Below are 42,511 nucleotides of genomic sequence, written 5' to 3' on the forward strand. Positions count from 1 at the left end.
CGCCGTCGGGCATCGAATCGGTGTCGATGGTGTGCATGAGCGCGCCGTCGGGGTTCTTGACGTCGATGGCGCCGGACAGCCGGATCGGACGAGTACACGCGGCGGCGGCGCTGACGTGGTCGAGCCATTCCGGGAACTCGCCGGAACGGACACGTCTGCGGGCGGCGGCGGTCTCGGCGGGGTCGAACCCGAGCCGGGCGTCCGGGTGCTCGCCGGTCGTCTTGGTCGGCTTGGCCCACGGCCAGGTCTCGGCGTTCTCCCCCGCACCCACAACAGAAGTTGTGGGTGCGAGAGGCAGCGTCGAGCTACTCATCAGGCGTTGGCTCCAACGGTGCTGCCGTTGTGCGGCCGGGTGGTGGCCGCCGTGGGCGGGTTGTCGGTGAGTTGGGTGAGGATGTCGGCGGCGTCGGCTGTCGGGATGCGGAGCCGGACCGCGAGTTGGTTAGGTTTGATGTCTTCGCCGTGTTCGTGACGGTGTGATGCGGCGATGGTCCGGGCGTTCGCGAGCAGCCGTTGCGGGATCTGCTGAACGGTCACAGCGGGTGCAGTCGCGGGTGCCGGAGCCGGTACGGGCGGGATGGGTTCCGGTACTGCGGGTGCGGTGGTCTTCTTGGCCGGGGTCCGTTTAGCGGGTGTCTTCTTCGCCGGTGCGGTTTTCCTGGCAGTGGTGGTGGCCCTGGTCTTCTTTGCTGCGGCGGCCGGGCGGACCTGCGCGCGCTCGGTGTCGGATGACGTGGCGGGCGAGGTGGCCGGCGGGAGTGCCGTGACCGGGTTGGTGGTGGGCCGGGGTGTTGCGGTGGCGGTGAAGACGAGCTTGGACAGGCCGAGGAAGGCCAGCGCGGGCAGGGCGGAAACCACCCAGCCGGACAGGCCGGGCTTGGCGACGGCGAGCTGCGCGGTCAGCGAGAACAGCACGGCGCCGACGAGCAGGACCATCGGGTACCGCACCGAGGCATCACGGTTGCGGCGTCGGCGACGGCCGATTTCGATGATGGATGCGGTCGGGATCAGCTCGGAGATGACGGCGTTGGCCCAGCCGAACCATTCGTCGGTTCCGGTAGGGCTGTTGTGCAGAGTCCAGTCTTTGACGTGGTGGAACGAGGCCGCTCCGGCCATCAGGCCAACGAACAGCACGATGAAAACGAGGACGCCGACTTGCAGGGTGTCAGCGGTAAAACGCTTACGCGGCACGGTGGTGGTGTCCGGGGTGGACACGGGTTTGGTGGTGGTGGTCATGGCCGCTCCAGAGGGCTGCGGCGCAGCAGGCTGTAGCTCAGGACGAGCGGGTCCGCCACGTGGAAGTGGGCGGCGATTTCGCGGGTGATGGTGGCGATGTCGTCCATCGAGGTGATGGGGGCACGGCGGGTGACGGTGCCGTTGCCGAAGGTCTGTCCGCCGTTGAAGTTGGCGGTGTAGGAGTAGAAGTACTCGTAGAGGTAAGTCCGGTCAGTACCGGTAGCGGTGGTGGTGGTGTCAGGCATGGTGGTGGTCCTTTCGGGTCAGAGGATCGCCGCGAGCGCGGCGGTGAGGGTGGCGGTGGTCAGGGCGGCTCGCATCAGGTCGGTGGCGAGCCGGACGAGTTGGTATTTGCGGTGCAGGGTCCGCGAGAGGGACAGCAGGCGTTGGGCTTGGTAGGCCGCGTGTTCGCGGTCGGTTTTGTCGAGTTCGGTGAGTAGGGCGGTGGGGGTGGGCGCGGTGGCCCAGCGCATGAAGCTGTGGTTGCCGCGTAGGGCGGGTCGCACGGCGGTGATGAGGGCGAGGACGGCGGCGGCGATCAGGGCCACCGTGAGGATGGCTCCGGCGGTGATGAGGCCGGGGAGTCGGGTTTTGGCGATGACGGCGACGCCGACAGAGACGGTGGTGAGGGCTCCGGCGAGGAGCATGGATGCTTTGGTGTCGACACGACCCAGTAGGGCGTTGGTGTCGGTGAGGGCATCGGTCACGGCCGACGCGGTGGTGTCGGGAGTGTAGGGGTCAGGGGTGGTGGTCATGCGTAGACCTCCGGATCGAGTGGGATGACGGCGACAACGCCGTGGCAGCCGTCGCAGAAGACGGCCGTGAGTTTGAGGACGCGCAGGTCGACGGCAAGCTCTGCCGGGGTGTTGTAGTTGGCGGGGTAGACGGCGAGGCCGTCGCAGTGTTCGCACGCGGGCCCGCAGGCGGGGCAGCGTTCGTAGAGTTCGCCGAGGACGTCGCTGCGTCCGGCGGGCATCTGCTGGTCGATGCAGAACCGGCAGTGGTACTGCCGTAGATGGCTGTTAGCCCAGGCAACGGCCTCGTGCCAGGTGGCGAAAACGTCCATGCAGATCGCGTGAGCGGTCATTTCGCAGGATGGGCAGAACGCCTCCCACGGCCGTTCCGGGGCGAAGAAGCTCTGTGAGTTACGGAAGACGCGGACACGCTGCTGGTGAAGAAGGCTCATGCCGCACCGCCAGAGGCGTCGCAGTCGAGGCAGGCGCCGGTCCGGCGCGGGATGATGTAGGGCTGTAGGTGACCGCAGTCCGGGCAGGTGCGCTTGGCGCGGTTGGCCTTGTCGAGGGCCGCGAGTTGGGCGGCGGTCGCGGTCCGTTTCGGGAGCGCGAGGTCGATGCGGTAGAGGTAGGCGACGCGCTTGCCTTTGCGCCACATCAGTTGCGCTGCAACGGATTGACCGCCGGGACGCAAGTTCTTGGCGTGGAGTTGGCGGCGGGTGGCGTAGCCGTCGGGGGCGAACTTGAACGGGTAGGTGGGGATGCCGTACTTGGCGCCGGTGGGGTCGTAGAACACCATCGGGTCCTCCGGGTCGTCGGCCGGGGTGGTGTCGGCCTGGTCGTCGCCGTGGCTGCAGGTGGGGCCGAACGTGGGGTGCGGGTAGGTGTCGCGGTCGACGTCTTCAGGCAGAAACGCGGCGTTGCATTTGGCGCAGACGATCGGGCCGCCGTCCTGGAACGCGGTCAGCGAGAGCCGGATTTTGCGCGGGCACGCGCATTCGGCCGTGACGCGCCGACCACAGCCCCACACGCACCCGGCATGCCCGTGTCAAGGATTGTCCTGGGACAATCTCGGAAGAGGAGGTGTCGAGTTGCCCGTGCACTCGCGCTACCAGGACATTGCTTCCAAGATCCGCGAGCGGATCGAAGCCAAAGAATGGCCACCCGGTGCCCGGCTCCCACGGCTGGACGACTTCGCAGAGGAGTACGGCGCGAACCGCGACACCATCGGCCGAGCCGTCGCCCTGCTGGAGACCGAAGGTTACGTCTGGGCGTGCAGGGTCGGGGCATCTCGGTGCGCTACGGCACCATGCGACCGCGCCGCCCACGTGGTGATCTCGTCAAGCGCAACGAGCATGCGACCGGTTACTCGTTCCCCTCAGCGAGCAGCAAGGAGGTATGGACCCGCCACGGCAAGGCTGACAACTCTCCGGCTCGCCTGACCGACGCCCGCCTTGCCAAGCTCCTGGGCGTCGACCCTGGTACCGAAGTGCCGCGTCGACTCCGCGTGACGGGACCAGCATCGGAGGCTCCCTTCCAGATCGGTATCTCCTGGATCCACCCCCGATTCGCCGAGCTCGTCGCCAGCGTCGATGCCAACCCTGCTGCAGGTGAGTGGCTTTACCGCATCGAGAAGGCCGGCCATTGGCCCATCAAGTGGATGGAGATCCACCGGGCGCGGATGCCCAGCAAGGAAGAGGCGGCCCTTCTTGAGATTTCCACCAACCTGCCGGTCCTGGAAATCGTGCGTGTAGGGACGTCAGGCGCCGACGACAAACCGGTTGAAGTCACGGAATACGTGGTTGCCAGCGATCGCGTCGAGACAGTGCATATCTTGCACCGCGATGAAACTGCCCAGGAGCCCTGGCCTGACGAAGAACAGGCAGGCGGCCAATGAGCGCGTCCCTGAGGTTTGATGCTGCAAGCCGGACTCACGTTGGCCACGTCCGCCGCCGGAACGAGGACGCGTTCTAGCAGGGCGAATGGCTATACGTCGTCGCCGACGGGCTCGGTGGGCACGTCGCCGGTGACATTGCGAGCACGACAGCCATCGACGCTGTGCGGCCGTACGACAAGGAAACCCCTGCGGAGCAGCTCACCGACGTACTCGGCAAAGCCATCAACGATGCAGATGAGGCCATTCGGAGGAGAGTCCGCCAAGAGCCGGAGCTGGCGGGAATGGGCTCCACGATGGTTGCCATCTTGAGGTCGGGCGACTCGGCCATTTTGGCGAACATCGGGGACTCCCGCGCCTACCTGATGCGGAACCACGAAGCACAGCACAGCACCATGAACCAGATCAGCGAGGACCACACCTACCAGTACTTGGTGGCCCAAGCCAACGAGGTACCCAAATTGCCTGAGAAGTTGACGCGCTTCCTTGACGGCCGGAAGGACGGCCGATCAGCGGACCTAACACCGCTCCAACTCCGCTCCGGCGACCGGGTTCTCCTGTGCTCCGACGGCCTCAGTTCGTACGTGCCCGAGGAGCTCTTTAGGGCCATCCTGAACACTTCTAACAGCCCTTCGCAGACCGCCGACAACTTGATTGACGCAGCGCTCGAACATGGCGGCCGGGACAACGTCACGGTATGCGTCATCGACATAACGGGCTGACGGCTGGTCTAGGTTTCTGCGGGCTCGTCGAACTGGACGCGGACTCGCGGCTTACGCACCAGGACTTCCCCCCAGTCCCCTGTGAGCGCCCACACTGCATTGTCGAGACCGCCGACAGGGGCAAAGGTGTCGATGTGGCCGTAGTCAACTTCGCCGGCAGCGTCGACGGCTGGGGGCAAGGAGGATAAGCGCAGAATCACGGCGGACTCGCTCACCACCACCAGGGTTCCCGTTCGGTAGCAGCGTGTTTGGCCGGTCGCGGGCTGCCTGTAGCTCGGGTGGAGGGGTGCGAGCACCAGGTCAACTCGGAACGTCAGTTCGGTCAGCGAGGCATCGACGCTGAGGATCCAGGAATCTTCCAGGATGACGTTTGCCAAGCTGGCGAAAGCGTCGTGGTAGACGGGAACGGTCTCACCTGCCGCGTTCATGTGCCCAGGGTGCCGTAGCAGTGAGGGAGCTTGTAGTTCTTCCAGCAATCCCGCGCATCGCTGATCTTGTAGAGCATCTGGTGGGACGACGGTGTAAAGCGTCAGCCGTGACAGGACATCAAGTGTCGGTCGAGTGTCGGTCGAGTGTCGGTCGAGCTTTGTGAGAAGTTTCTGTACGGGTTCAAGGCGGCCCGCTGCGCGGACCGCTCGCGCCGCCCAGCAGGGCCGGGCCGGAGGCCCGCCGCTCGGGGACCCCGCGCCCCTTAGCGCAAGCGCACGGGGCGCACCCCGGCGGTTCCAGCCCGGCGGCAGGCGCGAAATACGAAGAAGCCCCGGGCCGCCGAAGTAGCCGGCAGTTCCGGGGCTTGCTGTTTGCGGTGGCATGACGCCTCCGGCGGGGACTCTGATCTCTGGGATGGGTGGTGCCATCCCGTCACCCTTCGTCCAGGCGAAGCCGAGCAGACAGGGCCTGCCTGGGCAAGGTCGTTCAGACGAAGGGTGCTCCACCTTGCCCAGGCAGGCCCTGTCTGCCGCACGGTGTGTGGACGAAGGCCGACGGGATGGCTCAGACATCTTGGGGTGTGCGAGACGGCTATGCAGCTAGGACAATGCTCCAATGGCCGACGAAGAAATCCCGCACTCCCCACAAGTTGTAAAGTTGGACACGAAGATAGCGGAGTACCAACGGCAAATACGGAGCATAACCTTAGGTCGGCGCATAGGCTTCGGGGTAGGAGTCGGCCTAATTGTACTTAGCATAGCGATGATAGTCGTTACAGTCATCGCAGGCAGTGATAGCGGGTGGCTTTATGGTGCGGTGCTTGTTCCGGCGCTCACTATCGTAGCTTGGATGACAATCGGTGATCTCACCGAGGGGAGCACTGACGAGCGAGCCAGAGCGAGGGAGCAGCTCCGGCTATCGCAAATTAAGAGATCTGAATTCCTTGCTGGCAAGGTTCCACCATCGCAAACGATAAGGTCTCGCTACCGGGACAGTCTGCCGGACCTCATTGGCCGACTGCGCCGGAGGGCTGACCGTTATCAGCGTGCCTCTACGATGCTGCAGTCCTCGGTCATCATTGGATCTCTTGCATCAGCCGCAGTGACCGCAACCTTCGCGGATTCGGCCGACGGTCGGTTGGCTGCAGTTGGGCTTTCGCTGATCGTAGGTATCTGTGCAAGCTTCTCGACGACGTTCCGCTTTCGAGAGAAGGGAGCAAATCTGCAGTCAACAGCCACGGACATCGAGCGGGAGTACCGCATGTCAGCACTTTCCGTCGGCGACTATGCGGAGGTAAGCGAGGAGAAGCGGTTGCAGACCCTGGCGGAAAGGGTTGAAGAAATTCGGCAACGGCACGCGGAACGTGAGGGCGAACTGAGCCAGCCGTCCGACGTTCAGCAAAGCGGAGCAATCGAGCTGCAATGACCCGGATGCGCTTTCAAGACCCGCGTTGGAGGACCGGCCCCCGTTGTCGCCACTTCTAGTCCGGTTGCTGGCAGCAGCCGCCAAGATCATGCCGTCGCCATGCCGTGCGAGGTAGACCAGCGGTGACCAACGTCGACCACCAGTTACCGACATAACTGCAGCTCAAGTCCCGCATGGTCCGCTTAGCTCCCGGTACGCCGGAGCCCGTGATCAATGCAACGCGAAGTAGCGCGAAGTGTGGTTACCGGTGTATCGGAAGAGCATCCATGTCTCGTAGCGGCGCAAGCAACGCGGAGAAGGATGCGACACCTTCGTCGCGATCAGGGCCGCAAGCCCCGGCGAATCCCGCCGATCAGGCTGATGACCACAACAAGAAGCGATCGCTGCTCGCGAGGGACGTGCTGATTCCGGCGGTAGTAGGGCTGGTGGCCGGGCTGGGCGGCGCGACGATCGGCGCCTGGGCGACATTTTCCAGCGCTGATCAGGCCGCCAAGGAACAAATCAAGGCGAGCATTGATACCGAACAGCGAGCCCTGCGCGAGGTCGCGTACCAGAAGTTCCTGGAGGATGCCGAGCAGGCGCGCTTCTACCTCGAACTGCACTACCATTGCACGCATCCTGAGGCGCCTGACAAGCCCGAGGCTCTGGCACTCGGCACGGGTAATTGCGGCTACTTCACGAGTTCCTACCGAGGGAAGGGCGCCGTCCTGGACGAGGGTCTCCGTGCGGTGCAGACCCATGGCGATGCTGCGGCCTACCAGCTCGCGGACAGCCTGCGTTCCACAATCGTGGCTTCGGACGAGGTGCTGACGAGAGACGCTACCGGGCGTCTCGAGCAGTCGGCGGCTCAGATCGGGCAGTTCCAGCGGTTGATGTGTGACCAGCTTTCCGTGACGGGCGATTCGCCGAATTGCTGACAGAGAGGCTTGACCTGGCCGTCAGCGGATGCGCGCGATCTGATGGAGATGATCGAAGACGAGCTGGTCGACGGGCGAGATCCGGTGCCGGTCGGCGTAGGTGAGCCAGACGATCTCCTCGATCTCGCTGTCGGGCTGCAGGACCCCCTGGTAGTCGGCGGTGTAGCAGGTCATGCGGACGATCGTGCCGAGGGGATGTCCGTGGGCCTGGGCATGGAAGGTTCCGATGTGCACGGCGCTGTCCGGAACGATGGTCACGCTGAGTTCCTCCTGGATCTCCCGGACCAGGGTGTCGAGGTCGCCTTCGCCGGGTTCCCGCTTGCCGCCGGGCAGGTAGTAGACGTCCTTGCCGCGCGAGCGGGAGCTGAGGATCGCGCCGTCCTCCAGGTGAATCCAGGCGATCTTGTCGATGATGCTCATTGCTGGTGCTCCCTCGCGCTTGCCGGTGGCCGTTGACGAAGGTAGCGCCGGACCGGAGCGGCGCTCCAGAATTCGGCTCGGGTACGCGATGACCAGAGTCCGCTCCTCGACCTTCAGCGCCTGGAGGAACGTGCCGTGGCGATCGCCGACCTGTACGACCAGCACCACTCGGCCGTGGGGCGGGAACGCTGGGATACCGGGGATCTCGCGCTGGGATTCTCGCATCATCGGAACGCTGACGTGGAGAAGCGGGGCGCGGACGGCGATGACGCAACGCGGTCAACCGTCAGCCGAACGTCGTCCAGCGCCCTTCGGAGACCACCTCCGCGGCGCCGTCGACGACCGTGATGGCCGTCTGCTCGTCGATCGCGTAGGCCGGGCCGCCGATCTCGGCGGCCCACCGCTCCGCGTCGGCCATGGTGTTCTCCGGGAACGCGTCCAGGTGCGGGAAGATCGAAAAGTCGACCACTCCCAGGGTGCGGTCGTCCGGCGCGGCGGGCCACTCGACGAAGGACGTTCCGATCCGGGGCGTCAGCACCATGCTGCCGGCGCTGACGCCCACCCAGACCAGGTCCGGCAGCGACGGGAGCAGGTCGGCCAGGCCCGACGCCCGCATCCAGTGACACAGGTACGTGGCGTCGCCGTCGTCGACCAGGAGCACGTCGGCCTCCCGTACCCAGGGGATCCATCGCTCCGCGCCGACGGTGGGCAGTGCGGTGAGTTCCAGGACGCCGAGCGACGCCCAGCCCAGCCCGGACAGGTGCCGGAACCGGGGCTCGGCCGCCACGAACCCCCGCACCGAGGCCGGTCCGCACATCGGGTGACCCCACTGCGCGGTCGGGATGCAGAGGGCCTGGCAGTCGGCGATCGGCTTGCCGAGAAGCTGGACCAGCGCCGCGTTGATGCTGGGGTTCGTCACACCGCCCGAGGTGAGCAGGAGCTTCATGGTGCCTCCGGTTCGCTGGTCATGTCGAGGACGAAGCGGTAGCGCACATCATTGCGGGCCAGCCGGTCCAGGGCCTCGTTGACGCGCTGCTGCGGCAGGGTTTCGACGTCGGCCGTCAAGCGGTGCCGCGCGCAGAAGTCGAGCATCTTCTGTGTTTCCCGGGTGCCGCCGCTGCCCGCGCCGGCGATCGTCTTGGCGCCCACGATGAGGCTGAGCGGCTTGACGGTGAGGTCGCCCTCGGGGATGCCGACGACGCAAAGCGTCCCGTCCATGGCCAGCGCGGCCAGGTAGGGCTCCAGGGAGTGCGGCGATCCCACGGTGTCGAGGATGAGATCGAAGCGGCCCTGCTGGGCCGCCAACTGCCGCTCATCGGTGGAGATCACCACATCATCGGCGCCCAGGCGGCGTGCTTCGGCCGCTTTGTCGTTGGTACGGGTGAACTGCACGACCTCCGCGCCCAGGTGGTGAGCGATCTTCAGGGCGAGGTGTCCGAGGCCGCCCATGCCGACGATGCCGACCCTCCTGCCAGGACCCGCACCCCAGCGCTTGAGCGGGACGTAGGTGGTGATGCCCGCGCACATCAGGGGCGCGACGGCGGCGGGGCCGAGCCCGTCGGGCAGGTGGTAGGTGAACTTCGCCGGCAGGACGTACTCCGAGGAGTAGCCGCCGCGGGTCGGCAGGCCGTCCTTGGGATCGACGGCGCCGTACGTGAGTGTCGGGGACCGCAGGCACCAGTTCTCCCGCCCGGCCCGGCAGGGCGGGCACTCGCCGCAGGAGTCGATGATGTTGCCGACGGCGACCTTGTCGCCGATCCGGAAACGGGTCACCGCTGGGCCCACGGCGGTGATCTCGCCGGTCATCTCATGGCCCGGCACCAGCGGGGCATCGCCGCTGTGCCGGATGGCCGAGATGTCACTCGAACAGACCCCGCAGTACTCGATCCGCACTGCCACGTCGTCGTCGAGCAGGTCACGTCGCTGGAAGGACCAGGGTCGCAGCGGAGCGCCCGGCTCCATCGCGGCCCATCCGGTGGCGTGTCGCATGGCTTCTTCTCTCTCCTTGCAAACGAACTGGTTCGTTTGCCGACCGTAGCCCACGGTCAAGAATCCGGCAAACGAACCAGTTCGTTTATGCTGGCGGGATGGACAGGTCCCAAGCCAGCCGACGCCGGCTCCTGGACGCGGGCGCCGCCGAGTTCGCCGCACACGGCGTGGCCGGTGCCCGGGTCGACCGGATCTCCGCCGACGCCAGGGTCAGCAAGGCGCAGATCTACTCCTACTACGCGGGCAAGGAGCAGCTCTTCGACGCGGTGCTGGAGGACCAGGTCAACGACATCCTCGACCGGGCACCGCTGACCGCCGACCTGCCGGACTACGCGGTCCGCCTGTACGACGCCTACCTCGAACAGCCACAGCTGGTGCGCCTCGCCACCTGGGCGCGCCTGGAGCGCAGTCCCGTCGGCCCGTTGTTCTCCGCCACCGACGAAACCGCCAAGGTCGAGGTCATCGCGGAGGCCCAGCGAACGGGCCGCGTCCGTGCCGACATACCCGCGACGGACATCCACGCCATGGTGATCGGGTTGGCCCTGACCTGGGCGCAGAGCAGCCTGACGTACACCGCAACTCCCGAAGACCCGGAAGCGGACCACCGCCGCCGCCGGGCCAGCCTCGCCGCGGCCGCCCGGGACGCCTTCATGCGCTGAACCGGTGACGCTCCAGGGCCAGGAGGCTCACCACGTCGGACGGGTGGCACTGAAGCGCGAACCACCCTTCGGCGGGTTCCCACGCCGGTCCGAGACCGGTGAGAGCGAGGTGCTCCGCCCCGATCTGGACGTCGATCTCCGCCTCCCGGGGGAGCGGCAGTAGCGCCTTCAGCAGCGCATCCCGGGTCATCGACCGACCCTCCGGCTGAGCCGTCTCGGCCGATGTGACCGGCCGCCCCCGCGCGTTGAAGTCGTCAACGAGCCGGCTGAGCAAGAGCCCGAGCAACTCGGTCTCGACCTTCGACAACCGTACGGTGCTGGTGCCGTCCTCGACGCGGATCTCGACCAGATCGGCGTCGGGGTCGGTGCCGCACGGATCGATGACCGTTACGGCGAGCCTGCCGCGCGTCTCGTCGACAACGACGTGAACGCTCACCGCTCATCCTCCGGCGTCGGTCGGGAGCCGGCCTTCGCGGCGCCGTTGACCGATTCCGGCAGCGAGAACGCCGCAAGGCCCAGCAGTTGATAGGCGATGGCCCACCTCAAGGCGTTGTCGCAACTCTCGGGAGGCTGACACGGTGGGTCGTTTCGGTCGAAGGGCAAGAGTGGCATGGTGCTCTCTTCTGTGCGTCCAGGAGGAAGGTTGCTTGCGCACTTTGACCCTGGTCTCGCCAGCGGTGTTGCGGGAGGGGCGGCGGCGGTGTCCTTGGTGCGCGGCCTTCCGGCGCTGGTGCGGATGGTGCGGATTGGCGCGCCGCGATCTGCTGACCGCTACCGTCCTCACTGGACATGCTCTGTCGAACCAGTGCTGCGGAAAAGAGGTGGGCCGTGGCTGGGGACCGCCCGTCGCCGGCGAACAGTGGTCTGGCCGAGCTACTACGGGAGGCTGGGTGGCGGCCGGAGACGTTGGCTCGGCGCGTCAACGCGGCGCTGGCCCGCAGCGGGGTGAACCGAACCATCCACGAGAAGACGCCGTACCGGTGGATCAGCCGCGGCGAAGTGCCTCATGGCGAGGTTTCCGACCTGGTCGTTCAGGTGGTGGCAGGTGCCCTGGGCATGGATGTCACCTATGAGCGGGTGTGGGGGCGCCCTCGCTCCCAGGGCCAGTCGCCGCTACGCGCGGACTACGGCAGCGACCTACCCTGGGACGGGACCGGCCTGCTCAGCCTTCTGGGGGAGCCCATGCCCACCCGCCGCACTGTCCTGGCCGTGGCCGGCGCCGCGATCACCGGCCCGGCCTGGGCCGCTCTCGACCCACCGGCGTCCACCCTGAGATCCGTTACCGGCGAGGCGGGACGGGTCACTCCACCGTTGCTGGCCATGATCGACGGCATCGTCGCCCAGGCGCAGCAGCTCGATGACCAGCAAGGCGGCGCCGCCCGCGGCTACGTCGCCGACCAGTTCGGCACGCTCGCGCGGCTGGTGCGCCGCGGTTCCTACGACGCCCCGGCCGGCCGGCGACTGGCCGCCGCGCTCGCCCAACTCGCCCAGACCAGCGGATTCATGGCGTTCGACGCGGCGGACGACGGGCACGCCCAGCGCTGGTACCTGACCGGCCTGCGGGCAGCCCACGCCGGCAATGATCCGGCACTGACCGCGAGCATCCTGGCTCTGATGTCGAATCAGGCCGCGGACCGCGGCCATCCTCTCGACGCCCTGCAGCTGGCCTCGGCCGCCCAGCGGGCCGCCCGCCATAGCCCGCCCGTCGTCCGATCGCTGGTGGCCACCCGCAGCAGCCTGGCCTACGCCGCCGCCGGGGACCTCACGGGCTTCTCCCATATGCGCGAGCGGACGCGCGAACTGCTCAATCAGCCGGCCGGCGAGGTGGGTCCGTCGTGGGCCGGCTACATCGACCAGGTGGAGCTGGACGCGATCACCGGCCGTGGCCTGGTCATGCTTGCCGAGCACCTGCCCGGGCAACGCCACAATCTGCTGCGCGAAGCCACGCATCTGCTTCAGACCCGAGCCCACACCCCGATGGATGCGACACCACAGCGCTCAGCCCTACGCCACGGCGCCTGGCTCAGCTTGGCTCACCTCTCCGCCGGTGACCTCGACCGGGCGGACGACGCAGCCCGAGTCGCCCTTGCCCGCCTGCCCGAGGTGAATTCCGCACGGAGCGTCGCGCTGTTGCACCGCGTCGAGGCACAGGTCGGGCCCGTTGCGCGCCGGTCCGCCGTCGCCCGGAGGCTGCTCTGCGACCTTCGCTCTATGCTGCACTGACACGGACTATCGTGCGCGGATAGGCAAGTTCCTGGCGATCTTCCACGGCACGGCCGACGAGGCCGGCAAGGCCGGAGCGGGTGACGGCCGACGGGGTCGAGGATGTCACCGACACCATGATCGGGTACGCCATTGTGGAAGCGGAATCACACGACGCGGCAGTGCAGATCTTCGCCGGGCACCCGCACCTGGGGCTGTCCGCCGGGAACTCGATCGCCGTGCTGGAGTGCCCGCCTCCGCCCCGATAGCGCTCAGCGTGCGGTCGGAGGCGGGAGACCCGCCTCGCGGAACGCTCGGGCCACGCGGCGGTGGTCGCGGTTGAGATACCGCAGCGACGGTCCGTAGCCCCGGTCGGCGTCGGCGGCAGCGTCGATCCCGGCCCGTTGCAGCAGGCCGGCGATGTGCTGGACCTCGGCGGAGTCGTCCGTCCAGGCGTAGGAGCTGTGCATGCCCGCCCACTTGCGCCGATCCGCGGCAAGCACAGCGGCGAAGGCGGCTGCGGCGCCGGCCGACGCGGTGATCCAGGACGGCGCGCCGGTGAGACGTGCCAGTGCCAGCCCGGCCGCGGCACCGGCGACGCAGAGCCCGCCGACGGCGGCCCAGCCGGCCGCGTTGAGTTCAGCGGTCCGAAACAGCTCCGGGCGGCGGTCGTGCGGCTCGGAGGACAGGTAGGCCGAGGCCCGGCGATCTGGCATGTCTCGACCATGCCATTCGACGTGGCGTCCAGGCGCCTAATGCCGCCGGCCGTCCCTGACGAACACGATGCCGTCGATGCTCGCCAGCTGGGCCGGGTCCAGTGGCGCGTAGCCGTACCAGGGTGAGACGCGCGGGGTGAGCGCCGCATCGGCCAGCTCGCGCGGGTCGGCGACGCACCGATCCTGCGGGAGCGCATACAGCGCCCCCTCGACGGTGTCCGGAGGCGGCGCATCCACCCCGTGCTGCGGGATCGTGCCGATGGCCGAGGCCAGGAAGGCGTACTCCCGGCCCAGCCGGGCACTCACGATCGCCCCGGCGCTCCACCATTGCACCGGCGCGCCGCCCATCCGAATCGTGCTGCGGTCCCGTTGCAGATGCCCGTTGTGGGCGTTCACCAGCGTCGGTCCCCGCTCGGCGAGAGCGAGCAGGTTGGCCGCCATCATCGAGTCGCGCACTTCGAGCAGATGGGTCATCCGGTTCGGCGACGGGTCGGCCATCCAGCGGTGGTAGCGCAGCAGGCCGACCGCGGTACGACCGTACCTCCGGGCCTGCTCCCAGCCGTCCGACGACGGCGCCGGCTGCGCGTCGAGCAGCGCAACCAGGTCGTCGGCGAGCAGCCGCAGCTCTTTCGCCTCGGGCGTCTGCCCCACCGATTGTGCCGGGTCCCGCATCGCGGCCGGGTTGGTCCACCGATCGTCGGTGCCGAGCAGGTGGTCGAGCGTCTCCGCGGTGCAGGGGAGCAGTCCGGCGCCCACTTCGGCGGTGAGGTGGGCGTGCAGGGCGGTGAGGGCCTGCCGGGGGCTTGCCGCGCCGGTGATCTCCAGCGGGCCGTCGAAACCGGCGAAGCGCACCCGTTCGTACGCGGGCCGGCCGTCGTTGTGCGCGCGCATCCAACGCACCAGTTCGCGGTTGCCGGGGAAGGCGCCCCACTCGTGGCTGAACCCGCGTGCCATGACGTCGTCCAGGTCGCCGGTCCCCGAGGTCACGTAGTCGTCCACGACCTGGCCCATCAGGCAGTCGCTCTCGATGGCGATGGTCCGGTAGCCCTGCTGCTCGACGAGTTCCCGGAACAGGTCGTTCCGCAGGTCGAGCAGCACGTCTTCGCCATGGGTGGGCTCGCCCAGCGCGAGCAGCCGCGGCGTGGCCGGGAGCAACTTCATGACAGTGGTGACGTCAGCACTCATTCCTTCAACCCTATCGTTGAACCACGAATTGGAGACTTCTCGCGATTCTCAGCAGCTAGGCACAGCACAACCTTCAACTACCTGCGGAGGGGGAAAGCTCCGCGCCGGCCCCGGGCCACCGACGTCTACGCGGTGCGGTGGCGCCGTTTCTCCACCCGCCGTCAGGGGGCCGGCCGGCGGCGTGTGGTGTCGGGGTGCGGTGGGTGCCTTGTCTTCACACGCGGGCGGGGAGGGCGGGCGGCGTGTGGTGTCGGGGTGCGGTGGGTGCCTTGTCTTCACACGCGGGCGGGGACAGCGGACCGTGCCGGCCCGGCGCGGCGTTGCTGATCATCCCGGCGTGCTTCCGGCGGCGCTTCGGTTCCGGCCTCGTGGCGCACATGGGAACCTACAACCGGTTCACCACGGGGAAGGGCCCGCCATGATCGATCTGTCCACGGATCCGCCGCCACCCGAGCCGGGCCGACCCGGGATGCCCCGGCGGCGGTTGCTGCTCGCCGGCCTCTGTGGACTCGCCGGTGGCGCCGGCGGTGCGTGGGTGACCGTGTCGCTGAGCGGGCGCGACCGGCCGGCCGTGGCCGCCGACAGCGTCGCCGCGGTGGAACAGGCCGGTACGCCCGGCGCGTTCGCCGACCTGGCCACGGCCGGGCCGTCCGTCACGGTGATCGTCGGCCGGTCCGGCCGGTGCGCCGTCACCGTCGGTGCGACCGTCGCGTACGGGTCCACGAACGACGGCATCCTGTCCCAGGGCGGGGCGGTCTCGTTCGAGGCGACCGGCGCGAACACGCAGCCGCCGAGCCTGGAGCGCGCGGGCCGCTCGTTCCTGTCGCTCAGCGGCATCGAGGTCCCGTTCAGCGTGACGCAGACGATCTCGTTCACGACCGTGCTCGACGGCCTCGGCCGGGGACGGACGACGTTCACCGCGAAGTACCACGTCGAGGGCGGCTCGCCCGTGCCGGTGTTCTTCAGCGACCGCACCATCGTCGTCACCACGCTGGCCGGCGTAACCGGTGGATAGGATCTCGGCGTGGCGCTGCGGCCGGTCCAGGTGAACATCAAGGCTATGGACCACCCGGCGGTCGGGCGGTTCTGGGCGGCGGCGCTCGGCTGGCGGGCGTACCCCGGGGGATCCGGCCTGACCACCTACGTCGGGCCGCACGGCGGGCTGGTCTGGCCGGACCCGGTGGTCGTCGGCATCGACGTCGTGCCCGTTCCGGACGCCAGGACGGCGACGAAGAACCGGGTGCACCTGGACCTCGCCACCACCTCCGCGGCCCACCAGGCGGACCTGGTCGCGCGCCTGCGCGCGCTCGGTGCGACACCCGCGGACGTGGGCCAGGGCGACGTGCCGTGGACGGTCCTCGCCGACCCGGAGGGCAACGAGTTCTGCGTACGGGAACCCCGGGCGGAGCACCGGGGCACCGGGCCGATCGCCGGGGTGGTGGTGGACTGCGCGGATCCGCCGGCCATGGCCCGGTTCTGGGGTGCGGCGACGGACTGGACCCGGCACCGCACGACCGACGATCACGCCGTGCTGCGCTCCGCCGCGGACGTGGGCCCGTACCTCGAGTTCCGCCGCACGCCCGGCCGGACGGCCGCGCCGGGCCGCGTCCATCTCGACCTGCTGCCGTGCCCCGGCGACGACCAGGCCGCGGAGGTGACCCGCCTGAAGGCCCTCGGCGCCACCGACCTCGATCTCGGCCAGGGCGACGTCCCGTGGACCTGCCTGACCGACCCGGAGGGCCACGAGTTCTGCGTCCTCGGCCCCGCGCACTGACCGGCGGCCCGGCCGCGTGCTTCGATGGCGGGGTGACCGATCACCAGGAAACCGCGCGGGTCGTCAGCGCCACCCGCGACATCGCCGCGCCGGCCGACAAGATCTTCGAACTGATCGCCGACCCCGCACAGCAACCCCGCTGGGACGGCAACGACAACCTGGCCGAGGCCACGGCCGGCCAGCGGGTCCGGGCCCTCGGCGCGGTCTTCACCATGACCAACACCAGCGGCAACGTCCGGGAGAACCACGTCGTCGAGTACGACGAGGGCCGCCGCCTCGCCTGGACGCCCGCCGAGCCGGGGCAGCCCGCGCCCGGGCACCTGTGGCGCTGGGAACTGGAACCGGCCGGCCCGGCGCGCACCCGCGTCACGCACACCTACGACTGGTCCCGGCTGACCGACGAGCGGCGGCTGGACCGGGCCCGGTCGACCACGGCCGACAAGCTGCGAGCGTCCCTGGACCGGCTGGCCGCGCTCGCCGAGGGCGAGTGAGCGCGGGCGCTGCCCGTGGTGACCAGTGCGGCCACCGCCTGGGTCATGCGCAAGACCCGCCTGCCCGCTTTCGCCACCCCGGTGGTGACGCTGGCGATCGGCGGCGCCGCCGCCAAGCTGGCCCAGCGGATCCGCTGATCGGTCCCCGCCGGGGTGGCCGGTGCGCCACCCTGGTGGGGTGACCGACGACCGCATCCTGGGTCATCTCGCGCGCCGCTTCGCGATCAGCGAGGAGAACATCGCCACCGAGGCGCTCAGCTGGCTGCTGCGCGCCCCGGCCGCGCGGGCCGCGATCGCCGGGCTGGCCCGGGCCGCCGACTGCGCCGTGCCGGCCGACCTGACGTTCGTCGGGCAGGTCGGCGCGGAGGGCACCGGGCGGCCGGACATCGTCGGCTCCGACTCCGCCGGCGTGGAACGGCTGATCGTCGAGGCGAAGTTCGGCGCCGGGCTGACCGAGCAGCAACCGGGCGGCTATCTGCGGCGACTGCCCGCCGACACGGACGCGATGCTGCTCGTGGTGGCGCCCAGCGCGCGCCTGCCCACGCTGTGGGTGGAGCTGCTGCGCGCGGTGCCGGAACTGGCCGCGTCCGCACCGGCGCCGTCCGCGGTCGGCCCGGTGGGCATGCTGCACACCCGGATCGGTACGCATACCACCCTGGCCCTGGTCAGCTGGCGCAGCCTGGTCACCCGGGTGCTGGACGGCCTGCGCGCCGCGGACGAGTTCACGCTGGCGCAGGACGCGGAGCAACTGCTGGCGCTGACCGAGGTGATGGACAGCGCCGCCTACGTGCCGGTCAAACCGGGCGATCTGGACCAGCGCACCGGCCACCTGGTGCACCAGTTGGAACGCATCGTCGACCGCACGTACCGGGACATCGAGAACGACCCCACGTCGCCGGCCGAGGCGTACCGGAGCAGATCGTCGCACGGCCGCATCTTCTACGGCTGGTACCTGCGCAGCCGCCGTACCCGGGTGGCGATCTGGTTCGGGTTCCTGCCCCGCACCTGGGCGCGCTTCGGCATCTCACCGCTGTGGGTGCAGACCACCAGCGGCTGGAACCGGCACCGGATCCAGCAGGCGCTGGGCGGGTTGCACGAGCCCGGCCAGGCCGGGCTCTTCGAGGACCAGGGCTTTGTCAGCCCGTTGACGATCCCGGTGTACGCCAGCGAGGCCGAGGTCACCGCGAGCCTGCGCGGCCAGTTGGAGGATTTCCTGGCCCGGCTCGACGCGGTGGTGCCGCCGGACGAGTCACCGGTGCCGGACGAGCCCATCGACGACGAGGAGTCGATCTGACGTTGCGTTTTCGTTCATCGGTGTGCATTAATGCTCGAATCCGTGATGTTCACCGGCCGGCGAAGGAACACGCATGTTCAGACCGACACGAGTCATCCAAGCCGCGGTCACCGCAGCTGCCGTCGTCCTCAGTGTCCTGACCGCCGGTCCACCCGCGACCGCGGCGCCGGCCGATCCACCGCGACACGGGCTCAAGGGCGAGTACTTCCAGATGTCCGCGCCCGGCGCCCGCGACTTCGGGCAGTTGGGCGGGGTGGCGCTCGACCCGAACATCGACTTCCCCAACCTGGTGCCGTCGTTCGAGTCGATGACCGGCCGGACCGAGCACACCACCGCACGCTGGACCGGGCAGATCACCGCCCCGGCCGCCGGTGACTACACGTTCCACGCGATCGGGGACAACGGCTTCCGGCTGTTCGTCGACGGCCGGGCCGTGATCGACCACTGGGTCGGCGACTGGGACGTGGAGCAGCACAGCGCCCCGGTGCGCCTGGACGCGGGCCGGGCGTACGACATCCGGCTGGAGATGTTCCAGGACACCGGCGGTGCCAACATGTTCCTCCGCTGGTCCAGCCCGGCGCTGGCCAAGCAGATCGTGCCCGAGTCGGCGTTCACGCCACCGGCGGACTTCCAGGTCTTCCCGGTCGAGCTGACCGTCCGGGAGAGCGGGGCCGCGCTGGTCGCCGCGTTCCGTGGCCCGGTCACCGGCGGCGGCGACCTGGCCGGTCACCTCACCGTCGAGGCCGACACCACGCCGATCCCGGTGAGCGGCGTGACGGTCGAGGGCGCCCGGCTCGTGGTCCGCCTCGGCGCCCCGGTGCAGAAGGGACAGCGGGTCCGCTTCTCCTACGACGGCGAGGGCGGCCTGCGCGCCGGCGGCGAGGTGGTGCCGCAGATCGTGCGCAACGCGGTCAACCACTCGGCGCACCGGCTGATGACCACCTGGGGCAAGAACCTGGACACCCGCAACCCGCTGCCCGAGTACCCGCGGCCGCAGCAGGTCCGCCCGCGGTGGCAGAACCTGAACGGGCCGTGGGAGTTCGCCGCCGCCCGCGACGGCGAGCAGCCGGTCTTCGGACGTACCCTGGGTGAGCGGATCGTGGTGCCGTTCCCGGTCGAGTCGCAACTGTCCGGGCTGGAGCGCCACGAGGACCACATGTTCTACCGGCGGCTGGTCACCGTGCCCGCCGGCTGGCGGATCGGTGGCGGCGAGCGGTTGCGGCTGCACTTCGGCGCGGTCGACCACCACGCCCGGGTGTGGGTCAACGGCCGGCCGGTCGCCGAGCACACCGGCGGCTACACGGCGTTCAGCGCGGACATCACCGACGCCGTGGTGCCGGGCGGCAAGCAGGAGATCGTCGTCGCGGTCACCGACACCACCGGCGACAACCAGCCGATCGGCAAGCAGTCGCGCAACCCGGGCGGGATCGTCTACACGCCGTCGTCCGGCATCTGGCAGACCGTCTGGATGGAACCGGTGCCCGCGGCCGCGATCGACGACGTCGTCACCACACCGGCCCGGGACAACCGCAGCGTCACGGTCACCGCGGCGTCGGCCGGTGCCTCCGCGCAGGCGACGGTCACCGTGACCGCCCGGGACCACCGCGGCGAGAAGGTGGCCACCGCGACCGGCCGGGCGAACGCGGCGATCACGCTGCCGATCGCCAAGCCGCGACTGTGGAGCCCGGACGACCCGTACCTGTACGACCTGGACGTCACGCTCGCCGAGGGTGCCGCCACCGACCGGGTGACCAGCTACTTCGGCCTGCGTACGATCGAGGTCAAGCAGGTCGGCGGCTTCCCCAAGCTGGTGCTCAACGGTAAGCCGATCTTCTCCCTGGCCATGCTGGACCAGGGCTTCTACCCCGACGGCCTGCACACCCAGCCCAGCGACCAGGCTCTGGTCTTCGACCTGCGGGCGCAGAAGGACCTCGGGTTCAACGCGGTCCGCAAGCACATCAAGGTCGAGCCGGCGCGCTGGTACTACCACGCCGACCGGCTCGGGCTGCTGGTCTGGCAGGACTTCGTCTCGGCGAACATCACCAACGAGGCCGGCCAGGAGGCGTTCGTCACCGAGGGCCGCCGGATGATGCGGCAGCTGCACAGCTCGCCGTCGGTGATCGGGTGGATCGTGTTCAACGAGGGCTGGGGGGAGTGGGACCGCGCCGCCACCGGCCGGCTCACCGAATCCGTCAAGGCCGCCGACCCGTCCCGCGTCGTCAGCGCGCACAGCGGCGTCAACTGCTGCTCGTCCAAGGGCGACTCCGGGGCCGGCGACGTGATCGACCACCACGACTACGTCAACAACGACCCGCCGTTCCCGGACGCCACCCGGATGGCGATGGACGGCGAACACGGCGGCTTCACGCTGCGCACCCCGGGACACATGTGGCCCGGCGCCCCGGCCGCGATCTACAGCGGGGTGGCCGACAAGGCGGCGCTGACCGCGAAGTACGTCGACAACACCCGCACCTTCTATCTGGAGGCGGCCGGCGCGGAACTGTCCGGTTCGGTCTACACCCAGGTCACCGACCTGGAGAACGAGCTCAACGGCCTGTGGACCTACGACCGCAGGAAGATCAAGGTCGACCCCGGTCCGGTCCGGGAGATCAACCGCCAGGTGATCGCCGCGGGCGCCGCCGCCGGTGGGTACGCCGACTACCCGGGCGCCGGCTCGTGGTCGCTCGACGAGGGCACCGGGCGGGTGGCCCGGGACGGCACCGGCGACCGCGATCTGACGCTCACCGACAACGCGCAGTGGGCCGGCGGCAAGAACGGCAAGGCGCTGCGGTTCGGCGGCGACGGCGGGTTCGCCGAGACCGCGTCGCCGGTCGTGGACACCCGCGGCGCCTACACCGTCTCGGCGTGGGTGACGCTGGACGCGCTGCCCGGCAACTACGCCACCATCGTCAGCCAGGACGGCCGGCGCCGGGAGAACCCGTTCTACCTGCAGTACGGCCAGGGCGCGTTCGCGTTCAGCCTGCCCGGCGGCGTGCGGGCGCGGGCACCGATGACGCCGGAGCTGGGCCGCTGGTACCACGTGACCGGGGTCCGCGACGCCGCCGGTGAGCTGCGGCTGTTCGTCGACGGCCGGCGCGTGGCGACCACGGCGGGCGGTGCCGGCGACGTCAGCACCGGGCCGCTGGCGGTCGGGCGGGCGCGGTGGAGCGGGCAGAACACCGACTACTGGAACGGGTCGATCGACGACGTGCGGGTGGTGAACCGGGCGCTGTCCGACGCGGAGGTGGCGGCCCTGTCGGCCGGCTAGCCGCGGCTACGCCGGCGGGTGGACGCCGCGCACCGCCCAGGCCCGGGCGGTGAGGGCGATCGACCCGCCGGCGGCGGTCGGCAGGCCGGCCCGCACCCGGTCGCGGAGCGCGGCCCGCCGGTCCTCCGGCAGCGACATCACGTACGCCGGTGCCGCGCCCTGCCCGCCGAGGAACGGGCGCCAGAAGTCGTCGAAGTCGGCGAACACGGTCGGGATGTCGATCGCCCGGGTGCTCACCTCGGCCAGCCCGGCCGCCGCCCACAGCTCCCGCAGCGGCCCGGGCCGGCACATCGCGAACCGGATCGCCTCGTCCCGCGCCCAGGCCGCCGGGTCGAGCGCGACCGCCGCGTCCCACACGTGCCGCATCATCGTCATGCCCTCGGCGTAGTCCCAGACGTACGCGGCGACCACCCCGCCGGGCGCGGCGGCCCGGGCCAGTTCGGCGACGGCGACCGGCGGTTCCGGGACGAAGTTCAGCGCCAGCCCGCTCACCACCGCGTCGAACGACCTGTCGCGCACCGGCAACGCCCGGGCGTCCCCGGCCGCGCGGAGGCCCGCGGCGTCGCGCAGGAAGCCCCGCGACGGGTCCACCCCGACCACCCGGGCCGGCGCCGCACCGGCGACGACCGCCGCGGTCAGCGCCCCGGTCCCGCAGCCCACGTCGAGCCAGCGGCGCCCCGGCGGCACGTCCGCCCAGCGCACGAAATCCCGGGCCACCGCCCGGCTCCAGCGCCCGACGTACGCCTCGTACGCGCCGCCGACCTCCCACCGGTCCCGGACCATGGCGTCACCCTCCCGTCACGACAGCCGGTCCGGCAGGTCGAAGACCGAGGCCAGGCGGCGGTCCGCCGGCACGTCCGCGGCGCCGGCCGGATCGATCAGGTACGCCGGGATGCCGGCGGCCGTCGGCCCGGCGTAGTCGGCGTCGAACGTGTCGCCGACGAACACCGCGTCGGCCGGCCGGCAGGACAGCGCGGTGAGCGCGGCCCGGTACATCGCCGGGTGCGGCTTGCGCCGGCCCACGTCCACCGACAGCACCACCGCGTCGAACAGGTCCGCCACGCCCATCGTGTCCAGCAGGTCCGGGACCATCGACGGGCTGTGCGTGTTGGACACCACCGCCAGGCGGTGCCGGGCCCGCAGCGACGCCAGCAGGCCGGGCAGCCCGGCGAGCTGGACCACCCCGGACGACCACTCGTCCAGGTAGGCGGTCTCGAACGCGGCCACCTCGGCCGGGTCCGGCGGCCGGCCGTGCGCCCGCCGCAGCACCTCGGCGGCCACCGCGGCCATCGAGAACTCGCGGTCGTCGACGTCGCTGCGCCGGTCGAACTCGGTGCCCACCGTGTCCACCAGCGTGAGGAACGACGGATAGGCCAGGTGCGGCACCAGGGCGTGCGATCGCGGGTACCCCTGCGCGGTGCGGCTGGGCGAGTAGGAGACCAGCGTGCCGAAGAAGTCGAACAGCACGTGGGTCATCGGGCCGGCACCGCGGCGTACACGTGCGGTGCCAGCACGGCCGCGCAGCGCAGGTTGCGGTACCGGCCGCGGTGGTCCAGTCCGTACCCGACGATCAGGCCGGCCGGCGCGGCGAAGCCGATGTAGGTCGGCGTGCCCTCGAACGCCGGGGTGTCCGCCTTGCGCAGCAGCGCGCAGACCGCGACCGAGGCGGGCCGCCGCTGGGCCAGATTGCTGATCAACCAGGACATCGTCAGACCGGTATCGATCACTCCGTCCACGATCACGACGTTGCGGTCCGTGATGTCCAGATCAAGATCTTTGAGCAGGCGTACGGATCCCGAGGCGCGATTGCGGGTGCTGTACGACCGGATCGCCATCCAGCTGATCTCCACCTGGTCCGGAAACGCCCGGGCCAGGTCCACCGTGAACGTGGCCGCCCCGCCCAGCACGCCGATCAGCACCGGATCCCGGCCGGCGTAGTCCCGCGCCAGATCCCGGGCGAGGGCGGCGACCCGGTCCAGGATCTCCTCCTCGGTGAACAACACTGCTGCCAGATCGTCCGCCACGTGCTCGGCGTCCACCGTCGGCCTCCTGACTCGTTCCGCTGCCCGATCCTGGCATGCCGAGCCGTGACGGCCAACCACGTACGGTATTGGAGGGGTAACACACTCCCAATGCTTTTGTCCGCTTTTGCAGGTCGGCATTATGCTCCTCGACAGCCTCCGGTAATCTCCGCGCGGCTACCTGTTCACAGCCCGATCATCACGGTGGAGTTGCGTCGATGGCTCAACGGTTCACGTTGCACGAGATCCGCACCCGCACGTACAAGGACCGCGACGCGTGGTGGACGGTGTGGCTGGTCGACCCGCTCGCGTCCCGCCTGGTGTGGCTCGTGGCGCCGCTCCGCTCGGTCACGCCGAACCGGCTCACCGTCTCGGCGTTCCTGCTCGGCGTCGGCGCCGCGGCGTGCTTCTGGCAGCAGAGCTACGCCTGGCTCGCGCTGGGCGCGCTGCTGTTCCACTTCAGCTTCGTGATCGACTGCATGGACGGCAAGATCGCCCGGCTGAAGGGCACCGGCTCGGTGTTCGGCGCCTGGCTGGACTACGTCTTCGACCGGCTGCGGGTGCTCGTCTGCACGGTGGCGCTGATGGGCGGCCAGTACGTCCGTACCGAGGACTTCGTCTACGTCTGGCTCGCCGGCCTGGTCATCTTCCTGGACATGTTCCGCTACCTGAACGCCCTGCAGATGGGCAAGGTCAAGGGCGAGATGCGGGCGCGCCTGGCGGCGGCCCGCGGCGTCGGGTCGGCACCGCCGGTGTTCGTCGAGGAGGCGGTCGCCCACCAACCGGTCGGCAACGGTACGGCGGTGCTCACCTCGACCACCGACATGCTCGGCCGGGAACGGCCCGTGGTGGACGTGTACGGCGACTTCCGGAACCGCTTCGGCGCCTTCGTGAAGATCCGCAACACGCTGGTCCGCCAGCGCATCCGGGCGCACGTGATCAGCGGCATCGAGTTCCAGATGGCGGTCTTCATCATCGGCCCGCTGGTCCACCAGATCGTCGGCACCACCCTGGTCGCCGCGGCCCTGCTGGTGGCGTTCGAACTGCTGCTGATCTACAAGCTCTGGACCGCCACCCGCAGCTACGTGAAGCACCTGGCCGAAGCCGGCGTGGGCAGCGAGGCGGAGGCGGACGCGGCCGTCGAGGCGGTCGGCCTGGAACCGTCCGCCGTGGTCGACGACCCGGACGAACTGATCGCCGAGGAACCGCCCGCGGCGCCGGCCGTCGCGCCCCGGTGACCGGCCGCCCGCGCTTGGAGGAACTGGCCTTCCGCCGCACCCCGATGGGGGAGATCAGCCTGCGCCGGCGGTTCGACCCCCGACTGCAGGTCGACGTGTACGAGGTCAAGATCGACGACGACTTCCTCATGTCCAGCCTGTTCACCGTCGCCGAGGAGGAACTCGCCCGGCTCGGCCTGGCCGCCTGCGCCGGTGATCGGCTGGACGTGGTGGTCGGCGGGCTGGGCCTGGGCTACACCGCCCGCACCGCGCTGGCCGACGCCCGGGTCCGGTCCCAGCTGGTGGTCGAGGCGCTCGACGAGGTCATCTCCTGGCACGAGCGCGACCTGCTGCCGCACGCCGCGGACCTCACCCGCGACCCGCGCAACCGGTTCGTGGCGGGCGACTTCTTCGCCCTCGCCGCGACCGCGGAGGGCTTCGACCCGGACCGGCCGGGGCGCCGGTTCGACGCCGTCCTGCTGGACGTCGACCACAGCCCACGGCACGTGCTGGCCCCCGCCCACGCCGCGTTCTACACCGCCGACGGCCTGCGCCGGCTGGCCCGCCACCTGCGGCCCGGCGGGGTGTTCGCGCTGTGGTCCGACGATCCGCCCGACCCCGGGTTCGCCGCGGAGCTGGCGCAGGCGTTCGCCCACGCGGAGAGTCACGTGGTGCCGTTCGCCAACCCGCTGACCGGCGGCGAGTCGGCCAACACGGTGTACGTGGCACGATCCGCCTGATTCCGCGCCGCTCGGCGTCGCGTGGCGCGGCCGGCCATCCGCCGACGGTGGCGTGATCGGCCCGATCGCGCCCGGCGCACCCGGCGGAACGGCCACAATGGCGAGGTGGCACACCCTGCGCAGGTCCTCGGTCCCGCCGACGACGCGGCGACGTTCTTCCAGCCACGCGGCCTGGTCTTCGTGACCATGATGTGGGTGGCCGCCGCCGTCTGGGCCCCCTGCCTCGGCCTCTACCTGCTGGTGCTGGTCGCCCTCGGCACCCGCCTGAAGCCGGCCGACCTGGTGACCGTCCTGGAGAGCCTGCTGATCGTGCCGGTGGTGACCGCCGCCGTGGGCATCCTGATCGCCTGGCGCCGCCTCGGCCACCTGCACAGCTCCGTCCACCACCTGGAGTTCGCCGCCACCGGCCGCCGCGCGGTGTCCCTGCCGTGGTCCGCGGTGGCCGCGGTGGGCCTGCGACACCGCGGCGTGTTCACCGAGCTGATCGTCACCCCGGCGGCGCCGGACGCGGTGACCGTGGCACCCGGCCCCGGCCTGCGTCCCCGAACCCGCCGGCGCGGCGGCGAGGTGGCGTACGTGGTCGACGTGGGGCTGATGTCACCGGGCCCGCGGACGCTGCTGGCCGAACTGCACCGCCGCATCCCCAGCAAGGTGTGACGTGCTGCGGTGTTCCACCAGGGCCGGGCGAGCACCTCGAGTGGCATGCCCGTACTTGACCTGAGTGGCGTGCGGACCTACGTTAACCTGGTCGTTAATTAACGGAGGGGTTAAGTGGCCGACGGGCTCAGCATGATCTTCGCCGCGCTGGCCGACCCCACCAGGCGGGCCATCGTCGCCCGCCTGGCCGAGGGCGACGCCACCGTCACGGAGCTGGCCGAGCCGTTCTCGATCAGCCTCCCGGCCATCTCCCGGCACCTCAAGGTGCTCGAACAGGCCGGCCTGATCACCCGCAGCCGCTCCGCGCAGTGGCGGTCCAGCACCCTGCGGGCCGAGCCGCTGCGGGACGCCACCGCCTGGATGGAGCAGTACCGCCGGTTCTGGGACCCCCGTGGGTGACCCGGTTCAGCGGCCGGCCACCCCGGGGGCGCCGAACATCACCGGCACGCCGGGAGAGTAGAGCACGCTGACCGGCGGGCCGTCCGGTGCGGGCAGCCCGGCCGCGGTGACCAGGGTGTCGTCCAGGTTCAGCAGGTCGGCGGCGTGCAGTGGCCAGCGCGGGTGGTCGTTCGGCAGGTGCAGGGTGCGGCCCCAGGCCCGGGTGTGCAGGCCCCAGCGGGCGGTCAGGAAGTGGTCCAGCGGCGTGGGTGCGGTGACCGGGGCGCCGACCCGTACCGTCAACTCGCCGGTCGCGGGCCGCGGCCCGGGCAGGCGCCGCCGGCTGGAGTAGCGCAGGACGTCGCCGGTCCGTTCCAGCCGCATCCGGGACCATTTGTACGGCAGTCGCAGCATGACCTGCGCGGTCAGCACCGGGAGCAGTCGCTCGGCGTCCAGCGACAGGAAGACCACCGCCCGCCGGCCCTGCCGGTCCACGCTGTACAGGCGCACGTTCGTCTCGCAGAACGTGCCCAGGTACGGGATGCCCGGCCCGCGCAGCAGGCCCAGCCCGACCATCCGGAACCCGATCAGCCCGACGTAGGTCACCCCGTCGAGGGTGTCCGGCTCGGTGCCGTGCGGCAGGAACGGTGCCACCGTCTCCGGTGGCACCGCCCAGTGGACGAACGTCAGGTCGCGCCAGCTCTGCACGAGCCAGGGCCGGTGTACCGGGCGGCCGGTCTCCGGCGTGACGTCCTCGATCACCATGCGCCGCAATGTAGGACACCGTGTCTCGGCGGCCGGCGGTTCACGGCCCCAGTTCCCACAGCAGGCGGTAGTAGGCGATCCGTTCCTCGTCCGGCAGCACCCCGTACGCCCGGTAGAACAGCGGCTCCCAGCCGGGCCCGAAGTTCCAGACCAGGCTCCACGACGCGATCGCCAGGTCGGCCCACCGGTCGGCCACCCCGAGCGTGGCCAGGTCGACGTGCCCGGTCCACTGGCCGTCGTCGCCGACCAGGGTGTTCGGTGCGCAGGCGTCGCCGTGGCAGACCACCAGCCGGTCGATGGGTGGCCGGTCGACCGCGGCGGCGAGAGCCTCCGCCACGGTCAGGTGCTGGTAGTCCGGATGCCACAGCGCGGTGTCGATCTGGCCGGCCGCGGCGCGTTCCCGGGCCATCGCCAGCCGGTCCTCGGCCATCCAGCTGAACGGGCACTCCGCCACCGGCAGCGCGTCGTGCAGGGCGCGCAGGCCGCGGCCGATCGCCTCGACCGCCGGCCGGGGGTCGGCGAGCCAGCGGGCGTCCACCGCGTTGCGGCCGGGCAGGGCCGCGGTGAGCAGCCAGAAGCCGGTCTCGTCGTGCCCCGACGCCAGCACCTGGGGCACCGGGGTGAAGCGCTGCGCCCAGGCCAGCCGTTCCGCCTCCCGGGCCAGCGGTAACCCGCTCCCGGCCGGCGCGAACTTGACGAAGCTGCGGGAGTCGCCGGACTCGATCTCGAACGTGACACCGCCGAGGACGTTCAGCCAGACCGGCCTCGCGGGGCGTCCCGCCGCGACCATCCGCACGGCGTCGGGCACCGCGATCTCCTTTTCCGGTACGTCGGACAGCATGCTTGACGCCTCCACATCGATAGCGGCCTGGTGATGATCCGTGTTCGCCCCATACACGTATCGTGGAGTGTCCCGCTTACGCCACCCCCAGTCGGAGGATCTGTATGCCGGCGTTGCGCCGCCCTCGCCTGACGATCCTCGCTCCGGTGGCCGCCGCGCTGATCGCGCTCGGCTGTGTGGCCGCGCCCCGGGACAACGGGGCTCCGGTGGATGCCGGTGCCCCGGCGCCGCAGCGTACCGGCAGTTCCGGCTCCGATCCCGACGGTACCGACACGCCCGAGGAGTTCGCCGGGGATGTGGCGGATGCGCGGGAGATCGCCGAGGAGTACTGGGCGGCGCGGTTCCGGTCGTCCGGCCTGGACTTCCGGCCGGTGGCCCGGCTGATCCCGTACGAGCGGGAGGGCGAGGTGGAGTGCGGTGGGCAGCCGCTGGGCCGCAACAACGCCGCGTACTGCTCCGCCGGTGACTTCATCGCCTACGACGTCAACTGGGCGTACGCGGCGTTCCGGCAGATCGGCGACGCGTTCATCTTCTACCTGCTGGGTCACGAGTACGCGCACGCGGTCCAGTTGCGGCTGGGCATCCGCAAGCAGTTCACCATCCAGCAGGAGCTGCAGGCGGACTGCATGGCCGGGGCGTACATCGGCGACATGGAACGGGACGGGCGGCTCGATCTGCAGGAGGCCGACACCGAGGAACTGGCCCGGGGCCTGGAGGCGGTCGGCGACGAACCCGGTCAACCCTGGTTCGCCGAGGGGGCGCACGGGACCGCGCGGCAGCGGACCCGGGCCTTCCGCAACGGCTACCAGGAGTCCCTGGAGCCCTGCAACCTGTCCTGAGCCGGGTGCCGCCTGCGTCACATCCGCCGGTGGACGCGGGGTGGGCGGGGGAGAATGGCGGAGCTGTCGTCATTTCCGAGCGGAGGCCTGCCCTGAACGCACGACTACCGGCCGCGGTGCTGTTCGACATGGACGGGACGCTGGTCGACAGCGAGAAGGTGTGGGACATCGCGCTCACCGAGCTGGCCGAGCGGGCGGGTGGCACGCTGTCCACGGCGGCCCGGCAGGCGATGATCGGCAGCCCGATGAGCCGCACCATGGAGATCTTCCGGGACGACCTGGGTCAGCCGGACCGGCCCGAGCCGCCGGACGTCGAGTGGCTCACCGGGCGGGTGTTCGAGCTGTTCGGCGCGGGACTGGTGTGGCGGCCGGGTGCGCTCGAACTGCTGCTCGCGGTCCGGGCGGCCGGGGTGCCGACCGCGCTGGTCACGTCCACCGGGCGGCGGCTGGTCGAGGTGGCGCTGGGCACGCTGGGCCGGGAGAACTTCGACGTGGTGGTGGTCGGCGACGAGGTGAAGGCGCCGAAGCCGGATCCGGAGCCGTACCGGACCGCGGCCGAGCTGCTCGGCGTGCCGATCACCGAGTGCGTGGCGGTCGAGGACTCGCCGACCGGCATCGCCAGCGCGCTGGCCTCCGGCGCCGCGGTGCTGGCCGTACCCGCCGAACTGGAACTGCCCCCCACCGACGGCGTCCACCTCCGCGAGACCCTCGAGGGCGTCGACCCGGCCTACCTGGCCGCGCTCCTCACCCCCGCAACCGCCTGAACTCCGCCGATCTTGGAGCTGTGGTGGTGGCACCACAGCTCCAAGATCGGCGCCCCCGTTCCCGGCAAGGTCACTCGTGGGATATGGCGGCCAGGACGTTCAGGCGGGCGGCCCGGATGGCGGGCAGGATGGCGGCTATCACGCCCACCAGGCCCGCCAGGACCAGGTAGGTGGCCATCCGTTGCCAGGGCAGGACCAGGTCGGTGATGCCCTCGCCGTCCAGCGCGCGGACCACCGCGGCACCCATGCCGGCGCCCACCACCACGCCGAGCAGCGCGCCGAACACCGAGATCACCACGGCCTCGACCGTCACCATCCGCATGGTCTGCGCCCGGCCCAGGCCGACCGCCCGCAGCAACCCCAGCTCCCGGGTGCGTTCCAGCACCGACAGCGCGAGCGTGTTCACCACGCCCAGCACCGCGATCAGGATCGCCAGCGCCAGCAGGATCTGCACCATCGTGATGATCGTGTCGAAGTCGCCGGTCTGCTGCGCCACGAACGCGCTGCGGTCCATCGCCGACACCTCGGGGCTGTCCGCCACCAGCGCCTTCACCCGCGGCAGGACCTGGTCGACGGTGGCGCCGTCGGCGAGCCGGACGAAACCCGTCAGGGGCTGCGGGATGCCGAACTCGGCGGTGGCCGCGGCCGGCAGCAACATGCTGCCGGGCAGGGTGGCCGGGTCGTAGGTGGCCACGATCGTGTACGGCCGCGGGTCGCCCCGTGCGGTCTGCACGGTCAGCCGGTCACCGAGCGCCCACCCCCGCTCGGTGGCCTCCTCGGTGCTGACCGCGACCTGGTCCGGCCTGAGCGTGGCGAGCGTGCCGGAGGCGGCGGTGGCGCCGTAGGCGTCGGCGAGCCGGGCCAGGTCGTCGGTGGCGTTCACCCAGGCGCGTTCCCCGTCGATCACCACCTGGTCGTTCCAGACGCCGGCTGCCGCCCGTACCCCGGGAATCGCCGCGGCCCGGCGCAGCACCTCGGGGTCGAACGTCGGCGGGCGCGGCCCGTTCTGTTCCCCGCCGATCACGATCTGCGCCTTGACGTTGTCCTCGGCCTGCTGGGCCAGGCTGCTCTTCGCCGAGTCCATCACCACGGTGACGCCGGTGACCAGCGCGATGCCGACCATCAGCGCGGCCGCCGTGATCGCGGTCCGGCGCGGGTTGCGCCCGGAGTTGAGCCGGCCCAGCCGGCCCGGCAGCGACCAGGAGAACAACCGGCCCAGCGCGCTCACCACCGGGCGGCTCACCAACGGCGTGAGCAGGGCGATGCCGATGAACGAGACGAGTACGCCGCTCAGGATGAGGGTCAGCGTGGCGCCGCCGGAGTCGCCGTACAGGCCGACGCCGAGCGTGGCCGCACCGGCCGCGCCGATCACCGCCCCGGCGACCGTGAGCCGGGTCAGCGGCCGGTCCGGGGTGGCCACGTCCTGCATGGCGGCGACCGGCGGGATCCGGGCCGCCCGCAGCGCCGGCAGCACCGCCGCGACCACGGTGACCAGGACACCGACCACGAACGCGCTGAGCACCGCGGCGGGTGGCACGCCGATCGGGGCGAGGTCCAGGCCGCCGGCGAACGAGGTGAACAGGTACGCCAGCCCGGCGCCCGCGCCCACCCCGGCGGCCAGCCCGAGGACCGCGGCGACCAGGCCGATCACCACCGCCTCGACCAGCACCGAGCCGATCATCTGGCCCCGGCTGCCGCCGATCGCCCGCATCAGGGCGAGTTCCCGGGTGCGCTGCGCGACGATGATCGAGAAGGTGTTGAGGATCAGGAAGATGCCGACGAAGAGGGCGACGCCCGCGAACCCGAGCAGGATGTTGTTGAAGAAGCCGAGCCCCTCCTGCAGGTCCGCGGCGTTCTCCTCGGCCAGCTGGTCACCGGTCTTGACCACGTAGCCGGCACCGAGGGCGGAGCCGACCCGGTCGCGCAGCTGTTCCGGGGTGACGCCGTCGGCCGCCCGTACGCTGATCTCGCTGTAGACCCCGGCCCGGCCCAGCATCAGCCGCTGCGCGACCGGCTCGGTGAACAGCACCTCCTGCACGCCGCCCAGGCTGTCCCGCCCCCCGGAGTACCCGAAGATGCCGACCAGCGTGAAGTCCTTCTTCGGCTCCAGCGTCAGCACGCCGACCCGGTCGCCGACCGCGAGGCCCGCGCCGTCGGCGACGGTCTGGTTCACCACGATCTCGTCGGCCGCCTGCGGTCCCCGGCCGGCCCGCAGCTCCAGCAGGTCGTCGGTGCCGGTCCAGTTGCCGCCCAGGCGCGGCGGCCCGAACGAATTCAGGACCTTGCCGTCGGAGCCGACCACGCGGGCGCCGTCCGCACTGACCAGGCCGGTCGCTTCGGCGACCCCGTCCACCGCACGGGTACGGGCGACGACGTCCGCGGGCAGCGGGGTGGCGACCTGCTCACCCTCCATCTCGTCCACCGCGATCTTCGGCTGGGCCGAGACGGCGACGTCGGTCTGCGAGTAGGCGGTGGCGAACACCGCGTCGAACGAGCGGCTCAGCGTGTCGGTGACCACGAACGCGCCGGAGACGAACATGACGCCCAGCACGACCGCGAGTCCCGACAGGATCAGTCTCAGCTTGCGGGCGAGCAGGCTCTTCAGCGTCGCGCGGAGCATCAGTGCACCAGCTCCGTCGAGTCCAGCTTCTTCATGGTGTCCAGCACGGTCTCCGCGGTGGGGTCGGACAGCTCGGTGACGATCTCGCCGTCGGCCAGGAACACCACCCGGTCGGCGTAGGCGGCGGCCACCGGGTCGTGGGTGACCATGACGATGGTCTGGCCGTGCTCGCGGACGCTGGACCGCAGGAACGACAGCACCTCGGCGCCGGACCGGGAGTCCAGGTTGCCGGTGGGCTCGTCCGCGAAGATCACGTCGGGCCGGCCGATCAGGGCCCGGGCGCAGGCGACGCGCTGCTGCTGGCCGCCGGAGAGCTGGCTGGGCCGGTGGGCCAGCCGGTCGGTGAGGCCCACGGTCGCGATCACGGTGTCCCACCACTGCGGGTCGGGCTTGCGGCCGGCGATGTCCAGGGGCAGCCGGATGTTCTCCTGGGCGCTCAGCGTGGGCAGCAGGTTGAACTGCTGGAAGATGAAGCCGACCCGGTCCCGCCGGAGCCGGGTCAGTGCCTTGTCGCCGAGCCCGGTGACCTGGGTGTCGCCGACGTGCACCTGGCCACGGCTGACCGCGTCGAGTCCGGCGAGGCAGTGCATCAGCGTGGACTTGCCGCTGCCGGACGGGCCCATGATCGCGGTGAACCGCCCGCTCCCGAACTCGACGCTGACGTCGCGCAGTGCGACCACCTGCGCCTCGCCGGTGCCGTACACCTTCCAGACGTTGCTCGCGCGTGCCGCGACCGCTCCGCCGGCATCTGTCGCCGTCACTTGTTCTCCCTCGTCGGACCTGCTGGACCGGCCGGGCGCGTTGCCCGGCCGGCCAGATCAGTCTCGCGGCGCGGACGCGCCGGGTCGTCCGCCCCCGGGCGGAGCCGAACGCGGAGATTCGGCTGCGGGTGATCCCTACGCCGGCTCAGGGTTGGCCCTGAGATACCACCATGACATCAGTGCGACGGTTGACTGACGTCATAGGTGACGTCATAGTGGTGGCATGGACCTGACGCCCTACCTGGAAACGCTCCGGGCAGACCTCGCGGCCGCGGCCGCACCGGGCGGACCGGAGACCGGACGCGCGGCCGAGCTGCTTGCCCACTCGCTGGAGGCGTCCGCGCGGCTGGTGATGCTGGAGGTGCTCTCCGACGCCGCCGCCGAGATCACCACCCGGCTCAGCGACGCGGCCGTCGAGGTGCGCCTGCGCGGTCGCGAGGCCGACCTGGTGGTGAGCCACGCGGCCGAGCCGCCACCCGAGCCGCCGGTGCCGGACGGCGGCGACCTGACCCGGCTCACGCTGCGCATGCCCGAATCGCTCAAGACCCACGTGGAACAGACCGCGGCGGCCGAGGGCATCTCGGTGAACGCCTGGCTGGTGCGCGCGGTGACCGCCGCGGTCCAGCGTCCGGCCGGCCCGCCCGCACACGGCGGTCGCACCGGCCGCCGCATCACCGGCTTCGCCCAGGCCTGACCCCGCCGACTCAAGGAGAAGAACGATGCCCGAGTTCGACCGCTCCACCCCGGTGACGGTGACCGTCCACGGCCACCGCGGCACCGTCGAGATCACCGCCGAGGACCGGACCACCGTCGTCGCCGACGTCGCGCCCCTGGACTCGTCCGACGCCTCCCGGTCCGCCGCGGAGGCCGCCACCGTCACGCTCGAGGGCGACACGCTGGCCGTGCGCACCCCGGAGGTCAACGGCGGGCGGTGGCGGCGCTCGGCGAACCTCGCCATCACCGTGCGGGTGCCCACCGGCAGCTCGCTCGCGGTGCGGACGGACTCCGCCGACGTGCATGCCCGGGGGAGTTTCGCCACCGCCGAGGTGCGGACCGCGTCCGGCGACCTCCGGATCGAGGACGTCACCGGCGACGCCCGGACCGACACCGCCAGCGGGGACGTCACGATCGGCCGGGTCGGCGGCGCGCTGTGGATGGGCAGCGCGTCCGGCGACCTGAGAGTCGGTGACGTCAGCGGTGACGTCAGCCTGAACACCGCCAGCGGCGACATCGCCCTGCAGCACGCCGGAGCCTCGGTCGGCGTGGACACCGCGTCCGGCGATGTGGAGATCGGCGTGGTGCACCGGGGCCGGACCGGCATCCGCTCGGCGTCCGGTGACGTCAGGATCGGCGTCGCCGCCGGCACCGCGGTCTGGCTGGACCTGAACACGCTGTCCGGCTCGACCAGGTCCGACCTCGCCATGGCCGGGGAGGGGACGGACCCGGCCCCGCCCACCGGCGCGGCGCTCGAACTGCGGGTGCAGACGCTGAGCGGCGACATCCACGTCCGGCGCGCCGCCGTCCCGGCGGCCGCGTGACCCCGGCGGATCACTCGGGTGAGTGGTCCGCCGCGTACGGGGTGCGGACGCCGGTGTAGGCCAGGTGCATGACCATGCCGTCCGCGCCGTGCTCGAAGTTGTGGCAGTGGTCCATCCAGATGCCCGGGTTGTCCGCGGTGAACGCGATCTCGAACACCTCGCCCGGCGCCACGTTGAGCGTATCGGTCCACCAGGGAGCGCCGCCCGCCGGGGTGCCGTTGCGGGACAGCACGCGGACGCGGTGGCCGTGCAGGTGGATCGGATGGTCGATGACGCTGCGGTTGGCGATGCGCACCTTCACCCGGTCGCCCCGGGACACCACGAGCGTGGGCACCGCCGGGTACAGCCGGCCGTTGATCAGGCTGCTGACGTACCCGAACCGGCCCTGACTGAAGCCCAGCCCGTCGTCCAGCCGAAGGTCGAACGAGCGCTGGAACCCCTCCGGAGCGGGTGGCGCCGCGGAGCCGTAGGCGAGCGGATCGAACAGCGGTCCGGTGGCCGGGGCGGCCGGGCCGGCGGTGCCGTCCGGGCTGAGCGCGAGCGCCGCGCCGGAGCCGTCGAGCGTCAGCGTCACCGGGCCGGGCGGCATCGTGAAGGCGATGTCGTACCGGCCGCCGGCGGCCAGCAGCAGGCCGGTGCCGGCGGCGAGCGGGGTGGCGCCGGTGACCGCGTTGCCGTCGATCGCGGCGACCGCGAACGGCGAGCCGCCGACGTGCACGCGCTGCGGTTCGGCGGAGCTGTTGACCAGCCGCAGGAGCGTCCGGCGGCCGGCCGCCACGGCGTGCCGTGCCGGCTCGTCGGCCCGGCCGAACGCGGTGACCTGATCGCCACCGGCCGGCCACCGGTGGGCGAAGACGGTGCGCTCGAACACCTCGGGTCCGGCCGGGTCCGCGATGATCAGCGCCCCGAACAGGCCCCGCTGCACGGTGTGCAGCGCGTCCCGGTGGGTGTGGTACCAGAACGTGCCGGAGCGGGTCGGCACGAACCGGTAGACGTGCCGTTCGCCCGGCCGGACCGCGTTCTGCGTCACCCCGGGCACGCCGTCCTCCGCGTTCGGCACGTCGACGCCGTGCCAGTGCACGGTCACGCCCTCCGTGACGTCCGTGTTGACCAGCGTCACCTCGACCAGCTGGCCCTGCTTCGCCCGGATCTCCGGGCCGGGGGAGACGCCGTTGAAGGTGAGGGCGTCCACGGTCCGGCCGGAGGCGAGCCGTACGGTGCCGCGCGCCGCGGTCAGCGTCAGCCGGACGTCGGGCGTACCGGTGCGCGGCCCGGTGAGCTGATCGACCCCGATGTCGCCGGGCGCCGCGTGGTGGTGCTCGGCCGCCCCGGCGTTCGCCTGGCTGCCCAGCACGAGCGCGGCCGCGGGTGCCAGCACGAACGCCGCGGCCAGCCAGGGCAGGCGGGCCAGTCGGGAGCCCGCCCGGCGCCGGCCGCGCAGCGCCAGGGACAGGCCGGCGATCAGCGCCAGCGTCGCCACCGAACCGGCGAGCACGAACGCCGTGTCCTGCGGGCCGAACGGCACCACCAGCCAGAAGGCCGACAACAGGGCGCCGGCCGAGGCGACGTGGGCGGGCGCCGGGCCGGGCCGCCACACCGCCCAGGCGACCGGCAGCAGCGCCAGCGGTACCTGCACGACCAGGCGGGCGTCGGCCAGTGCCGCGCCGCCGGTGAGGATCAGGCCGGCGACGACCAGGCGGGCGGCGACCAGGGCCGCCGTCACGTACAGCCAGCGCCGGAGCAGCCGGGCCGGGCCGGACGCCCGCCGGGCGAGGGCGAGCGCGGCACCGATCACCAGCACGGCGAGCGTCATGTCGGTGATGAGCAGGGGTTCGAACACCGGACCACCTTCGAGAAAGGGGGCTGCCCGGCCCCATCCGCGCGGCTCGGCGAGCCGGGGTCGGCCGGGAGGCCGCGGGTTAGGGGTTGAGAACGATCTTTCCGGCGACCGTGCCGGACTCGGCCAGCCGCATGGCCTCGGCGATGTGGGCGAGCGGAATCTGGGCGGCGATCTGCGCGGTGACGTCGCCGCGTTGCATGGCGGCGAACACCTCGGCGAGGTCGGCGCGCACCCGGGCCCGGAAGCGGTCTCCGGCCAGCGTCTTGCCGGCCCAGAGGTTGTAGAAGTAGGCGCGGCGGCGGTTCGGCAGCGCGTTCCACCACCAGACCCGGCCGAGCAGGCGGAGTACGGGCCACTGCTGCGAGCCCGTGTCGTCGCGGGTGGAGGCGGTGCCGTACGCGACCAGCGTTCCGCCGGGCGCGAGCATTCCCCAGGAGTCGATCACGCTGCGCCCGCCGACGTGGTCGAAGACGGCGTCCACCCCGCCCGGGGCGAGTTCGCGGACCCGTGTGGCGACGTCCTCGGTGCGATAGTCGATGGCGAGGACGCCGCGGGTACGCAGGGCGTCGTGGTGCCGCCGCGAGGCGGTGCCGATCACCGTGGCGCCCGCCGCCTGCGCGAGCTGGACCAGCACCGAGCCGACGCCACCGTTGGCGCCGTGCACCAGGACCGTCTGCCCGGCGCGGACGCGCGCCTTGCGGTGCAGCATCTGCCAGGCGGTGACGCCGTTGACCACCACGGTCTCCGCCTCCGCCGGGCTGATCCCGTCCGGCACCGGCACCACGTCGGCGGCCTCGACGACCACGTGACTGGCCCACCCGCCGACCTTGAGCAGCGCGGCCACCCGGGTGCCGGACAGGCTCGGCGGCACGCCCGCACCGGTGGCGATCACCGTGCCGACCAGGTCGTAGCCCGGTACGAACGGGAACGCCGGCTGATCGTAGTAGCGCCCGCGGCGCATCTGCTGCTCCGCGAACGAGACCCCGGTCGCCTCCATCCGGACCAGCACCTGTCCCGGGCCGGCCGCCGGCACGGCGCCGCGCCGGATCTCCAGCCCCTCCGGCTCGACCTTGCCCGGCAACACGATCTCGACGAGTTCTTCGGTGTTCACGACGACCTCCTGCGGTAAGCATCTCTCGCGTCGGTTACAAGTTCTAACAGTGATCGGAGTGAGATGCAACAGCAAAAGTGATAACGTCTAACTACACACAGCGGAGGGGGCGGTCCATGACGCCGCGGGAGCGCTACCGTGCCCAGGTACGCACGGAGATCAAGGAACGGGCGTGGGAGCAGATCGCCACGACCGGGGCGTCCGCGCTGTCCCTCAACGGCATCGCCAGACAGATGGGCCTGAGCGGACCCGCGCTGTACCGGTACTTCGCCAACCGCGACGACCTGATCACCGGGCTCATCACCGACGCGTACCGGAGCCTCGCCGACACGTTCCGCACGGCCGGCACCGACCCCGCCGGACTGGCCCACGCGCTACGCGGATGGGCCCTCGCGCACCCGCAGCGGTACCTGCTCATCTACGGCACACCGGTGCCCGGCTACCACGCACCCGCCGACGTCACCCGGATCGCCGTCGAGATCCTGACCACCCTGCTGGACGCGTGCGCCGCGCTGCCGGACGGCGGCGCCGCACGACCGTTCGACGCGTACGTCGCCCAGCACCGGGACTGGGCCGAGGGCCATCCCGCGCCACCGGCGGCGTTGCGGCGGGCGCTGACGTTCTGGACGCGGCTGCACGGGATTCTGTCGCTGGAACTCGCCGGGCACTTCACCGGCATGGACTTCGATCCCGGCCGGCTGTTCACCGCCGAGCTGGAGGAGTTGTCGATGCGCTGACCGGCTCGTGTTCCGGCCCGCTCCGAGCGCCGGTGGTGCCGTCTCCGGTGCCGGGTTGCTCGGGTTGCCGGTGCTGGTCTGTCAGCTGCCTGGCTTGATCAGGCCGGTCTCGTAGGCGAGCACCGCCGCCTGGACCCGATCGCGCAACCGCAGTTTTGTCAGCACGTGCCCGACGTGGGTCTTGATGGTCGTCTCGCTGACCGTCAGCGCACGGGCGATCTCCGCATTCGAATGACCGCGGGCCACGTGGATCAGGACTTCCCGCTCCCGGTCGGTCAGAGCGTCGAGGGCGTTGCCGGCGGTCGTGGCCGGATCGGGCAGCGCGTCCGCGAACCGGGTCAGCAGCCGGGACAGGATCCGCGGCGCGATGACCGCGCCGTGCGCCGCGACCGCACGCAGGGCGGACACCAGCTCGTCCGCCGGCACGTCCTTGCCGAAGTAGCCGGCCGCACCGGCCGCGATCGCGCCGATGACATGCTCGTCCCGGTCGTCAGCGGTCAGGATCAGCACGCGGACCGGCAGCCGGGCGTCGCGGATCGCCCGGGTCGCGGCCAGGCCGTCCAACCGGGGCAGGGCCACGTCCATGACCACCACGTCGGGCAGCAGTCGCCGGGACAGCTCGACCGCCTCGGTGCCGTCGCCGGCCTCACCGACGACCGTGAGACCGTCCGCCGCGGCGAGCGCCATCCGCAGCCCGGACCGCTGCATCGGCGCGGCGTCGGCGAGCAGAATCCGTACCGGGCGGGCCGCCCGGTGTTCGAGCTGCGCCGGGGCCGCTGACCTCGCACTCGGGCCGGCTGCGGGTGCCGTCGAGGGCGCCGACCGTTGATCGGGCCCGGTCGCGGCGGTTCCGGGTCCGCCCACCGTCGAAGCCCGGTCGTCGCCGTCGCCACCAGTCACCGCGCCGCCTTCCTGCCACCGGCCGTGACGGCCGCCGCATTACCGTAGGCGATCGACCGCTTCCGCCGGTGTCCTGGCCCGAGGCGTCCGCGCGAGGCGACGGTATGGCGCGGAAACGACGGTGCGGCGCGAAGGCGACGGTACCGTGCGGCGGTTGGGGCCGGGGGCGCTCGGTTCGGGCGGCGTCGGCTACTGCCTTCGGGCTTGCGCACCCGGTCGCGCCTCGGTTCACCGGGTGCGCGGCCCCGCTCTTGCAGGATCGGAACTCAGCACTTCGGATCGGCCCCTTGTCGCGATCCGCGAAGGTTTACCGAGCCGGACCTCCCACCCACGAACCGCGCCCGGACGACCTCTCCGCTCCGCCCGCACGCCGTCGATCGCCTCGGTGGAACACCATCGTCGTTATCCGGCCTGCATAACGACGCTGGTGTGCCACTGGAGCGCTCCAGTGGTACACCGCGGTGCCTATCGGGTGCCCAATCCCACGCTGGTGTTCCAGTGAGAGGTGATGTCGGTAGGCGGGCAGTCCGCCGAGGCGCTGGGCAATGTCAGCTGCTTCGACAAGGTTCGTTGCGGTGCCTCCGGGCCACGATCCGCGACGGTTGCCGGGCGGCGGGTCCTCCGGCGCACGAACAGCACCAGGACGGCCCTCCCGTACACGCCGACGCCGTCGATTGCCTGGGTGGAACAGCACCGTTGTTATCCGGCCCGGATAACGACGCTGGTGTACCACTGGAGCGTTCCACTGGAACACCGATGTCGAGGCACTGACGAGCGCGGTCAGGTTCCACCCAGGCTTGGACGATGATCGCCGTTGCTGGGCCACGACGGATGAGGGCCGGAACAACGACACCCGCTCGTGTCCCGCCGGGACCGCGAAATGGCATGCCGGCCAGCCGCGCCGAGGGCCCGGCTGGGGAACGTGGTCGACGCCCTGTGCCTGCCGAGGAGACTGGCGAGGCGGGACCGAATGAGGTTCGGGTGACCGGTCAGGCCGACGGGACCGGTGAGGCCGGTGAGGTCGGCGGGACCGGTGAGGTCGGCGGGACCGGTGAGGCCGGTGAGGCCGGCGGCTCCGGGTAGGGCGGGGGAGTGCCGCCGAACTCGGGGCAGAACCGCTGGTGGTTGCACCATCCGCAGAGCCGGCTGGGCTTGGGCCGGAAGTCGCGGTCCTGCTTGGCGCGTTCCACCGCCTTGGACAGGGCCAGCAGCGTGCGCTCGAAGCGTTCCAACTCCTCGGCGTCGGGGCTGTAGTCGCAGACCTCGGCGTCCTTGAGGTAGAGCAACCGCAGCACCTTGGGCACCACGCCGCGGGTGCGCCACAGGACCAGGGCGTAGAACTTGAGCTGGAACAACGCCCGGCCTTCGAACGCCTCGCGGGGCGCACCGCCGGTCTTGTAGTCGACCACCCGGAGGTCGCCGGCCGGGGAGATGTCTAGGCGGTCGATGTAGCCGCGGATCAGCAGCTCGTCGTCGACCAGCGTGGAGACCAGGCTCTCCCGTTCGGCCGGTTCGAGCCGGCGTGGGTCCTCGACCGCGAAGTAGCCGTGCAGCAGGCCACTCGCCCCGCGCAGGAAGGCCGCCAGGCGCGCGCTCTCGTCGGCCGGCATCCCGTCCAGCATCGAGGGCGCGGTCGACTCGACCGGCTTGGCCGGCTCGGACGACGTGGGCTGGGCCGGCACCCCGGACGGCGTGAACCGGATCTGCGGATCGGCCAGTTCCTCGACCGGCACCTCCGCGAACAGCTCACCCAGCCGCGGCTCCTCCTCGACCAGCCGCGCCCACTCCGGAGCGACCAGATCGGCCGCCGCCTCGGGGGTGCGCTCGGCGGCCGGCAGGTCGAACAGGCGCTCCAGCACGGCGTGCACCAGCGTGCCCCGCACCTGGTCGGCCGAGGGTTGTTCGGGCAGCTTGTCGATGGTGCGGAAGCGGAACAGCAGCGGGCAGGTCTTGAAGTCGGCGGCCCGCGACGGCGACAGCGACGGCCCGTGCGGACGCGCGTCCGCCTCCGCGCCGGCCACGGGGGAACGGTCGGCCGGGGAAGGGGGGAGGTGCGTCACCGTCTGTGCCGTCATGTCACCCAGGCTAGGGGAGGGGTACGACGAAAACTCCTCCCAGGAACGTTCCGTAGCATCGTCGGCGTGGAGGACCACGCGCAGCAGCCGCGGCGAGCCCGGCGACCGGGGCGCGTCGTGGGGCGGGTGCTCGGCATCCCGCTGTACGTCAATGCCTCGATGTGGCTGCTCGCCGTGCTGGTCACCGTCGTGTACGGCAACTACGTGCGGGAGCAGCTGAGCCTGCCCGCGCCGGCGGCGTACGCGATCGGGCTGGGATTTGTGCTCTGCCTGCTCGGATCGGTGCTGTTGCACGAACTCGGGCACGCCCTCACCGCCCGGCGGTACGGCATCGGGGTGCGCGGCATCACGCTGGAGCTGCTCGGCGGCTGGACGGAGATGGACCGGGACGCCCCGTCGCCGCGGGTGGACGCGCTGGTCTCGCTGGCCGGACCGGCCGTCTCGCTGGCGCTGGGCGGGATCGCCACGGCCGCCACATGGGCACTGCCGGACCGGACCGTGGCCGGGCAGATCGCGTTCCAGCTGGCGGTCAGCAACGTGCTGGTGGCGCTGTTCAACGTGTTGCCGGGGCTGCCGCTGGACGGCGGCCGGGCGTTGCGGGCCGGGCTCTGGGCGGTGTTGCGGGACCGGGACCGGGCGACCGTGGTGGCGGGCTGGGCCGGACGGGGTCTCGCGCTGGTCACCGCGTCGGTGGTGCTGCTGCTGTACCGGCTGAACCTGCTCACCCTGTTCGGGCTGGCGTTCGTGTTGCTGGTGGTGTTCACGTTGTGGCAGGGCGCCGGACAGTCGATCCGGCTGGCCCGGATGACCCGCCGCTTCCCGCTGGTGGATCTGGGCGAGCTGGCCCGGCCGGTGCTGGCGGTGCCGTCGGGTACCCCGCTGGCCGAGGCGCAGCGCCGGGGTGCGGCCGACAAGCGGGACCGTCCGGCGCTGGCCGTGGCGGACGCGTCCGGGCGGGTGGTGGCGCTGGTGGACGTGGGTGCGGCGGCCAAGGTGCCGGTGGACCGCCGGCCGTGGGTCGCGGTGGACTCGGTGTCCCGGGCGCTGGGCGGGGTCCCGGCGCTGCCGCTCGGGCTCACCGGCGAGCAGGTGGTGCGCGCGGTCCAGGCGCACCCGGGTGCGCAGTACCTGGTGACCGCAGGCGAGGATGTCGTGGGTGTTCTGCACGTCGCCGATCTGGCCGGCGTGCTGGAGCCGCAGCGCGCCACCCGACGCCCGCGAAGCTAGCTTGAGTTTTAACCTGTGCGGCGTGGTCTGGGGTTATGTGTTTTCTTGTTTTTCGGGTTGGCGTTTGCGCTGGTGACGATATGGACGTCGTGGCGGTTGGCTGGCCGGTGGTTGCGGTGGCCGGG

44 protein-coding genes and 3 pseudogenes are annotated in these 42,511 nt (G+C 71.2%); 23 read left to right on the forward strand and 24 right to left on the reverse strand.

Annotation, left to right across the window (positions count from 1 at the left end; genetic code table 11):
• The 6 genes and pseudogenes from LDL48_RS40645 to LDL48_RS44875 form a co-directional block, all read right to left on the reverse strand.
• Positions 1-313, reverse strand: a pseudogene (locus LDL48_RS40645) (replication initiator); the annotation flags it as partial.
• The gene (locus LDL48_RS40650) at positions 313-1,236 is read right to left on the reverse strand and encodes a hypothetical protein (RefSeq protein WP_225260528.1); all 924 of its coding nucleotides are present in this window, start codon (positions 1,234-1,236) and stop codon (positions 313-315) included. The gene LDL48_RS40650 and the pseudogene LDL48_RS40645, both read right to left, overlap by 1 nt.
• A complete protein-coding gene (locus LDL48_RS40655) occupies positions 1,233-1,481 on the reverse strand; it encodes a hypothetical protein (protein ID WP_225260529.1) in 249 nt (82 codons plus the stop codon). Before LDL48_RS40655 ends, LDL48_RS40650 begins: the two co-directional genes overlap by 4 nt.
• An 18-nt stretch (positions 1,482-1,499) precedes the next feature.
• Positions 1,500-1,991 carry a Pycsar system effector family protein gene (locus LDL48_RS40660; protein ID WP_225260530.1) on the reverse strand — a complete coding sequence of 164 codons (492 nt, stop codon included), beginning with the start codon at positions 1,989-1,991 and terminating at the stop codon, positions 1,500-1,502.
• Positions 1,988-2,422, reverse strand: a complete 435-nt coding sequence (locus LDL48_RS40665; RefSeq protein WP_225260531.1) for a hypothetical protein — start codon at positions 2,420-2,422, stop codon at positions 1,988-1,990. Before LDL48_RS40665 ends, LDL48_RS40660 begins: the two co-directional genes overlap by 4 nt.
• Positions 2,419-3,000, reverse strand: coding sequence for an RRQRL motif-containing zinc-binding protein (locus LDL48_RS44875; protein ID WP_308016554.1), 582 nt, complete (start codon positions 2,998-3,000; stop codon positions 2,419-2,421). The genes LDL48_RS40665 and LDL48_RS44875 overlap by 4 nt, the downstream gene beginning before the upstream one ends.
• Before the next feature lie 67 nt (positions 3,001-3,067).
• On the opposite strand from LDL48_RS44875, the pseudogene LDL48_RS44085 reads away from it, so the two are divergent.
• The 3 genes and pseudogenes from LDL48_RS44085 to LDL48_RS40685 form a co-directional block, all read left to right on the forward strand.
• Positions 3,068-3,178: pseudogene (locus LDL48_RS44085) on the forward strand (GntR family transcriptional regulator); the annotation flags it as partial.
• Positions 3,179-3,264: 86 nt separating this feature from the next.
• Entirely contained in the window at positions 3,265-3,867 is a 603-nt protein-coding gene (locus tag LDL48_RS40680; protein ID WP_225260532.1) for a UTRA domain-containing protein, read from the forward strand.
• Positions 3,864-4,586, forward strand: a pseudogene (locus tag LDL48_RS40685) (PP2C family protein-serine/threonine phosphatase). The gene LDL48_RS40680 and the pseudogene LDL48_RS40685 overlap by 4 nt, the downstream one beginning before the upstream one ends.
• A gap of 8 nt (positions 4,587-4,594) precedes the next feature.
• On the opposite strand, the gene LDL48_RS40690 reads toward LDL48_RS40685, so the two are convergent.
• Complete coding sequence (locus tag LDL48_RS40690; RefSeq protein ID WP_225260533.1) at positions 4,595-5,014, reverse strand: hypothetical protein; 420 nt, start codon at positions 5,012-5,014, stop codon at positions 4,595-4,597.
• A 616-nt stretch (positions 5,015-5,630) separates the two neighbouring features.
• On the opposite strand from LDL48_RS40690, the gene LDL48_RS40695 reads away from it, so the two are divergent.
• Positions 5,631-6,440 (forward strand): DUF4231 domain-containing protein, encoded by an 810-nt coding sequence (locus tag LDL48_RS40695; RefSeq protein ID WP_225260534.1) that lies wholly within the window; start codon positions 5,631-5,633, stop codon positions 6,438-6,440.
• A 266-nt stretch (positions 6,441-6,706) separates the two neighbouring features.
• Positions 6,707-7,357, forward strand: coding sequence for a hypothetical protein (locus LDL48_RS40700; protein WP_225260535.1), 651 nt, complete (start codon positions 6,707-6,709; stop codon positions 7,355-7,357).
• A 21-nt stretch (positions 7,358-7,378) separates the two neighbouring features.
• Here LDL48_RS40700 and LDL48_RS40705 read toward each other — a convergent pair whose 3' ends face one another.
• The 3 genes from LDL48_RS40705 to LDL48_RS40715 form a co-directional block, all read right to left on the reverse strand.
• Positions 7,379-7,777: an NUDIX hydrolase gene (locus LDL48_RS40705; RefSeq protein ID WP_225260568.1), complete on the reverse strand. Its 399-nt coding sequence runs from the start codon at positions 7,775-7,777 to the stop codon at positions 7,379-7,381.
• Between the two features lie 286 nt (positions 7,778-8,063).
• Positions 8,064-8,723, reverse strand: coding sequence for a Type 1 glutamine amidotransferase-like domain-containing protein (locus tag LDL48_RS40710; protein ID WP_225260536.1), 660 nt, complete (start codon positions 8,721-8,723; stop codon positions 8,064-8,066).
• Positions 8,720-9,766 (reverse strand): NAD(P)-dependent alcohol dehydrogenase, encoded by a 1,047-nt coding sequence (locus LDL48_RS40715; protein ID WP_225260537.1) that lies wholly within the window; start codon positions 9,764-9,766, stop codon positions 8,720-8,722. The genes LDL48_RS40710 and LDL48_RS40715 overlap by 4 nt, the downstream gene beginning before the upstream one ends.
• A 98-nt stretch (positions 9,767-9,864) precedes the next feature.
• Between LDL48_RS40715 and LDL48_RS40720 the strand changes: the two genes are divergently transcribed.
• A complete protein-coding gene (locus tag LDL48_RS40720; protein ID WP_225260538.1) occupies positions 9,865-10,425 on the forward strand; it encodes a TetR/AcrR family transcriptional regulator in 561 nt (186 codons plus the stop codon).
• On the opposite strand, the gene LDL48_RS40725 is transcribed toward LDL48_RS40720, so the two are convergent.
• Complete coding sequence (locus LDL48_RS40725; RefSeq protein ID WP_225260539.1) at positions 10,415-10,861, reverse strand: hypothetical protein; 447 nt, start codon at positions 10,859-10,861, stop codon at positions 10,415-10,417. The two genes, LDL48_RS40720 and LDL48_RS40725, sit on opposite strands and share 11 nt — an antisense overlap.
• Positions 10,862-11,253: 392 nt before the next feature.
• Here LDL48_RS40725 and LDL48_RS40730 point away from each other — a divergent pair, with 392 nt between their 5' ends.
• Together LDL48_RS40730 and LDL48_RS40735 are read left to right on the forward strand one after the other, a co-directional pair.
• Positions 11,254-12,648 carry an NsdA family TPR-like regulatory protein gene (locus LDL48_RS40730; RefSeq protein ID WP_225260540.1) on the forward strand — a complete coding sequence of 465 codons (1,395 nt, stop codon included), beginning with the start codon at positions 11,254-11,256 and terminating at the stop codon, positions 12,646-12,648.
• Positions 12,649-12,728: 80 nt separating this feature from the next.
• Complete coding sequence (locus tag LDL48_RS40735) at positions 12,729-12,896, forward strand: hypothetical protein (RefSeq protein ID WP_225260541.1); 168 nt, start codon at positions 12,729-12,731, stop codon at positions 12,894-12,896.
• 3 nt (positions 12,897-12,899) lie between these two features.
• Here the strand turns inward: LDL48_RS40735 and LDL48_RS40740 are convergent, their stop codons facing one another.
• A complete protein-coding gene (locus tag LDL48_RS40740; protein ID WP_225260542.1) occupies positions 12,900-13,343 on the reverse strand; it encodes a hypothetical protein in 444 nt (147 codons plus the stop codon).
• Between the two features lie 36 nt (positions 13,344-13,379).
• Positions 13,380-14,528, reverse strand: coding sequence for an erythromycin esterase family protein (locus LDL48_RS40745; RefSeq protein WP_225260543.1), 1,149 nt, complete (start codon positions 14,526-14,528; stop codon positions 13,380-13,382).
• 418 nt (positions 14,529-14,946) lie between these two features.
• Between LDL48_RS40745 and LDL48_RS40750 the strand changes: the two genes are divergently transcribed.
• The 5 genes from LDL48_RS40750 (at position 14,947) to LDL48_RS40770 (ending at position 21,355) form a co-directional block, all read left to right on the forward strand.
• A complete protein-coding gene (locus LDL48_RS40750; RefSeq protein ID WP_225260544.1) occupies positions 14,947-15,543 on the forward strand; it encodes a hypothetical protein in 597 nt (198 codons plus the stop codon).
• A 9-nt stretch (positions 15,544-15,552) separates the two neighbouring features.
• On the forward strand, positions 15,553-16,302 hold the full coding sequence (locus LDL48_RS40755) for a VOC family protein (protein WP_225260545.1): 750 nt from the start codon (positions 15,553-15,555) through the stop codon (positions 16,300-16,302).
• A 32-nt stretch (positions 16,303-16,334) separates the two neighbouring features.
• Complete coding sequence (locus tag LDL48_RS40760) at positions 16,335-16,793, forward strand: SRPBCC family protein (RefSeq protein ID WP_225260546.1); 459 nt, start codon at positions 16,335-16,337, stop codon at positions 16,791-16,793.
• Between the two features lie 178 nt (positions 16,794-16,971).
• On the forward strand, positions 16,972-18,087 hold the full coding sequence (locus LDL48_RS40765) for a hypothetical protein (RefSeq protein ID WP_225260547.1): 1,116 nt from the start codon (positions 16,972-16,974) through the stop codon (positions 18,085-18,087).
• 73 nt (positions 18,088-18,160) lie between these two features.
• A complete protein-coding gene (locus LDL48_RS40770; RefSeq protein WP_225260548.1) occupies positions 18,161-21,355 on the forward strand; it encodes a LamG-like jellyroll fold domain-containing protein in 3,195 nt (1,064 codons plus the stop codon).
• 6 nt (positions 21,356-21,361) lie between these two features.
• Here LDL48_RS40770 and LDL48_RS40775 read toward each other — a convergent pair whose 3' ends face one another.
• From LDL48_RS40775 to hpt, 3 genes are read right to left on the reverse strand one after another with little or no spacing between them, the layout of a single operon-like run.
• Positions 21,362-22,138, reverse strand: coding sequence for a class I SAM-dependent methyltransferase (locus LDL48_RS40775; RefSeq protein ID WP_225260549.1), 777 nt, complete (start codon positions 22,136-22,138; stop codon positions 21,362-21,364).
• Positions 22,139-22,153: 15 nt separating this feature from the next.
• Positions 22,154-22,831 carry an HAD family hydrolase gene (locus LDL48_RS40780; RefSeq protein WP_225260550.1) on the reverse strand — a complete coding sequence of 226 codons (678 nt, stop codon included), beginning with the start codon at positions 22,829-22,831 and terminating at the stop codon, positions 22,154-22,156.
• Positions 22,828-23,394 carry a hypoxanthine phosphoribosyltransferase gene (hpt, locus tag LDL48_RS40785; protein ID WP_225260551.1) on the reverse strand — a complete coding sequence of 189 codons (567 nt, stop codon included), beginning with the start codon at positions 23,392-23,394 and terminating at the stop codon, positions 22,828-22,830. The genes LDL48_RS40780 and hpt overlap by 4 nt, the downstream gene beginning before the upstream one ends.
• A gap of 200 nt (positions 23,395-23,594) precedes the next feature.
• On the opposite strand from hpt, the gene LDL48_RS40790 reads away from it, so the two are divergent.
• From LDL48_RS40790 to LDL48_RS40805, 4 genes are all read left to right on the forward strand, one after another.
• Complete coding sequence (locus tag LDL48_RS40790; RefSeq protein ID WP_225260552.1) at positions 23,595-24,614, forward strand: CDP-alcohol phosphatidyltransferase family protein; 1,020 nt, start codon at positions 23,595-23,597, stop codon at positions 24,612-24,614.
• Positions 24,611-25,333 (forward strand): polyamine aminopropyltransferase, encoded by a 723-nt coding sequence (locus tag LDL48_RS40795; RefSeq protein WP_225260553.1) that lies wholly within the window; start codon positions 24,611-24,613, stop codon positions 25,331-25,333. Before LDL48_RS40790 ends, LDL48_RS40795 begins: the two co-directional genes overlap by 4 nt.
• 105 nt (positions 25,334-25,438) lie before the next feature.
• Entirely contained in the window at positions 25,439-25,990 is a 552-nt protein-coding gene (locus LDL48_RS40800) for a hypothetical protein (protein WP_225260554.1), read from the forward strand.
• Positions 25,991-26,122: 132 nt separating this feature from the next.
• Positions 26,123-26,389, forward strand: coding sequence for an ArsR/SmtB family transcription factor (locus LDL48_RS40805; RefSeq protein ID WP_225260569.1), 267 nt, complete (start codon positions 26,123-26,125; stop codon positions 26,387-26,389).
• 6 nt (positions 26,390-26,395) lie between these two features.
• On the opposite strand, the gene LDL48_RS40810 is transcribed toward LDL48_RS40805, so the two are convergent.
• On the reverse strand, positions 26,396-27,133 hold the full coding sequence (locus tag LDL48_RS40810; RefSeq protein WP_225260555.1) for a YqjF family protein: 738 nt from the start codon (positions 27,131-27,133) through the stop codon (positions 26,396-26,398).
• 40 nt (positions 27,134-27,173) lie between these two features.
• Positions 27,174-27,974 (reverse strand): aminoglycoside 3'-phosphotransferase, encoded by an 801-nt coding sequence (locus LDL48_RS40815; protein ID WP_225260556.1) that lies wholly within the window; start codon positions 27,972-27,974, stop codon positions 27,174-27,176.
• 104 nt (positions 27,975-28,078) lie between these two features.
• Between LDL48_RS40815 and LDL48_RS40820 the strand changes: the two genes are divergently transcribed.
• Complete coding sequence (locus tag LDL48_RS40820) at positions 28,079-28,813, forward strand: neutral zinc metallopeptidase (RefSeq protein WP_225260557.1); 735 nt, start codon at positions 28,079-28,081, stop codon at positions 28,811-28,813.
• Between the two features lie 116 nt (positions 28,814-28,929).
• Positions 28,930-29,577, forward strand: a complete 648-nt coding sequence (locus tag LDL48_RS40825; protein ID WP_308016555.1) for an HAD family hydrolase — start codon at positions 28,930-28,932, stop codon at positions 29,575-29,577.
• A gap of 70 nt (positions 29,578-29,647) precedes the next feature.
• Here the strand turns inward: LDL48_RS40825 and LDL48_RS40830 are convergent, their stop codons facing one another.
• Together LDL48_RS40830 and LDL48_RS40835 are read right to left on the reverse strand one after the other, a co-directional pair.
• Positions 29,648-32,197 (reverse strand): ABC transporter permease, encoded by a 2,550-nt coding sequence (locus tag LDL48_RS40830; RefSeq protein ID WP_225260558.1) that lies wholly within the window; start codon positions 32,195-32,197, stop codon positions 29,648-29,650.
• Positions 32,197-32,958 carry an ABC transporter ATP-binding protein gene (locus tag LDL48_RS40835; RefSeq protein WP_225260559.1) on the reverse strand — a complete coding sequence of 254 codons (762 nt, stop codon included), beginning with the start codon at positions 32,956-32,958 and terminating at the stop codon, positions 32,197-32,199. The genes LDL48_RS40830 and LDL48_RS40835 overlap by 1 nt, the downstream gene beginning before the upstream one ends.
• Positions 32,959-33,181: 223 nt before the next feature.
• On the opposite strand from LDL48_RS40835, the gene LDL48_RS40840 reads away from it, so the two are divergent.
• Positions 33,182-33,652 carry a toxin-antitoxin system HicB family antitoxin gene (locus LDL48_RS40840; protein WP_225260560.1) on the forward strand — a complete coding sequence of 157 codons (471 nt, stop codon included), beginning with the start codon at positions 33,182-33,184 and terminating at the stop codon, positions 33,650-33,652.
• Positions 33,653-33,677: 25 nt separating this feature from the next.
• Complete coding sequence (locus LDL48_RS40845) at positions 33,678-34,496, forward strand: DUF4097 family beta strand repeat-containing protein (protein ID WP_225260561.1); 819 nt, start codon at positions 33,678-33,680, stop codon at positions 34,494-34,496.
• 10 nt (positions 34,497-34,506) lie between these two features.
• Here LDL48_RS40845 and LDL48_RS40850 read toward each other — a convergent pair whose 3' ends face one another.
• On the reverse strand, positions 34,507-36,336 hold the full coding sequence (locus LDL48_RS40850) for a multicopper oxidase family protein (protein WP_225260562.1): 1,830 nt from the start codon (positions 36,334-36,336) through the stop codon (positions 34,507-34,509).
• A gap of 79 nt (positions 36,337-36,415) precedes the next feature.
• Positions 36,416-37,447, reverse strand: coding sequence for a medium chain dehydrogenase/reductase family protein (locus LDL48_RS40855; RefSeq protein WP_225260563.1), 1,032 nt, complete (start codon positions 37,445-37,447; stop codon positions 36,416-36,418).
• 116 nt (positions 37,448-37,563) lie between these two features.
• On the opposite strand from LDL48_RS40855, the gene LDL48_RS40860 reads away from it, so the two are divergent.
• The gene (locus LDL48_RS40860) at positions 37,564-38,184 is read left to right on the forward strand and encodes a TetR/AcrR family transcriptional regulator (protein ID WP_225260564.1); all 621 of its coding nucleotides are present in this window, start codon (positions 37,564-37,566) and stop codon (positions 38,182-38,184) included.
• An 81-nt stretch (positions 38,185-38,265) separates the two neighbouring features.
• Here the strand turns inward: LDL48_RS40860 and LDL48_RS40865 are convergent, their stop codons facing one another.
• On the reverse strand, positions 38,266-38,916 hold the full coding sequence (locus LDL48_RS40865; protein WP_308016556.1) for a response regulator: 651 nt from the start codon (positions 38,914-38,916) through the stop codon (positions 38,266-38,268).
• A 1,157-nt stretch (positions 38,917-40,073) separates the two neighbouring features.
• Entirely contained in the window at positions 40,074-41,159 is a 1,086-nt protein-coding gene (locus tag LDL48_RS40870) for a RecB family exonuclease (RefSeq protein WP_225260566.1), read from the reverse strand.
• A gap of 66 nt (positions 41,160-41,225) precedes the next feature.
• Between LDL48_RS40870 and LDL48_RS40875 the strand changes: the two genes are divergently transcribed.
• Positions 41,226-42,386 (forward strand): site-2 protease family protein, encoded by a 1,161-nt coding sequence (locus LDL48_RS40875; protein WP_372472306.1) that lies wholly within the window; start codon positions 41,226-41,228, stop codon positions 42,384-42,386.
• Positions 42,387-42,511 lie beyond the last annotated feature (125 nt).

It is taken from the genome of Jidongwangia harbinensis, from assembly GCF_020216025.1.
Classification (GTDB): domain Bacteria; phylum Actinomycetota; class Actinomycetes; order Mycobacteriales; family Micromonosporaceae; genus Actinoplanes; species Actinoplanes harbinensis.

Excerpts from the sequence above, each read along its gene's own strand:
- LDL48_RS40870 (WP_225260566.1), bottom strand. The coding sequence starts at position 41,159 with ATGACGGCACAGACGGTGACGCACCTCCCCCCTTCCCCGGCCGACCGT.
- LDL48_RS40805 (WP_225260569.1), top strand. The coding sequence starts at position 26,123 with ATGATCTTCGCCGCGCTGGCCGACCCCACCAGGCGGGCCATCGTCGCC.
- LDL48_RS40770 (WP_225260548.1), top strand. The coding sequence starts at position 18,161 with ATGTTCAGACCGACACGAGTCATCCAAGCCGCGGTCACCGCAGCTGCC.
- LDL48_RS40810 (WP_225260555.1), bottom strand. The coding sequence starts at position 27,133 with ATGGTGATCGAGGACGTCACGCCGGAGACCGGCCGCCCGGTACACCGG.
- LDL48_RS40740 (WP_225260542.1), bottom strand. The coding sequence starts at position 13,343 with ATGCCAGATCGCCGGGCCTCGGCCTACCTGTCCTCCGAGCCGCACGAC.
- LDL48_RS40860 (WP_225260564.1), top strand. The coding sequence starts at position 37,564 with ATGACGCCGCGGGAGCGCTACCGTGCCCAGGTACGCACGGAGATCAAG.
- LDL48_RS40665 (WP_225260531.1), bottom strand. The coding sequence starts at position 2,422 with ATGAGCCTTCTTCACCAGCAGCGTGTCCGCGTCTTCCGTAACTCACAG.
- LDL48_RS40845 (WP_225260561.1), top strand. The coding sequence starts at position 33,678 with ATGCCCGAGTTCGACCGCTCCACCCCGGTGACGGTGACCGTCCACGGC.
- LDL48_RS40650 (WP_225260528.1), bottom strand. The coding sequence starts at position 1,236 with ATGACCACCACCACCAAACCCGTGTCCACCCCGGACACCACCACCGTG.
- LDL48_RS40750 (WP_225260544.1), top strand. The coding sequence starts at position 14,947 with ATGATCGATCTGTCCACGGATCCGCCGCCACCCGAGCCGGGCCGACCC.
- LDL48_RS40690 (WP_225260533.1), bottom strand. The coding sequence starts at position 5,014 with ATGAACGCGGCAGGTGAGACCGTTCCCGTCTACCACGACGCTTTCGCC.
- LDL48_RS40710 (WP_225260536.1), bottom strand. The coding sequence starts at position 8,723 with ATGAAGCTCCTGCTCACCTCGGGCGGTGTGACGAACCCCAGCATCAAC.
- LDL48_RS40745 (WP_225260543.1), bottom strand. The coding sequence starts at position 14,528 with ATGAGTGCTGACGTCACCACTGTCATGAAGTTGCTCCCGGCCACGCCG.
- LDL48_RS40780 (WP_225260550.1), bottom strand. The coding sequence starts at position 22,831 with ATGACCCACGTGCTGTTCGACTTCTTCGGCACGCTGGTCTCCTACTCG.
- LDL48_RS40815 (WP_225260556.1), bottom strand. The coding sequence starts at position 27,974 with ATGCTGTCCGACGTACCGGAAAAGGAGATCGCGGTGCCCGACGCCGTG.
- LDL48_RS40655 (WP_225260529.1), bottom strand. The coding sequence starts at position 1,481 with ATGCCTGACACCACCACCACCGCTACCGGTACTGACCGGACTTACCTC.
- LDL48_RS40660 (WP_225260530.1), bottom strand. The coding sequence starts at position 1,991 with ATGACCACCACCCCTGACCCCTACACTCCCGACACCACCGCGTCGGCC.
- LDL48_RS40695 (WP_225260534.1), top strand. The coding sequence starts at position 5,631 with ATGGCCGACGAAGAAATCCCGCACTCCCCACAAGTTGTAAAGTTGGAC.
- LDL48_RS40840 (WP_225260560.1), top strand. The coding sequence starts at position 33,182 with ATGGACCTGACGCCCTACCTGGAAACGCTCCGGGCAGACCTCGCGGCC.
- LDL48_RS40715 (WP_225260537.1), bottom strand. The coding sequence starts at position 9,766 with ATGCGACACGCCACCGGATGGGCCGCGATGGAGCCGGGCGCTCCGCTG.
- LDL48_RS40700 (WP_225260535.1), top strand. The coding sequence starts at position 6,707 with ATGTCTCGTAGCGGCGCAAGCAACGCGGAGAAGGATGCGACACCTTCG.
- LDL48_RS40720 (WP_225260538.1), top strand. The coding sequence starts at position 9,865 with ATGGACAGGTCCCAAGCCAGCCGACGCCGGCTCCTGGACGCGGGCGCC.
- LDL48_RS40705 (WP_225260568.1), bottom strand. The coding sequence starts at position 7,777 with ATGAGCATCATCGACAAGATCGCCTGGATTCACCTGGAGGACGGCGCG.
- LDL48_RS40820 (WP_225260557.1), top strand. The coding sequence starts at position 28,079 with ATGCCGGCGTTGCGCCGCCCTCGCCTGACGATCCTCGCTCCGGTGGCC.
- LDL48_RS40830 (WP_225260558.1), bottom strand. The coding sequence starts at position 32,197 with ATGCTCCGCGCGACGCTGAAGAGCCTGCTCGCCCGCAAGCTGAGACTG.
- LDL48_RS40775 (WP_225260549.1), bottom strand. The coding sequence starts at position 22,138 with ATGGTCCGGGACCGGTGGGAGGTCGGCGGCGCGTACGAGGCGTACGTC.
- LDL48_RS40790 (WP_225260552.1), top strand. The coding sequence starts at position 23,595 with ATGGCTCAACGGTTCACGTTGCACGAGATCCGCACCCGCACGTACAAG.